The sequence below is a fragment of the Streptomyces sp. NPDC000410 genome (assembly GCF_040300305.1).
GTDB lineage: Bacteria > Actinomycetota > Actinomycetes > Streptomycetales > Streptomycetaceae > Streptomyces.
In genome coordinates this window covers 1-57,131 of record NZ_JBEPDM010000010.1, presented here as the reverse complement: position 1 = coordinate 57,131, position 57,131 = coordinate 1, and the positions used below count along the sequence as shown (strand labels likewise).

Annotated in this window: 52 protein-coding genes (1 of these 52 running past the window's edge); 36 read left to right on the top strand and 16 right to left on the bottom strand. The window is 71.7% G+C overall.

Annotated elements, in window-relative coordinates; translation table 11 throughout:
• Together ABT342_RS14395 and lepB are read left to right on the top strand one after the other, a co-directional pair.
• A protein-coding gene (locus ABT342_RS14395; RefSeq protein WP_351572181.1) for a GNAT family N-acetyltransferase crosses the window boundary here: on the top strand, window positions 1-436 show its 3' portion. Its footprint begins 122 nt before the window's first position; only the last 436 of its 558 coding nucleotides appear in the window; its start codon lies beyond the left edge, outside the window; the stop codon is at window positions 434-436.
• Window positions 437-527: 91 nt separating this feature from the next.
• Window positions 528-1,199, top strand: a complete 672-nt coding sequence (lepB, locus tag ABT342_RS14390; RefSeq protein ID WP_351572178.1) for a signal peptidase I — start codon at window positions 528-530, stop codon at window positions 1,197-1,199.
• Here the strand turns inward: lepB and ABT342_RS14385 are convergent.
• Window positions 1,163-1,573 carry a winged helix-turn-helix transcriptional regulator gene (locus ABT342_RS14385; RefSeq protein ID WP_351572175.1) on the bottom strand — a complete coding sequence of 137 codons (411 nt, stop codon included), beginning with the start codon at window positions 1,571-1,573 and terminating at the stop codon, window positions 1,163-1,165. The genes lepB and ABT342_RS14385 overlap by 37 nt on opposite strands.
• Window positions 1,574-1,682: 109 nt before the next feature.
• On the opposite strand from ABT342_RS14385, the gene ABT342_RS14380 reads away from it, so the two are divergent.
• Window positions 1,683-2,387, top strand: a complete 705-nt coding sequence (locus ABT342_RS14380; RefSeq protein ID WP_351572172.1) for an SDR family NAD(P)-dependent oxidoreductase — start codon at window positions 1,683-1,685, stop codon at window positions 2,385-2,387.
• A 28-nt stretch (window positions 2,388-2,415) separates the two neighbouring features.
• Here ABT342_RS14380 and ABT342_RS14375 read toward each other — a convergent pair whose 3' ends face one another.
• The 3 genes from ABT342_RS14375 to ABT342_RS14365 form a co-directional block, all read right to left on the bottom strand.
• Window positions 2,416-3,891 carry a hypothetical protein gene (locus ABT342_RS14375; protein WP_351572170.1) on the bottom strand — a complete coding sequence of 492 codons (1,476 nt, stop codon included), beginning with the start codon at window positions 3,889-3,891 and terminating at the stop codon, window positions 2,416-2,418.
• A 95-nt stretch (window positions 3,892-3,986) separates the two neighbouring features.
• Window positions 3,987-4,934 (bottom strand): trypsin-like serine peptidase, encoded by a 948-nt coding sequence (locus ABT342_RS14370; RefSeq protein ID WP_351572168.1) that lies wholly within the window; start codon window positions 4,932-4,934, stop codon window positions 3,987-3,989.
• A 207-nt stretch (window positions 4,935-5,141) separates the two neighbouring features.
• A complete protein-coding gene (locus tag ABT342_RS14365; RefSeq protein WP_351572166.1) occupies window positions 5,142-5,621 on the bottom strand; it encodes a GNAT family N-acetyltransferase in 480 nt (159 codons plus the stop codon).
• Between the two features lie 51 nt (window positions 5,622-5,672).
• On the opposite strand from ABT342_RS14365, the gene ABT342_RS14360 reads away from it, so the two are divergent.
• Together ABT342_RS14360 and ABT342_RS14355 are read left to right on the top strand one after the other, a co-directional pair.
• Window positions 5,673-6,470 (top strand): exodeoxyribonuclease III, encoded by a 798-nt coding sequence (locus ABT342_RS14360; RefSeq protein WP_351572163.1) that lies wholly within the window; start codon window positions 5,673-5,675, stop codon window positions 6,468-6,470.
• A gap of 84 nt (window positions 6,471-6,554) precedes the next feature.
• Entirely contained in the window at window positions 6,555-7,565 is a 1,011-nt protein-coding gene (locus tag ABT342_RS14355; protein WP_351572160.1) for a DUF6528 family protein, read from the top strand.
• Window positions 7,566-7,661: 96 nt separating this feature from the next.
• Here ABT342_RS14355 and ABT342_RS14350 read toward each other — a convergent pair whose 3' ends face one another.
• Entirely contained in the window at window positions 7,662-8,282 is a 621-nt protein-coding gene (locus tag ABT342_RS14350; RefSeq protein WP_351572444.1) for a MerR family transcriptional regulator, read from the bottom strand.
• 166 nt (window positions 8,283-8,448) lie between these two features.
• Between ABT342_RS14350 and ABT342_RS14345 the strand changes: the two genes are divergently transcribed.
• The 4 genes from ABT342_RS14345 (at window position 8,449) to ABT342_RS14330 (ending at window position 12,101) form a co-directional block, all read left to right on the top strand.
• Window positions 8,449-9,969, top strand: a complete 1,521-nt coding sequence (locus ABT342_RS14345) for a flavin-containing monooxygenase (RefSeq protein ID WP_351572157.1) — start codon at window positions 8,449-8,451, stop codon at window positions 9,967-9,969.
• Window positions 9,966-10,892: an alpha/beta fold hydrolase gene (locus ABT342_RS14340; protein ID WP_351572155.1), complete on the top strand. Its 927-nt coding sequence runs from the start codon at window positions 9,966-9,968 to the stop codon at window positions 10,890-10,892. The genes ABT342_RS14345 and ABT342_RS14340 overlap by 4 nt, the downstream gene beginning before the upstream one ends.
• On the top strand, window positions 10,889-11,791 hold the full coding sequence (locus ABT342_RS14335; RefSeq protein WP_351572153.1) for an SDR family oxidoreductase: 903 nt from the start codon (window positions 10,889-10,891) through the stop codon (window positions 11,789-11,791). The genes ABT342_RS14340 and ABT342_RS14335 overlap by 4 nt, the downstream gene beginning before the upstream one ends.
• A 97-nt stretch (window positions 11,792-11,888) precedes the next feature.
• Complete coding sequence (locus ABT342_RS14330; RefSeq protein WP_351572150.1) at window positions 11,889-12,101, top strand: hypothetical protein; 213 nt, start codon at window positions 11,889-11,891, stop codon at window positions 12,099-12,101.
• A 518-nt stretch (window positions 12,102-12,619) separates the two neighbouring features.
• On the opposite strand, the gene ABT342_RS14325 is transcribed toward ABT342_RS14330, so the two are convergent.
• A complete protein-coding gene (locus ABT342_RS14325) occupies window positions 12,620-15,910 on the bottom strand; it encodes a S41 family peptidase (RefSeq protein WP_351572147.1) in 3,291 nt (1,096 codons plus the stop codon).
• A gap of 151 nt (window positions 15,911-16,061) precedes the next feature.
• Between ABT342_RS14325 and ABT342_RS14320 the strand changes: the two genes are divergently transcribed.
• Window positions 16,062-16,634: a TetR/AcrR family transcriptional regulator gene (locus tag ABT342_RS14320; RefSeq protein WP_351572144.1), complete on the top strand. Its 573-nt coding sequence runs from the start codon at window positions 16,062-16,064 to the stop codon at window positions 16,632-16,634.
• Window positions 16,635-16,819: 185 nt separating this feature from the next.
• Window positions 16,820-18,991 carry an MMPL family transporter gene (locus ABT342_RS14315; RefSeq protein WP_351572141.1) on the top strand — a complete coding sequence of 724 codons (2,172 nt, stop codon included), beginning with the start codon at window positions 16,820-16,822 and terminating at the stop codon, window positions 18,989-18,991.
• 309 nt (window positions 18,992-19,300) lie between these two features.
• Here the strand turns inward: ABT342_RS14315 and ABT342_RS14310 are convergent, their stop codons facing one another.
• The gene (locus tag ABT342_RS14310; RefSeq protein ID WP_351572138.1) at window positions 19,301-19,678 is read right to left on the bottom strand and encodes an SsgA family sporulation/cell division regulator; all 378 of its coding nucleotides are present in this window, start codon (window positions 19,676-19,678) and stop codon (window positions 19,301-19,303) included.
• A gap of 172 nt (window positions 19,679-19,850) precedes the next feature.
• Here ABT342_RS14310 and ABT342_RS14305 point away from each other — a divergent pair, with 172 nt between their 5' ends.
• The 8 genes from ABT342_RS14305 to ABT342_RS14270 all read left to right on the top strand — a co-directional run bounded on the left by ABT342_RS14305 (window position 19,851) and on the right by ABT342_RS14270 (window position 27,007).
• A complete protein-coding gene (locus tag ABT342_RS14305; RefSeq protein WP_351572136.1) occupies window positions 19,851-20,882 on the top strand; it encodes an energy-coupling factor ABC transporter permease in 1,032 nt (343 codons plus the stop codon).
• A 1-nt stretch (window position 20,883) separates the two neighbouring features.
• Window positions 20,884-21,645 carry a cobalt ECF transporter T component CbiQ gene (gene cbiQ / locus ABT342_RS14300; RefSeq protein ID WP_351572134.1) on the top strand — a complete coding sequence of 254 codons (762 nt, stop codon included), beginning with the start codon at window positions 20,884-20,886 and terminating at the stop codon, window positions 21,643-21,645.
• The gene (locus ABT342_RS14295) at window positions 21,642-22,400 is read left to right on the top strand and encodes an energy-coupling factor ABC transporter ATP-binding protein (RefSeq protein ID WP_351572131.1); all 759 of its coding nucleotides are present in this window, start codon (window positions 21,642-21,644) and stop codon (window positions 22,398-22,400) included. The genes cbiQ and ABT342_RS14295 overlap by 4 nt, the downstream gene beginning before the upstream one ends.
• On the top strand, window positions 22,397-22,843 hold the full coding sequence (locus ABT342_RS14290) for a MarR family winged helix-turn-helix transcriptional regulator (protein ID WP_351572128.1): 447 nt from the start codon (window positions 22,397-22,399) through the stop codon (window positions 22,841-22,843). The genes ABT342_RS14295 and ABT342_RS14290 overlap by 4 nt, the downstream gene beginning before the upstream one ends.
• A gap of 115 nt (window positions 22,844-22,958) precedes the next feature.
• A complete protein-coding gene (locus ABT342_RS14285) occupies window positions 22,959-24,119 on the top strand; it encodes a serine hydrolase domain-containing protein (RefSeq protein ID WP_351572125.1) in 1,161 nt (386 codons plus the stop codon).
• A gap of 19 nt (window positions 24,120-24,138) precedes the next feature.
• Entirely contained in the window at window positions 24,139-24,915 is a 777-nt protein-coding gene (locus ABT342_RS14280; RefSeq protein ID WP_351572122.1) for an SDR family NAD(P)-dependent oxidoreductase, read from the top strand.
• 102 nt (window positions 24,916-25,017) lie between these two features.
• Window positions 25,018-25,785: a cyclodityrosine synthase gene (locus ABT342_RS14275; RefSeq protein WP_351572119.1), complete on the top strand. Its 768-nt coding sequence runs from the start codon at window positions 25,018-25,020 to the stop codon at window positions 25,783-25,785.
• Window positions 25,775-27,007 (top strand): cytochrome P450, encoded by a 1,233-nt coding sequence (locus ABT342_RS14270; RefSeq protein ID WP_351572117.1) that lies wholly within the window; start codon window positions 25,775-25,777, stop codon window positions 27,005-27,007. Before ABT342_RS14275 ends, ABT342_RS14270 begins: the two co-directional genes overlap by 11 nt.
• Window positions 27,008-27,197: 190 nt before the next feature.
• Here the strand turns inward: ABT342_RS14270 and ABT342_RS14265 are convergent, their stop codons facing one another.
• From ABT342_RS14265 to ABT342_RS14250, 4 genes are all read right to left on the bottom strand, one after another.
• Complete coding sequence (locus ABT342_RS14265) at window positions 27,198-28,043, bottom strand: EamA family transporter (RefSeq protein WP_351572115.1); 846 nt, start codon at window positions 28,041-28,043, stop codon at window positions 27,198-27,200.
• Window positions 28,040-28,528, bottom strand: coding sequence for a YbaK/EbsC family protein (locus tag ABT342_RS14260; protein ID WP_351572113.1), 489 nt, complete (start codon window positions 28,526-28,528; stop codon window positions 28,040-28,042). Before ABT342_RS14260 ends, ABT342_RS14265 begins: the two co-directional genes overlap by 4 nt.
• A gap of 52 nt (window positions 28,529-28,580) precedes the next feature.
• Window positions 28,581-30,215, bottom strand: coding sequence for a penicillin-binding transpeptidase domain-containing protein (locus ABT342_RS14255; RefSeq protein ID WP_351572110.1), 1,635 nt, complete (start codon window positions 30,213-30,215; stop codon window positions 28,581-28,583).
• A gap of 114 nt (window positions 30,216-30,329) precedes the next feature.
• Window positions 30,330-32,057, bottom strand: coding sequence for a dolichyl-phosphate-mannose--protein mannosyltransferase (locus tag ABT342_RS14250; RefSeq protein WP_351572107.1), 1,728 nt, complete (start codon window positions 32,055-32,057; stop codon window positions 30,330-30,332).
• Between the two features lie 60 nt (window positions 32,058-32,117).
• Between ABT342_RS14250 and rsmI the strand changes: the two genes are divergently transcribed.
• From rsmI to ABT342_RS14220, 6 genes are all read left to right on the top strand, one after another.
• On the top strand, window positions 32,118-32,978 hold the full coding sequence (rsmI, locus tag ABT342_RS14245; protein WP_351572104.1) for a 16S rRNA (cytidine(1402)-2'-O)-methyltransferase: 861 nt from the start codon (window positions 32,118-32,120) through the stop codon (window positions 32,976-32,978).
• Window positions 32,979-33,124: 146 nt separating this feature from the next.
• Window positions 33,125-33,592: a hypothetical protein gene (locus ABT342_RS14240; protein WP_351572101.1), complete on the top strand. Its 468-nt coding sequence runs from the start codon at window positions 33,125-33,127 to the stop codon at window positions 33,590-33,592.
• A 33-nt stretch (window positions 33,593-33,625) separates the two neighbouring features.
• Entirely contained in the window at window positions 33,626-34,519 is an 894-nt protein-coding gene (locus tag ABT342_RS14235; RefSeq protein ID WP_351572098.1) for a TatD family hydrolase, read from the top strand.
• An 83-nt stretch (window positions 34,520-34,602) separates the two neighbouring features.
• Window positions 34,603-36,000, top strand: coding sequence for a resuscitation-promoting factor (locus ABT342_RS14230; RefSeq protein WP_502965533.1), 1,398 nt, complete (start codon window positions 34,603-34,605; stop codon window positions 35,998-36,000).
• Complete coding sequence (gene rsmA, locus ABT342_RS14225) at window positions 35,997-36,869, top strand: 16S rRNA (adenine(1518)-N(6)/adenine(1519)-N(6))-dimethyltransferase RsmA (RefSeq protein ID WP_351572095.1); 873 nt, start codon at window positions 35,997-35,999, stop codon at window positions 36,867-36,869. Before ABT342_RS14230 ends, rsmA begins: the two co-directional genes overlap by 4 nt.
• On the top strand, window positions 36,866-37,759 hold the full coding sequence (locus ABT342_RS14220; RefSeq protein ID WP_351572092.1) for a 4-(cytidine 5'-diphospho)-2-C-methyl-D-erythritol kinase: 894 nt from the start codon (window positions 36,866-36,868) through the stop codon (window positions 37,757-37,759). The genes rsmA and ABT342_RS14220 overlap by 4 nt, the downstream gene beginning before the upstream one ends.
• Window positions 37,760-37,771: 12 nt before the next feature.
• On the opposite strand, the gene ABT342_RS14215 is transcribed toward ABT342_RS14220, so the two are convergent.
• The gene (locus ABT342_RS14215) at window positions 37,772-38,350 is read right to left on the bottom strand and encodes a PadR family transcriptional regulator (RefSeq protein ID WP_351572089.1); all 579 of its coding nucleotides are present in this window, start codon (window positions 38,348-38,350) and stop codon (window positions 37,772-37,774) included.
• Window positions 38,351-38,443: 93 nt separating this feature from the next.
• Between ABT342_RS14215 and ABT342_RS14210 the strand changes: the two genes are divergently transcribed.
• Window positions 38,444-38,869, top strand: coding sequence for a nuclear transport factor 2 family protein (locus tag ABT342_RS14210; protein WP_351572086.1), 426 nt, complete (start codon window positions 38,444-38,446; stop codon window positions 38,867-38,869).
• Window positions 38,870-38,928: 59 nt separating this feature from the next.
• On the opposite strand, the gene ABT342_RS14205 is transcribed toward ABT342_RS14210, so the two are convergent.
• On the bottom strand, window positions 38,929-39,525 hold the full coding sequence (locus ABT342_RS14205) for a dihydrofolate reductase family protein (protein WP_351572083.1): 597 nt from the start codon (window positions 39,523-39,525) through the stop codon (window positions 38,929-38,931).
• A gap of 260 nt (window positions 39,526-39,785) precedes the next feature.
• Here ABT342_RS14205 and ABT342_RS14200 point away from each other — a divergent pair, with 260 nt between their 5' ends.
• The 8 genes from ABT342_RS14200 (at window position 39,786) to ABT342_RS14165 (ending at window position 50,926) form a co-directional block, all read left to right on the top strand.
• Entirely contained in the window at window positions 39,786-41,603 is a 1,818-nt protein-coding gene (locus ABT342_RS14200; RefSeq protein ID WP_351572080.1) for an ABC-F family ATP-binding cassette domain-containing protein, read from the top strand.
• Between the two features lie 207 nt (window positions 41,604-41,810).
• Window positions 41,811-43,652, top strand: a complete 1,842-nt coding sequence (locus ABT342_RS14195; protein WP_351572077.1) for an outer membrane protein assembly factor BamB family protein — start codon at window positions 41,811-41,813, stop codon at window positions 43,650-43,652.
• A 48-nt stretch (window positions 43,653-43,700) separates the two neighbouring features.
• The gene (locus ABT342_RS14190) at window positions 43,701-45,542 is read left to right on the top strand and encodes an outer membrane protein assembly factor BamB family protein (RefSeq protein WP_351572075.1); all 1,842 of its coding nucleotides are present in this window, start codon (window positions 43,701-43,703) and stop codon (window positions 45,540-45,542) included.
• Window positions 45,543-45,738: 196 nt separating this feature from the next.
• Window positions 45,739-46,431: a helix-turn-helix transcriptional regulator gene (locus ABT342_RS14185; RefSeq protein WP_351572072.1), complete on the top strand. Its 693-nt coding sequence runs from the start codon at window positions 45,739-45,741 to the stop codon at window positions 46,429-46,431.
• Window positions 46,432-46,593: 162 nt separating this feature from the next.
• On the top strand, window positions 46,594-47,637 hold the full coding sequence (galT, locus tag ABT342_RS14180) for a galactose-1-phosphate uridylyltransferase (protein WP_351572069.1): 1,044 nt from the start codon (window positions 46,594-46,596) through the stop codon (window positions 47,635-47,637).
• Entirely contained in the window at window positions 47,634-48,608 is a 975-nt protein-coding gene (gene galE, locus ABT342_RS14175) for a UDP-glucose 4-epimerase GalE (RefSeq protein ID WP_502965532.1), read from the top strand. The genes galT and galE overlap by 4 nt, the downstream gene beginning before the upstream one ends.
• Complete coding sequence (gene galK / locus ABT342_RS14170) at window positions 48,595-49,791, top strand: galactokinase (protein ID WP_351572066.1); 1,197 nt, start codon at window positions 48,595-48,597, stop codon at window positions 49,789-49,791. Before galE ends, galK begins: the two co-directional genes overlap by 14 nt.
• A gap of 355 nt (window positions 49,792-50,146) precedes the next feature.
• Window positions 50,147-50,926, top strand: coding sequence for a LuxR C-terminal-related transcriptional regulator (locus ABT342_RS14165; protein WP_351572435.1), 780 nt, complete (start codon window positions 50,147-50,149; stop codon window positions 50,924-50,926).
• On the opposite strand, the gene tamR is transcribed toward ABT342_RS14165, so the two are convergent.
• Entirely contained in the window at window positions 50,885-51,382 is a 498-nt protein-coding gene (tamR, locus tag ABT342_RS14160) for a MarR family transcriptional regulator TamR (protein WP_351572063.1), read from the bottom strand. The genes ABT342_RS14165 and tamR overlap by 42 nt on opposite strands.
• Window positions 51,383-51,513: 131 nt before the next feature.
• On the opposite strand from tamR, the gene ABT342_RS14155 reads away from it, so the two are divergent.
• Window positions 51,514-52,338 (top strand): trans-aconitate 2-methyltransferase, encoded by an 825-nt coding sequence (locus ABT342_RS14155; protein WP_351572061.1) that lies wholly within the window; start codon window positions 51,514-51,516, stop codon window positions 52,336-52,338.
• Between the two features lie 131 nt (window positions 52,339-52,469).
• On the opposite strand, the gene ABT342_RS14150 is transcribed toward ABT342_RS14155, so the two are convergent.
• Together ABT342_RS14150 and ABT342_RS14145 are read right to left on the bottom strand one after the other, a co-directional pair.
• Window positions 52,470-53,150: a TetR family transcriptional regulator gene (locus ABT342_RS14150; protein WP_351572060.1), complete on the bottom strand. Its 681-nt coding sequence runs from the start codon at window positions 53,148-53,150 to the stop codon at window positions 52,470-52,472.
• The gene (locus ABT342_RS14145) at window positions 53,147-54,127 is read right to left on the bottom strand and encodes an acyl-CoA desaturase (protein WP_351572057.1); all 981 of its coding nucleotides are present in this window, start codon (window positions 54,125-54,127) and stop codon (window positions 53,147-53,149) included. The genes ABT342_RS14150 and ABT342_RS14145 overlap by 4 nt, the downstream gene beginning before the upstream one ends.
• A 216-nt stretch (window positions 54,128-54,343) precedes the next feature.
• On the opposite strand from ABT342_RS14145, the gene ppc reads away from it, so the two are divergent.
• On the top strand, window positions 54,344-57,073 hold the full coding sequence (gene ppc / locus ABT342_RS14140) for a phosphoenolpyruvate carboxylase (RefSeq protein WP_351572054.1): 2,730 nt from the start codon (window positions 54,344-54,346) through the stop codon (window positions 57,071-57,073).
• Window positions 57,074-57,131: the final 58 nt, after the last annotated feature.

Here is a 57,131-nt window from a genome sequence, read left to right as displayed (position 1 = left end):
TGACGACGTCGCGGCCGCCTTCCGGCGTTTTCGCTCCTGGACCCGCAAGCGCGCTTTCCGCGCCGCCCTGGCCCGTACCGGGGACGGCGAGCCGGTCGGCATGGCGTACGGCTGGCCGGTCCCGCCCGACACGGGGTGGTGGGACGAACTGACCGAGCCCGTGCCCGACGACATGCGGCGCGAGGACGGGCACCGCACCTTCGGCCTCATGGAACTCGCCGTACGCGGGCCCTGGCGCGGGCAGGGTGTCGCGCGGCGTCTGCACGAGACCCTGCTCAACTGCGTCGAGGCCGAACGGGTGCTGCTGAACGTCCACCCGGACAGCAAGGCGGCGTCGGCCGCCTACCGGGCGTGGGGCTACCTCAAGATCGGCGAGGCGCGCCCGTGGGAGGGCCCGGACCTCTATGACGTCATGCTGCTCGACCTGCGCACATGACGACCACCCGGGGTGAGGTGAGTTGCCGCCCCGGGACCGCTTAGCCTCTACCGGTCCGCCTGGCCTCGGGCGGTTCCAGGGAGGGATGTTCATGCGGCAGCGGAGAGCGGGCAGCGGGCTGAGGGTCGCGTCATGGGTACTGGTGCCACTCGGGCTGGCCCTGATGCTGGGAGGCATCGGGTACTTCTTCACGAACTACCAGGGGGCCACCGTCAAGAGCGAGGCGATGGAGCCCACGTACGCCCCGGGCGACCGGCTGGTCATCGAGCGCATCGACGCGGGCGAGATACGCAGGGGTGATGTCGTACTCGTCGAGGTGCCCGATCGCTATCAGGGCGGACCGGTCCTGCAGCGGGTGATCGGGATGGGCGGCGATCACGTGGTGTGCGACGGAAAGCGGATCACGGTGAACGGGAAGCCGGTCGACGAACCGTACGTGATGCGCGGCGAAGTGAACCCGGCGACCGGACCGTACGACGTGCGGGTGCCGGACGGGCGGCTCTTCCTGCTGGGCGACCACCGGTGGAACTCGAACGACTCGCGGTTCTTCCTCGACGACCAGTCGGGCAGCGTCGCGGCCTCCGGGGTGATCGGGCGGGTGAACAGGGGTTTCACCATGCCGGCGGTGCTGCTGTCGCTCGGGGCCCTCGGGCTCGTACTGACCCTGGTCGGGATCGGCCTGGGGATCGGGGGGTACGTGGCCGGGCGGGCCGGGAAGCGTGACGTTCACCGACCGGAGCCCGTGGGGTGGGCGTCGTCGTAGCGGCGCCGGTTGGCGTTGATCTCCTCCCGGTGGGTGGTGGCCCATGCGCCGAGGGCGGCGACGGCGTCCAGCAAGGTGGTGCCGAGGCCGGTCAGCGTGTACTCGACGCGTGGAGGAACGCTGGCGTGGACGGTGCGGGTCACCAGACCGTCGCGTTCGAGCTGCCGCAGTGTCAGCGTGAGCATGCGCTGGGAGATGCCGGTGACGGCGCGGTGGAGCTCGCCGAAGCGCAGGGTGCGGTCGCCGAGTTGTCCGATGACGAGGATGCTCCATTTGTCGCCGATCAGGGCGAGGATCCGCAGCACCTGTCGGCACACGTCCTCGTCCGTCTCTTCCGGCTCTTCCGTGAACGGCGCGTTGTTCCGGGGAGCCAATGGTTACCTCCGTGTGCGTTACGGACAGCAATGTGCCGTCTTGTCCCCTTGCTCATGGTGACGAACCATGGGGCTACGAACAAAGCGTAAGCAGGGGAGAGGAACTGTCGTGGGGAAGACGCTCGTTGTTGTCGGTGCGGGCCCGGGGCTGGGTATGGGGGTGGCTCGCGCGTTCGGCCGTAACGGCTTCCGGGTCGGGCTGATCGCGCGTGCCAAGGACAAGCTGGACGCGCTGGTGGACGAACTGGCCGGGCTGGGCGTCACGGCCGCCGCCTTCCCCGCCGACATCCGCGACCGCGCCGCCCTGACCGCCGCTCTCGACCAGGTGAGGAGCACGCTGGGGCCGGTCGACGTCCTTGAGTTCAGCCCCAGCCCGACCGGGCCGATCACGCACGCCGCGCAGACCACGGTCGCCTCCGTCACCGCCCAGTTCGAGCTGCACGTGCTGGGCGCCGTGACCGCCGTGGAGCGGGTGCTGCCGGACATGCGGGCCAGGGGCGAGGGAACGCTGCTGCTGACCACCGGCGTTTCCTCGACCGTCCCGGCACCCTTCCTGGCCAACGTCGGGATGGCCATGGCCGGTCTGCGCAACTGGGCGTACGGCCTGCACGCGGAACTCGGACCCGAGGGGGTCCATGTCGCCACGGTGACGATCGCCTCCGGCATCGTCCCGGACGGCGGCGAGACCGATCCCGACACCATCGGAGCCCGGTACTACCGCCTGTACCAGCGGCGCGACCGTGCCGAAGAAGTCATCGGCGACCTGGACGCCTTCCGTGCCCTCGTCGCCGGGGCGGGTGCGCACGGCGGATGACCGGCGAGCACGTCACCCCCTAGGGGCGTCAGCCCCAGCGGGCCAGCAGCGCGCCGCAGTACGTGTCGACGCCCATCAGGGGCGGCGGGGGCAGGGTCGGCTGTATCGCGCGGACCTGGCGGGCGACTTGGGGCGACCACTGGCGCAGGGGGAGCCAGCCGGCGACATGGGCCTGCTGGCGGTCGGTGCCGGGGCGGCCGGCGCCGCCGACGTCGTGGCGGACGCGGGAGCGCAGGCGGCGGCGCTGGACCACGTGCTCGGTGAAGGTGGCGGCGACGGCGCGCAGGTCCTCGGGGGTGAACACGGTGGGGAGCCCCGGGGTGCCCTGGTAGAGGCAGAGGAAGTCGATGTCGATCAGGGCGTGGGTCACGTCCTCGGGGACGGTGACGGGGGCGTACGCGGGGCGGTAGTACGAGCCGTCCGTCGTGGGCGACCCGGTCGCCGTCCAGCCCTCGTACACGCGGCCGAAGCTCGGCCAGTACGGCCAGGTCGCCACGCCGCCGGTGACGGTCAGGTCGCCGTGGAGGGCGCGGGCCATCGCGGCGGCGCGCTCGATGTGGTCCTCGTCGCCGGTGACGGCGGCCAGTTGGACGAGGGTGCGGCCCATCGCCAGGAACTCGTTGGTGGGCAGTTCGGCGCCCGCGAAGGAGACGGGCTCGTCGGGCAGCCAGCGGTAGAAGCCCCGGCCGTCGGCGGTCGTGCCCCACTGCTCGTCGTGGGCGCGCACCGCGCGGATCACCGCGTCGAGGTAGCCGTCCAGGCGGGGGCGTACGGACGCGGGCACCGCGTCCGGCTGCTCCCGGGCGAGGCGGACCAGCCCGGCGATCGGGTACGTGATCATGCCGGTCTGGGCGGCGAGGGCCACCATCGCAGGGCGCGGGGTGTAGCTGCCCGGGGCGGCGGTCGCGGTCGCGCCTCCGGTCGCGTCGGTGTTCAGCAGCCGGGCGGTGACGCCGCTGCGCTGCTCGTAGGCCTCGTAGACCGCGCGGTCCGCCCGGCGGGGATGGGCGGGGTCGAGGCTCAGGTCGGGGACGGTGAACGGCTTGTCGCGCCGGCCGCCGCCGACGGTGAGGGAGAACCGGCCCTCGGGCCCCGGCCCGACGGTCACCCGGATGTTCTGGGTGTGCGGCGGACAGACCGTCACTTCGAGCGCCGGGCGCCCCTCGGTGTCCGGTACGACGGCCGTCGTGGCCGTGAACTTGCCGGCCGTGCTCCACACCGGGCGGCTGCGGCCGCGGTGGTCCGCGATGCCTCGTACGTCGTCGCGGGCGGCCAGCACCTGGTCGATCAGCTCGGCGAGGCGCTCGGCGTAGCGGGGGTCGCCGGTGCGCTCGGCCATCATCACGTAGCCCTGCATGCGCCAGGACGTGCCCCAGCCGATGACCCCCGCCTCGTTGTCGGGGGGAACGCCCGGTCCTGAGACTCCCGTCAGCCGGTTCTCTATCTCGTGGAAGTACCGGGTGCCCGCGCGGTGCAGCCTCGATCTCCGTCTTGTTGTTGTCATCGGACGAGTATGCGACGGTCTGTCGCCGCGTCAGGAACGGGTGCGCCGGGGAGCGGCCGGCGGGACGTGCGCCCCGCCGGCCGGGTGTCGGTCCGTCAGGACGCCTGCGCCTTGTCGTACAGCGCCTTCGCGTCATTGCCGAAGTACGGGCCGAACATCCGGTTCGGCAGGAAGGTGTAGCCGAAGCTGTTCACCGATACCTGGAGCCCGGTGCCGGTCGCCTCGCTGAAGCCGGTGAACCAGGGGCCGCCGCTGGAGCCGCCCGTCATGTTGCAGCCGAGGCTGTGGTCCTGGGAGAAGAGGAAGTCCTTGGAGGAGTTCCCCGAGCAGTAGATCAGCTTGGTGCCGTCGTACGGCGACGCCGCCGGGAAGCCGAAGGCGTACATCTGCTTGTTGTAGCCGCCGTTGAACTGGATGCCCTGCGCGCCGGTGACCGAGGTGAGCTTCTGGCCGTTCAGCGGTGCGACGACCGCCGCGCCGATGTCGTAGTTGATGTCCTCGCTCGCCTCCCACTGCGGGGTGGTGAGCGTCTTCGAGGCGGCCCACTGGCCGTAGGGCGCGCTGCCGTTCGCGTAGGCGGGCACGAAGACCCAGTTGGTGTGCCAGCTGCCCTGGTACTTGACGCAGTGCCCGGCCGTGATCACCGTGCTCGCGTTCTGGCTGGTCACGGCGTTGCCGGAGCAGGACGCGGTACGTCCCTGGAACGTGAAGAACACCCGTCCCGAGGTCTTCACGACCGCCCCGCCGCCGGTCCACGGGCCGCCCGCCTGAGGGAAGGCGGTGGGGGCGATGGTCGTCGGGGCGCCGGACGGCTTCGGAGCCTTGAGGGTCTTCAGCGCGCCGGGAGTGAGCGACAGGTCGAGCGGAGTGGCGGCGCGCATGCGCCCGGCGGTCCAGAAGGTGGCCGCCTTCCGCTGTTCCGCGGCCGACGGGGCGTGCGTCGGAACCGGTGCGGGGGTGGCCGCCGTGGCCGTGGACAGGCCCGTCGTGAGCAGGGCGGTGACGGCTAACAGGATGCCTGCGGCTGTGCGATGGCGTCTCACGCATGTCTCCTTCTGCCGGGGCAGGGTGGGGGATGGAGCGGTGCGGATCGGCGTACGTACGTGAGGGCAGCGTGCCAGAAGGTGGCGGGCTTGTCAGGAGCGCGTCAGCAGCTGCGTCGGCGGCCGGCGCGAGCGCGTCGCGGTGCGCGAGCGCCGTGCGTGAGCGGCTTGTGCGGGCTGCCGGCGTGCGTGGCTCGTGCGAACTGCCTACGTGAGCGGCTTCGCGAAGCAGCGGCTGTTCTCGTACTCCCGGTAGTAGCCGAACTTCGCGCACGGCTCGTACCCGCTCGACGTGTACAGCCCGATCGCCTCCGGCTGCATGGTCCCCGTCTCCAGCACCATCCGGGTCCGGCCGGCCTCGCGCGCGTCCTCCTCCAGGGCCGCCAGGATGCGCCGGGCCAGGCCGAGGCCGCGCGCCTCCGGGATCACGTACATCCGCTTGAGCTCGGCGTCGCCGTCCGCGTACCCCTCGTCGTTCTCGTCCTGGGTGCGCCAGCCTCCGGTGGCGACCGGGCGGTCCAGCGCGTCGTACGCGAGCAGATAGAGCCCGTGCGGGCGGGCGAACATCGACGGGTCGAGCGGTGTGAGATCGCCCCCGTCGCCGTAACGCGCGGCGTATTCGAGCTGTACCTGGTCGTTGAGTTTCACCGCGTCGGGGTGGTCGTAGGCGATCGGCCGTATATGCATACCGACAATCGTACATCTATGCACATCCGGGGTCTCGGATATGGTGCCGGGATGCTCACTGTGACCAGCGTCAACGTTAACGGTCTGCGCGCCGCCGCGAAGAAGGGTTTTGTGGAGTGGCTGGCGGAGACCTCCGCCGATGTCGTATGCCTCCAGGAGGTACGGGCCGAGGCCCACCAGCTCCCCGACGAGGTGCGCGACCCCGACGGCTGGCACGTGGTCCATGTCCCCGCCGCCGCCAAGGGGCGCGCGGGTGTCTCCGTCTACACCCGCCGCGAGCCGGACGCGGTCCGCGTCGGATTCGGCAGCGCGGAGTTCGACGGCAGCGGGCGCTACGTCGAGGTCGACCTGCCCGGCGTCACGGTGGCCAGCCTCTATCTCCCGTCCGGTGAGGTCGGCACCGAGCGGCAGGACGAGAAGATCCGGTTCATGGACGAGTTCCTGCCGTATCTGAAGGGCCTGAAGGAGCGCGCGGCCGGCGAGGGCCGCGAGGTCGTGGTCTGCGGTGACTGGAACATCGCCCACCAGGAGGCCGACCTCAAGAACTGGAAGGGCAACAAGAAGAACTCCGGGTTCCTCCCGGAGGAGCGCGAGTGGCTGGGCCGGGTCTACGACGAGGCCGGCTACGTCGACGTCGTCCGCGCGATGCACCCCGAGCAGGAGGGGCCGTACTCCTGGTGGTCCTACCGGGGCCGTGCCTTCGACAACGACACCGGCTGGCGCATCGACCTGCTCGTCGCGACGCCCGGGCTCGCCGGTGCGTGCGTGAAGGCGTACGTGGAGCGGGCGGCGAGCCACGGCGAGCGGTGGAGCGACCACGCGCCGGTCACGGCGGTCTTCGAACGCTGAGCGGCTGAGGATCCGTCAGTGCCCGCGTGAATGGCGGACTTTGGTGCGTGACGCCCCGGACACGGTCCGGCAGGCTGAGGGGGCATGCGACCCCCTCGCGTGCGTATCGTCATGGCCGCCCTCCTCGGCGTCCTCGGCCTCCTGTGCCTGCCGGGCGCTCCGGGCGCCCCTGCGGTGGCGGCCCCCGCGCCGCCCGGCACCCCCGACGTCCTTCTCACCGACCAGGCATCCAAGCGGATCCTGCTCCTCGACGGCGCGCGGGTCGGCTGGGATCCGGCCACCGACCCGTCGGCCGTGAAGTGGGCCTTCTCGCCGCTCGGGGACGCCCGATACGCCGACCTGCGGCCGGCCGTCAGCTGGGTCCACCCGGACGAGGCGAAGGTGCGCACGCACCGGGGCCGGACCTACGTCCTGACCACGGCCTCGTACGGCTTCGCCGCCGTCGTCGAGTACCCCTCCGGAAGGCGCTACTGGGGCGGCACGCTCTCGCCCGGCACCATCCGGCACAACCCGCACAGCATCGAGCTGCTGCCCGACGGCAATGTCGCCGTCGCCGGGAGCACCGGCGACGTGGTCCGGCTCTACGCGGCCTCGCAGGGCCCGGGTGAGGTGCCGTTCGCCTCGTACACCCTGGACGACGCGCACGGGCTCCAGTGGGACCCGGAGCGCCGGGTGCTGTGGGCCCTCGGCGGGGACCGGCTGGTCGCGCTCAGGGCGGGCGGTACGGCCGCGAGGCCGACGCTCGGCGTGGCGTACGAGATCCCGCTGCCCACGCCGCACGGGCACGATCTGTTCCAGGTCGCTGGGCGGCCCGACCGGCTGTGGGTGACGACCGGGACGGAGGTCCTCCAGTACTCCAAGAGCCGGAAGGCGTTCGTCCGGGATTTCGCCGGCGCCGCGGACATCAGCCGGGCGAACGTCAAGGCGGTGGGGAACGACCCGGTGACGGGGCGGGTGGCGTCCACCGTGCCGGAGAGCGGTCTCGAAGAGACCTGGTGGACGCGGAATGTGACCGTCCATCGTCCGGGCGGGACGTACCGGCTGGTCAACGGCGGTATCTACAAGGCGCGGTGGTGGCTGCCCGTGCGGGTGTGAGGGCGGCGGCGCGGGTGCCGACGGCAGCGTGCGGGGATACGGGCGGCGTGCGCGGACGGCAGCGTGCGGGACGACGGCGGCGGGCGCGCCTCGCGCTCAGGACGGCTCCCGCAGCCGCCTGTCCAGTGCCATCGACAGCTCCGCCTCCACCACGCTCTTCGCCAGCGGCCGCAGCCGCTGGATGTCCTTCTCCTCGGCGTGGCTGCGCAGCAGCGCGGTGAACAGCTCCGCCAGCGCGTCCGCGTGCGCGCGCACCTCGCGCCCGGCCGCCAGCACCGCGGCGAGCGGGACGCCCTCCTTCACCAGGGCCGCCGAGACGTCCAGCAGGCGTCGGCTGATGTGGACGATCTCGTCGCCGTCGGGGGCGAGGTAGCCGAGGTCGAGGGCGGTGGCGAGGTTCTCCGGGGTGACCTCGCCCTCGAAGTAGTCGGCGAGCTCCTCCGGGGTGAGGCGTACGGGGGTCTCCTCGCTCGGTTCGCCGAGGCCCAGGACCTCGCCGACGTCCCGGCCGCTTTCGATGGTGGCGGCGAGATCGGCGATGCCGCTGAGGGTGTGGCCGCGCTCCAGCATGGCCGCGATGGTGCGCAGCCGGGCCAGGTGGTGGTCGTCGTACCAGGCGATACGGCCCTGGCGGCGGGGCGGCGGGATCAGACCCCGCTCGCGGTAGAAGCGCAGGGTGCGCACCGTGATGCCGGCTGCCTCGGCCAGCTCCTCCATGCGGTACTCGCGTCCTTCTGCCACAGCGGAAGCCTATGTTGTACCGCCGGTAACTTGTGGGGTCCTACCCCTACCGCTTGGTATGGAGAGGCTCTAGTCTCCCCATCGTGCCAGTGATTACTGGCGTGGTTGAGTGTGATTGAGGCGTTCGGGAGGCGGCGGCAGCATGGGCCAGCAGCACGAGCACGTACGCGTGGCGGTGATCGGATCCGGTTTCGGCGGCCTCGGCGCCGCCGTCCGGCTGCGCCGCGAGGGGATCACCGACTTCGTCGTCCTGGAACGGGCGGACTCGGTCGGCGGGACCTGGCGGGACAACAGCTATCCGGGGTGCGCCTGCGACGTACCGTCCCATCTCTACTCGTTCTCGTTCGCCCCCAACCCCGACTGGCCGCGCACCTTCTCCGGCCAGGAGCACATACGCGCGTATCTGGAGCACGTCACCGACGTCTTCGGGCTCCGCCCGCACATCCGCTTCCGCCACGAAGTGACGATGATGCGCTGGGACGGCGACGAGCTGCGCTGGGAGATCGAGACCTCGGGCGGCACACTCACCGCCGATGTCGTGGTCTCGGCCACCGGGCCGCTCTCCGACCCGAAGATCCCCGAGATCCCCGGTCTCGCCGAATTCCCCGGCAAGGTCTTCCACTCGGCCCGCTGGGACCACGACTACGACCTGCGCGGCAAGCGCGTCGCGATGATCGGCACCGGCGCCTCCGCCATCCAGATCGTGCCCGCGATCCAGCCCGAGGTGGGCCGGCTGACGCTGTTCCAGCGCACCCCGCCGTGGGTCCTGCCGCGCATGGACCGGCGCATCAGCGGGGTGGAGCGCTGGCTGCACCGGCAGCTGCCGTTCACCACCGCCGCGCGCCGTGGACTGCTCTGGGGCATAAGGGAGTTGCAGGTCAGCGCGTTCACCAAGCGGCCGAACGAGCTCAAGCTCATCGAGTCGCTCGCCAAGGCCAACATGCGCAAGGCGATCAAGGACCCGGCGCTGCGGGCCAAGCTGACGCCGTCGTACCGCATCGGCTGCAAGCGGTGCCTGCTGTCCAGCGAGTACTACCCGGCGCTCGCACAGTCCAACGTGGACGTGGTCGCCAGTGGCCTCACGGAGATCCGGGGCTCGACGCTCGTCGCCGCCGACAGCACCGAGACCGAGGTCGACGCGATCATCTTCGGTACCGGGTTCCACGTCACCGACATGCCGATCGCCGAGCGGGTCGTGGGCGCGGAGGGGCAGACGCTCGCCGAGGCGTGGAAGGGCGGAATGCAGGCGCTGCGCGGGGCGACCGCCGCCGGATTCCCCAACTGGATGACGATCATCGGCCCCAACACGGGCCTCGGGAACAGCTCGATGATCCTGATGATCGAGTCGCAGCTGAACTACATGGCCGACTACATGCGCCAGCTCGGCGTCCTCGGCGGGCGGGTGGCGCTCGGCGCCCGGCCGTCGGCCGTCGGCGCCTGGAACCGCCGCGTACAGGAACGCATGAAGCGCACGGTGTGGAACACGGGCGGCTGCACCAGCTGGTACCTGGACGCGAGCGGCCGTAACACCACCGTCTGGCCCGGTACGACCGGGGAGTTCAGACGGCACACCCGCGAAGTGGACCTCGCGGAGTACGAGGTCATCCGCGCGCCGCGCGACGCACGCAAGGCCGGGCGTGTCGCAGAGGAGGCCGTGAAGTGAGCCGCCTGCTCCAGCGCGGCGGCGGCGAGCCGGCGCCGCCCGTCGCCACCCGCGAACTGACCGCCGTCTCCGCCGACGGCGCCCGCGTCCATGTGGAGCTGTACGGCCCCGAGGGCGCGCCCGCCGTCGTGCTCTCGCACGGCTGGACGTGCTCGACGCAGTTCTGGACCGCGCAGATCCGGGACCTGGCCGCCGATCACCGCGTGATCGCGTACGACCAGCGCGGGCACGGCCGTTCGCCCGCCGCCTCCAAGGACGGACACAGCACCCGGGCGCTGGCCGACGATCTGGAGGCCGTGCTCACCACCGCGCTCGAACCCGGCACCAGGGCGGTGCTGGCCGGGCACTCCATGGGCGGTATGACGCTGATGGCGGCCGCCGGACGGCCGAAGTTCACCGAGCACGCGGCCGCCGCGCTGCTGTGCAGCACCGGCAGCTCACGACTGGTCGCCGAATCGCTGGTCCTGCCGATGCGCCCCGGGGCCGTACGCACCCGCCTCACGCGCGCGATCCTCGGCTCGCGCGCACCGCTCGGCCCGGTCACTCCGCTCTCCCGGCGGATCCTGCGGTACGGGACGATGGGGCCCGGCTCGGCACCGGAGCGGGTCGCCGAGTGCGCCCGTATCGTGCACGCCTGCCCGCGCCCCACCCGGGTGGCCTGGGCGCACGTGCTCGCCGAGCTCGATCTCGACGCGGGCGTAAGGGAGTTGAACGTGCCCACGGCCGTCATCGCGGGCACCGCCGACCGGCTCACCCCGCTCGTCCACGCCCGCGCGCTGGCCGCCGCGCTGCCCGAGTGCGTGGGGCTCACGGAGCTCACAGGCATGGGGCACATGACCCCGGTGGAGGCCCCGGAGGCGGTCAGCGCGAAGATCCGTGAACTCGTCGACGTACATCTGAAGCCGGAGGAGAAAGCAGCATGAGCAGGGTCAGCCTCGAAGGGCAGGTCGCCGTCGTCACAGGTGCGGCGCGCGGGGTCGGTGAGCTGCTGGCCCGCAAGCTGTCGGCGCGCGGCGCGAAGGTCGCGCTCGTCGGCCTGGAGCCGGACGAGCTCAAGAAGGTCGCGGGCCGGCTGCACGCCGACTGCGACCACTGGTACGCGGACGTCACCGACCACGAGGCGATGGCGCGGGTCGCCCAGGAGGTCAAGGAGCGCTTCGGCAAGGTCGACATCGTCGTCGCCAACGCGGGCGTGGCGTCGGGCGGGCCGTTCGCCGAGTCCGACCCGGCGGCGTGGCGGCGGGTCATCGAGGTCAACCTCATCGGTGGCGCGGTCACGGCCCGCGCGTTCCTGCCGGTGCTGATGGAGAGCAGGGGCTACTTCCTCCAGATCGCCTCGCTCGCCGCGATCACCCCGGCGCCGATGATGACGGCGTACTGCGCGTCCAAGTCGGGCGTCGAGGCCTTCGCGCACAGTCTGCGGGCCGAGGTCGGCTACAAGGGAGTGGGGGTCGGGGTCGGCTATCTCTCCTGGACGGACACGGACATGGTGCGCGGCGCCGACCAGGACGAGGTGATGCGCGAACTGCGGCAGCGGCTGCCGTGGCCGTCGAACCGTACGTATCCGCTCGGGCCGGCGGTGGACCGGATCGTCGCCGGGATCGAACGGCGCTCGGCGCATGTGTACGCGCAGTGGTGGCTGCGCGGGATGCAGTCGGTGCGCGGATATCTGCCGGGGCTGATCGCGACGGTCGGGCAGCGCGAGATGCGGCGCTTCGAGCCGCGGCTGGGCGGGGTCGGCAAGGGGTTGGTGGGTGCGGGCGGGGCGGCTGACGAGCACGAACGTGAGGGGCGCGCGGAGGTCCGTACGGAGCGTCATTGATCGAAATGCGCGGTATGTCCGTGCATGCCAGGCTGGTCGAGGCCGAGGGGGCCGACACGGCTCCCTCCCCTCTCACACCCCTCTAGGAGTGGACCAGATGGGCATTCAGGACCAGTTCAAGGACAAGGCGGAGCAGCTCAGGCAGCAGCAGGCGAAGCAGAAGCAGGGCAACGCGAAGCCGGAACCGTCGCGCTCCCAGCCGCGCTCCCCGCAGGAGCGCACGAAGCAGCGGCCGCAGCAGATGACCGACGAGCAGCGCCGCCTCCAGCAGGAGGAGCAGGACCGCTTCGACCAGGACTACGACGCCTGACGTCCGCGGCTGACGAAAGGGGCGCACCCCGTGCACGGGGTGCGCCCCTTTCGTATCCGCCATGGCCTCCGGCCGAGTTGATGCCCCACACGCGACGCGAAGCCGCCGGCGAGCGGGGGGCCGGGTCCTCGGGTCCGGCGACTCGGAGGTCTGCGGCGCCACACGTGGCGGAGGTCGGGGCCGTGCTCGGGCCTTTCCGCGGCGCACATGGCGGCGGGGGCGGGGCGCAGCGAAGCTGCCGCGAGCGGGGCCGGGGCGGCGGAAGTCAAGGCTGCGCTCCGGCCTTTCCGCGCCGCACATGCCGGCGGTGCCCACACGCGGCGCGAAGCTGCCGCGAGCGGGGGGCCGGGGGCGGCAGCCCCCTTGTCCCGTCAGGGTTTCGGGAAGGGGCGGGGAGGGGCAACTCCCCCTACCCGCCGGCCCGCTGCCCGCCCGGCCGGCGCGGCGCAACCGGGGTCCGGGAAGACGCGGCGCAACCGGGGTCCGGGACCGGGGTCCGGGGGCGAAGCCCCGGGCAATCAGCCGCGCGGTGGCAGCTTCGGGCGGCGCAGGTCCGGGACCGACTCGTAGCCGGGAGGGCGCGACACCGGGTACTGCTTCAGGCGGTCCAGGGCGACGCGGACCGCGGCTTCCAGGTCGGTGCGTTTGCCCTCGGCCCAGTCCAGCGGGGGGCGTTCGGCGTGGATGTCGGGTTCGACGCCGTGGTTCTCGACGGACCAGCCGTACTCGTCGAACCACGCCGCGTTCATCGGCACCGTGATCACCGTGCCGTCCCCCAGCCGGTGCCGGCCGGTCATGCCGACGACCCCGCCCCAGGTGCGCTGGCCCACCACCGGGCCGAGGCCCAGCAGCCGGAACGCCGCCGTGATCATGTCGCCGTCGGACGAGGTCGCCTCGTCGGCGAGCGCGACGACGGGGCCGCGCGGCGCGTTGGACGTGTACGAGACGGGCTGGGCGTCGCGCGTCAGGTCCCAGCCGAGGATCTTGCGGGTGAGCTTCTCTATGACCAGCTCGCTGATGTGGCCGCCCGCGTTGCCGCGTACGTCCACGATCAGCGCGGGACGGGACATCTCGCCGCGCAGATCGCGGTTGAACTGTGCCCAGCCGGAGCCGCCCATGTCCGGGATGTGCAGGTACCCGCACTCGCCGCCGCTGATCTCCCGTACGACCGCACGGCGTTTGGCCACCCAGTCCTGGTAGCGCAGCGGCCGCTCGTCGACGAGCGGGATGATCGCGACCCGCCGGGCCCGCCCCTCGCCCTCGGACGGCTCGAAGGTCAGCTCCACGGTCGTCCCGCCCGCGGCCGCGAGCAGCGGGTAGGGACCGGTCACCGGATCCACGGGCCGCCCGTCCACATGCGTGAGTACGGCACCTTCGCGGATGCCCGTACCGGCCAGCGGGGAGCGCGCCTTGGAGTCGGAGGACTCGCCGGGCAGGATGCGCCGGACGACCCAGCCTTCCTCCCGGTGGATCAGGTTGGCGCCCAGCAGGCCCATCGCCCGCTGGTAGTGCGGCGGGCCCTCGTTGCGCCGCGCGGGAGTGACGTACGCGTGCGAGGTGCCGAGCTCCCCGAGGACCTCGCGCAGCAGATCCGCGAACTCGTCTGGGGACGCGACCCGTTCGACCAGGGGCCGGTACTGGTCCAGCACCGCGTTCCAGTCGATGCCGCACATGTCCGGCTCCCAGAAGTACGCGCGGATGAGCCGCCCGGCCTCCTCGTACGCGCACCGCCACTCGGCCGCCGGGTCGACGTGGTGCATGATCCGGCGCAGATCGAGATAGACGGTCGAGTCGCTGTCGCCCGACTCGGTCGCGGGCACCGCACGCAGTTCGCCGTCGTCGACGAGCACGAGCCGCGTACCGTCGCCGCTGACCGAGAACCAGTCAAGGTGCTGGACGAGTTCGGTCTTGCGGGCCTTGGTGATGTCGAAGTGCTCCAGGGTCGGCCGGGTCGAGGGGTCGGCGGGGTTGGCGAAGGTCTCGCCGAGCGCGCCCGAGATCGGCCAGCGCAGCCAGACGAGCCCGCCGCCGCTGACCGGATGCAGGGCCGAGTACTTCGACGCGGAGACCGGGAAGGGGGTGACCCGGCTCTCCAGCCCCTCCACCTCCACCATCGCGGCGCCCTCGCCGGCCTCGGCCTCCGCCGGATCCAGCCCGCCCGCCGCCGGCCGCCCGTCCGGGAGCAGTGCGAAGGGCGACGGGGTCGCCGACGACAGCGGCACCAGATACGGGCGGCAGCCCAGCGGGAACGACAGGTCCCCGGTGTGCACGTCGTACACCGGGTCGAAGCCCCGCCACGACAGGAACGCCAGATAGCGGCCGTCGCGCGTGAAGACCGGATTCTCGTCCTCGAAGCGCCCGTTGGTGACGTCGACGACCGTCCGGGACTCCGGCGGCCCGGTGATCCGGGCGATCTTGATCTGCCGCAGCGAACGCCCGATGCCCGGGTGCGACCAGGCCAGCCAGTTCCCGAGCGGCGAGAAGGCGAGATCGCGCACCGGGCCGTTGTCGGACCGGATCAGCTCCGTCACCTCGCCTCCCCCAGAGCCTTCGGCCTGGGAGGTGCCCCCAGACTCCTCCGTGGCGTCGACGAGCAGCAGCCGGCCGTCGTGCGAGGCGATCGCGAGGCGCTCGCCGTCCGGGGACGCGTGCATCTCCAGCACCCGGCCCAGCTCCCCGGAGGCGAGCCTGCGCGGCTCGCGGTCGCCGCTCGCGCGCGGCAGATACGCGATCTCGATCGCGTCCTCGCCCTCCGCGTCGGTGACGTACGCGACCTGCCCGCCGGTGCCCAGCATCTCGGGCAGCCGCACCCGCACCCCCGGGGTGTCGGTGATGGTCCGCGCCGGTCCGTCGCGGTGGGTGAGCCAGTACAGGCTGCCGCGTACGGTGACGGCGCTGGCCCGCCCCGTCGTGTCGACCGAGAGGCCGTTGACGTGGCTGGAGGCCGGGACCTGGTACCTGCGCCGCCCGGCGCGCGGCCCGCCGAGCCGTACGTCCAGCTTGCGCGGCTCGCCGTCCGGCCCGAGGTCCTCGACGATCCACAGGTCGCCCGCGCACTGGTAGACGACGCGGTGCCCGTCGCTGGAGGCGTGCCGGGCGTAGAAGGCGTCGTGGTCGGTGTGGCGGCGCAGGTCCGTGCCGTCGGGAAGGCAGGAGTAGAGGTTCCCGACGCCCTCGTGGTCGGAGAGGAAGGCGATCCGGCCGTCCACGAACATCGGGCAGTCCAGATGGCCGCCGATGTCCGCCAGCAGCCGCTCCCCGTGCAGCCACAGCCGGCCCGTCGCCCCACCCCGGTAGCGCTTCCACGAGGCCGGCTCGTGCGGCGGCTTGCCGGTGAGCAGGAGGGTGAGGTGCTTGCCGTCGCGGTCGGCGACCGCGATGTCGGAGACCGGTCCCCAGGGCAGGCGCGCGCCGGGGTGGCCGTCCGTGGGCAGCTTGTAGGCCCAGGAGTAGTACGAGAACGGCTGGCCGTGCGAGGAGACCGCCAGGATGTTGCCGTCCGGGTCCCAGCCGCACACCCGGGTGTCGGTCGACCCCCAGTAGCTCAGCCGCCGTGCGGGCCCGCCGTCGACCGGAGCCAGATGGATCTCGGGATCGAGGCTGCGCCAGGTCGTGTACGCGATGTGGCGCCCGTCGGGGGAGAAGCGGGGGTGGCCGACCCGGGTCCGGTCGACGGTCAGCCGCCAGCCACGGCCGGGGCGCTGACCTGCGGGAACCAGGGGGGCGACCCACAGGTCGTCCTCAGCCGCGAAGCACAGCGTGTCCTGGTGCAGATGCGGAAAGCGGAGATACGAAACGTCGTCGCTCACTCCACCCATGCTTTCCGGGTCGGGAGGGTCGGGCAACTTGTGGCGCAGAACACGGCGGGACGTGGCCGGAACGAGTGCGTCCCGTCGGGGTCCGGGCGTACAGTCGTGGTGTACGAAACCGTTTCGTTTAGACGGAGGAGGTGGGTCCGCCATGGCACGCAGCAGGCTCACGCCCGAGCGCGAGGCCGAGCTGTACGGGGCCGTGCTCGACCTGCTCCGCGAGGTCGGCTACGACGCCGTGACCATGGACGCCATCGCCGCCCGCACCCGCTCGAGCAAGGCCACCCTCTACCGCCAGTGGGGGGGCAAGCCGGAGCTGGTCGCGAGGGCGCTGCGGCACGACAAGCCGGTGATGCTCGGTGAGATCGACACCGGCTCGCTGCGCGGTGACTTCCACGCGATGGTCGACGCGGCCGACGACTGCCGGATGGACCGGGACTCCGCGCTGATGCGGGGTCTGGCCCACGCCGTCCACAACAATCCCGAACTCCACGCCGCTCTACGGGAGTTGCTGATCGAGCCCGAGGTCATCGGACTCGACAGGCTGCTCCAGCGGGCCGTGGAGCGGGGCGAGGTCAGCGCTGACCGCCCCGCCCTCAAGTACGTCTCGCACATGCTGGTCGGCGCCTTCGTCGCCCGGCAGCTCATCGAGGACAAGAACGCCGACCGGGAGTTCCTGTCCGACTACCTGGATGCCGTGGTGCTCCCCGCCCTCGGCGTCTGACGTTCCCAGGGTGGGACCACCTCGCCGGTGGTCCCACCGCCCGCCCGGGTCCAGGGCCGCCGCGCGGCGGCCCCGGACCCGGGGGGTCCGGGGGCTTCGCCCCCCGGAGAACCGACGCGTACCGCTCACGCCGTCGGGCCGGCTCCCCATGCCCTTGTCCCACTCACTTCCGGGAGTACGCCCCCGTGGCCACGTTCCTCTACAAGCTCGGCAGATCCGCCTTCCGGCGGCGACGCCTCGTAGCCCTGATCTGGGTCGCCCTGCTGGCGCTCGCCGGCGTCGGCGCGGCCACCGCGTCCACCGCAGCGTCCAGCTCCTTCTCCATACCCGGCACGGAGGCCCAGAAGGCCTTCGACCTCCTCGAAGAGCGTTTCCCGGGCGCGAGCGCCGACGGCGCTACCGCGCGGGTCGTCTTCAAGGCGCCCGACGGGCAGAAGATGACCGACCCGGCCCACAAGGCCGAGGTCGTCAAGGTCGTCGGCGAGCTGAAGTCCGGCTCCGACCAGATCGCCTCCGTCGCCGACCCGTACCTCGTCAAGGCCGTGTCGCGGGACGCCACGACCGTGTACGTCTCGGTGTCGTACAAGGTCAGCGGTATGGAGCTGACCGACGCCACGCGCGAGGCGCTGACGGAGACCGGTGAGAAGGCCCGGGAGAGCGGGCTGACCGTGGAGATCGGCGGTGACGCGCTCCAGGCCGTGCCGGAGACCGGGACCGGCGAGATCATCGGTGTCGCCGTCGCGGCGGTCGTGCTGGTCATCACCTTCGGGTCGCTGGTCGCCGCCGGGCTGCCGCTGCTCACCGCGATCATCGGCGTCGGCATCGGGGTCTCGTCGATCACCGCGCTCGCGTCCGTCCTCGACCTCGGGTCGACCACGGCCACCCTCGCCACGATGATCGGCCTCGCGGTCGGCATCGACTACGCGCTCTTCATCGTCTCCCGCTACCGCGCCGAACTGGCCGAGGGCCGGGAGCGCGAGGAGGCGGCGGGCCGGGCGGTCGGCACGGCGGGCTCCGCGGTCGTCTTCGCCGGTCTGACCGTCGTCATCGCGCTGGTCGGCCTCGCCGTCGTCAACATCCCGATGCTCAGCAAGATGGGCTTCGCGGCGGCCGGTACGGTCGCGATCGCCGTCCTCATCGCGCTCACCCTCATCCCGGCGCTGCTGGGCTTCGCGGGCGACAAGGTGCTCGGCCGCAAGGCCCGTAAGAACGCCGTCGCGGCCAAGGACGACGTGGCCGAGGCCAAGCCGAACATGGGCACCCGCTGGGCCCGATTCGTGCTGCGCCGCCCGGTCACCGTGCTGCTCGCGGGCGTCGTGGGCCTCGGCGCGATCGCCGTACCGGCGGCCTCGCTGGAGATGGGCCTGCCCGACGACGGCGCGCAGCCGGTCAGCACCACCCAGCGCAAGGCGTACGACCTGCTGTCCGACGGCTTCGGGCCGGGCTTCAACGGCCCGCTGCTCGTGGTGGTCGACGGCGGCAAGGCCGCGGCGGACAGCACCGCGAAGGAGATCGGCGGCCTGGACGGGGTCGTGTTCGTCACCCCGGCCACGTACAACAAGGCCGGCGACACGGCGATGATCACCGTCATCCCGAAGGACCGTCCCAGCTCCACCGAGACCGAGGACCTCGTCCACTCGATCCGCGACACGAGCGGCGACAACGTCTACGTCACCGGCGCCACCGCGATGAACATCGACTTCTCGCAGAAGATGAACGACGCGCTGCTGCCCTACCTGGCCCTCGTCGTCGGCCTCGCGTTCCTGCTCCTGATGGTCGTCTTCCGCTCCGTCCTGGTCCCGCTCAAGGCGGCCCTCGGCTTCCTGCTCTCGGTGGTCGCCGCCCTGGGCGCGGTCGTCGCGGTCTTCCAGTGGGGCTGGCTCGGTTCGGTGTTCGGGGTCGAGCAGACCGGCCCGATCATGTCGATGATGCCGATCTTCATGGTGGGTGTCGTCTTCGGTCTCGCGATGGACTACGAGGTCTTCCTCGTCACGCGCATGCGCGAGGCCTACGTCCACGGAGAGCGGCCCGGCCAGGCGATCGTCACCGGATTCCAGCACGGGGCGCGGGTGGTCACCGCCGCCGCGGTGATCATGATCGCGGTCTTCGCGGGCTTCATCGGGTCGAGCGAGCAGATGGTGAAGATGATCGGCTTCGGTCTGGCCATCGCCGTCTTCTTCGACGCGTTCGTGGTCCGTATGGCGATCGTCCCGGCGGTCCTGGCGCTGCTGGGGCGGCGGGCCTGGTGGCTGCCGGGCTGGCTGGATCGGGTGCTGCCGAGCGTGGACGTGGAGGGCGAGCAGCTGCGGACCGAGGTGTCGGCCTCGGACGAGGAGCGCGAGCTCGTACGCGTCTGACGACGTACACGTCCGGCCGCGCCCGTCACCTCGCGGTGGCGGGCGCTGCCGCGTCTCGCCTCCTTGAGGCAGCCATGGAACTCGGCCAGGAACGCCGCGGTCGTGCCTCCGCCCGGGAGCGCGAGGCGCCGGTGGACAAGCCCGTCGCGCCGCCGCCCCCGGCCGAGCACGAACCCGTCGCGCCGCCGCCCCTGCGGATCCGGTCAAGCCCGCGGGGCCCGTTGCACCCGTTGGACCGGGCGCGCCCGGTTCAACCGGACGCGCCCGCAGAGCCGGACAATCCCGGGGAACCCGCACCCGGGTAGGCGGTCACCTCTCGGTGGCGGGTCCCGCCGTCTCCCTTTCCGCCGTCTCGTGCGTACGGCGCAGGAAGCGGACCAGGACGCGGGAGTCGAACTGGACCACCGCGACCCCCTCCGGCGAGTGGAGCTCGACCACCACCTGGGCGCGGCCGCACGGCCAGACGGTCACATCGCCGCGGCGGGCGGGGGCGCGCAGGCCGGTCTCCAGCAGTTCGCGGGAGATGGTCCACTCGATACCGGTGGGGAAGGCGAAGCGGACGGTGTCCGGGTCGTCCCCCGCCTCGTAGCGGAGGGCTACCGGAACCGACCGGTACTGAGGGGCGTCGTTGACGATCCGGGCTTTCGCGTGGTCTTCGACAGAGAGGCTCTCGACAGCAGGGGACATCAGTCGGCTCCTCACCTTTGCGCAGCTTGCCCTCTAATGTCGCATATTTTCCGGTGAAACCCCAGGCGTGTCGCTTGCTTTTGATGGTGAGACGCTCTTGCGAGCACTTCGCAACAGGGGGCATCATCGGACGGTTCGCCACCCCTGCCTGCCCGAAAGCGGAGTCCCGCCGATGCATGTCCCCGACGGATTCATCAACCTGCCCGTGTCCGCCACGGCCGGGGTCGTCGCCGCCGGTGCCGTCGCGGTCGGCCTGCGTGGCGCCCGACGAGAACTGAACGACCGGACGGCCCCGCTCGCGGGTCTCGTCGCCGCGTTCGTCTTCGCCGTGCAGATGCTGAACTTCCCCGTCGCCGCCGGTACCAGCGGCCACCTCCTCGGCGGCGCGCTGGCGGCGATCCTCGTGGGGCCGTACACAGGAGTGCTCTGCATCTCCGTCGTCCTGCTGCTCCAGGGCATCCTCTTCGCGGACGGCGGCCTCACCGCGCTCGGTGTGAACATCACCGTCATGGGCGTCGTCACGGTCGTCGTCGCGTACGCCCTCTTCCGCGGCCTGGTGAAGGTCCTGCCGAAGAAGCGCCGCTCGGTGACCGTCGCCTCCTTCGTCGCGGCCCTCGTCTCCGTACCGGCCTCGGCCGCCGCCTTCACGCTGCTCTACGCCATCGGCGGCACGACCGACGTCCCGATCGGCACCGTGCTGACCGCCATGGTCGGCGTGCACGTCCTCATCGGCCTCGGCGAGGCCGCGATCACCGCCGCGACGGTCGGCGCCGTCATCGCCGTACGCCCGGACCTCGTGTACGGCGCGCGCGGACTGTCCGCGCCGCTCAAGCTGCGCGTCGGCGGCGAGCTGGTGGACGCCGAGCCCGCCCCGGCCCCGGAGCCCACCAACTCCCCCCGCCCCGTCTGGATCGCGGGCCTCGTCACCTCCCTCGTGCTGGCCGGATTCGTCTCCTTCTACGCCTCCGCCAGCCCCGACGGCCTGGAGAAGGTCGCCGCCGACAAGGGCATCGACAAGAAGGTCGAGGACCACGCGGCCGCGAACTCCCCGCTCGCCGACTACGGCGTCAAGGACGTCGAGAACGCCCGGATCTCGGGCGGGCTCGCCGGCGTGATCGGCGTCGGCGCGACGGTCGTGGTCGGCACCGGCGTGTTCTGGGCGGTGCGCCGCCGGCGTACGGCCGATTCCGGCACGGCCGCCTGACATGGGTGCCGGCCACGCCCACAAGCTGTACCGGCAGGGACACTCACCGGTCCACGCCCTGCCCCCGCACTGCAAGATCGCGGCGGCGCTCGGCTTCGTGGTCGTGGTCGTCTCCACCCCGCGCGAGGCGGTCTGGGCCTTCGGCGTGTACGCCGTGCTGCTGGGAGTGGTCGCCGCCGCGGCCCGTATCCCGGCCGGCTTCGTGCTGCGCCGGCTGCTGATCGAGATCCCGTTCGTCGCGTTCGCGCTGCTCATGCCCTTCGTGGTGCCGGGCGAGCGGACCGAGCTGCTCGGGGTCTCGCTCTCCGTGCCCGGACTGTGGGGCGCCTGGAACATCCTCGCCAAGGGGACGCTGGGCGTCGCCACGTCCGTCCTGCTCGCCTCGACGACCGAACTGCGCGCCCTGCTGCTCGGACTGCAGCGCCTCAAGCTCCCGCCGCTGATGGTGCAGATCGCCTCGTTCATGATCCGCTACGGCGATGTGATCACCGACGAGATGCGGCGCATGTCCGTCGCCCGCCGCTCGCGCGGCTTCGATGCGCGCGGAGTGCGCCACTGGGGCGTGCTCGCCAAGTCCGCCGGCGCGCTCTTCATCCGCTCGTACGAGCGCGGTGAGCGGGTGCATCTGGCCATGATCAGCCGTGGTTACGCGGGCACGATGCCCGTGATCGACGAAGTGACCGCGCACCGCGCCGACTGGGCGCGGGCCGCCGCCCTCCCGCTCGCCGCTCTCGCGGTCTGTCTGCTTGGCTGGACGCTATGACGACGCCGACCATGTCCCTCGAAGTGCGCGGGCTCGCGTACGCCTACCCCGACGGCCACCAGGCCCTCTTCGGCGTCGACCTGAGCGTCGCGCGCGGCGAGCGCGTCGCGCTGCTCGGCCCCAACGGCGCCGGCAAGACGACCCTCGTGCTCCACCTGAACGGCATCCTCACCGGCGGCGCCGGCACGGTCGCCGTCGCCGGACTGCCCGTCGGCAAGCAGCACATGGCCGAGATCCGGCGCAAGGTCGGCATCGTCTTCCAGGACCCCGACGACCAGCTCTTCATGCCGACCGTCCGTGAGGACGTCGCCTTCGGTCCGGCGGCGGCCGGGATGCGCGGCGCCGAGCTGGAGGAGCGCGTCCACCGGGCGCTCGCCCGGGTCGGCATGGCGGAGTACGCGGACCGGCCGCCGCACCACCTCTCCTTCGGCCAGCGCCGCCGGGTCGCGGTCGCGACCGTCCTCGCGATGGAGCCGGAGATCCTGGTCCTCGACGAGCCCTCGTCCAACCTCGACCCGGCCTCGCGCCGCGAGCTGGCCGACATCCTGCGGTCGCTCGACGTGACCGTCCTGATGGTCACGCACGACCTGCCGTACGCGCTGGAGCTGTGCCCCCGTTCGGTGATCCTCAGCGAGGGCGTGATCGCGGCCGACGGCCGCACCCAGGAGCTCCTCGGCGACGGGGAACTGATGGCCGCGCACCGGCTGGAGCTGCCGTTCGGCTTCGATCCGCGAGCTGTGACAATGGGCGCGTGACGGAGGAACCCGGGGCGTCGCTGCTGCTGGACGACCAGCTGTGCTTCGCGCTGTACGCGGCCCAGCGGGCGGTGACGGCGGCGTACCGTCCGCTGCTGGACGAACTCGGCCTCACCTACCCGCAGTACCTCGCGATGCTGGTGCTCTGGGAGCGCGGCGAGGTCCCGGTGAAGGAGCTCGCCACGGCGCTCCGCCTCGACTACGGCACGGTCTCGCCGCTGCTGAAGCGGCTGGAGGCGGCGGGGCTGGTGCGCCGGGAGCGCTCGGCGGCCGACGAGCGCTCCGTGCGCGTCGTCCTGACCGACGAGGGCGCCGCACTGCGCGCGCACGCCGAGCGGGTGCCCGCCTCGCTGCTGCACAGCACCGGCATGGGCGCGGACGAGATCGCCCGGCTGCGGGCCGAGCTGCACGACCTGGCGGCACGGGCGTCGGCCCGGGGCTGACCTCGGGGCCGACTTCGACCGGGCTCGTGCTCGGCCGACCCGGAATCGGAGCCCCTGGGGCCACGTTGCACCATGGTGGGGCCGATGTCGGTCAGCAGAGCGAGGAGCGTGGGGCGTGGACGTCCAGGGCACGGTGGCGGAGGGCTTCGAGCCGGTCCGGGACGCGTTCGTACGGAACTTCGAGCAGCGCGGGGAGCGCGGCGCGGCCGTCGCCGTCTACCGGCACGGACGGAAGGTCGTCGACCTGTGGGCGGGGACCCGGAACGTCGACGGCAAGGAGCCCTGGGCCGTGGACACCGCGCAGGTCGTCCGCTCGGCGACGAAGGGCGTCGCCGCCGCCGTACCGCTGCTGCTGCACCAGCGCGGGCAGCTCGATCTCGACGCGCCCGTCGGCACGTACTGGCCCGAGTTCAAGGCGGCGGGCAAGGAGCGCGTGCTCGTACGGCACCTGCTGGCGCACCGCGCCGGGGTGCCCGTGCTCGACCGGCCGCTGACCCTCGAAGAGGCCGCCGACGGCTCCTCGGGTGAACGGGCCGTGGCCGAGCAGGCCCCCGCCTGGGAGCCCGGCACCGAGCACGGCTACCACGCGCAGACCTACAGCTGGCTGCTCGCCGGGCTCGTCCGGCGGGTCACCGGCCGCGGCATCGGACGCTGGATCGCCGAGGAGATCGCCCGCCCGCTCGGCCTGGACTTCTGGCTCGGCCTGCCGCCCGAGGAGGCGCACCGGGTGGGCCGCATCGGCGAGGCCCCGGAGCCCCCGGCGGCCGACGGCGGCGGTCTGAAGCTGCGACCCAAGCGTTCCGTCGCCGAGGCCTACAGCGACCCGCGGTCCCTGACCCGCCGGGCCTTCGGCGCGATAGAACCGGCCGCCGACGAGAACGATCCCCTCTTCCGCGCCGCCGAACTGCCCGGCTCGGGCGGGATATCCACGGCCCGCGCCCTGGCCCGTTTCTACGCGGCCACCATCGGCGAGGTCGACGGCCACCGCCTCTTCGCCCCCGCCACGCTCACCCTCGCCCGCACCGAGGAGTCGGCGGGCCCGGACCGTGTCCTCGTCGTCGGCACCCGCTTCGGCCTCGGCTTCATGCTGCACGGCCCCGCCTCCCCGCTGCTCGGCCCCGGCTCCTTCGGCCACCCGGGCCGCGGCGGCTCGCTGGGCTTCGCCGACCCCGAGTCGGGCATCGCGCTCGGGTACGTCACGAACGGCATGCGCAAGGGGGTCACGGCGGACCCGCGCGCCCAGGCTCTGGTGCGGGCGGTGCGTTCGGCGACATGATCCCGGGCATGATCCCGGAATGCAGCGTTTCGAGGGTTATGCCGTACTGATCACCGGAGCGGGCCAGGGCATCGGCGAGGCCACCGCCCGCAGACTCGCCTCCGAGGGCGCCCGCGTCCTGGTCACCGACCTCGACGGCGAGCGCGCGGCGCGGACCTCCGCCACCATCCCGCACTCCGCTCCCTTCGCCTGCGACGTGGCCGACCGGGCGGCGGTCGAAGCGACGGTGGCGTACGCCGTCGAACACTTCGGCGCCCTCGACGTCCTCGTCAACAACGCCTGCGCCTGCACCGCCGACACCCCGCTCTTCGAGGACCAGCCCGACGACACCTGGCAGCGCGACCTCGACATCACCCTCACCGGAGCCTTCCGGTGCGCCCGCGCCGCCCTCCCGCACCTCGCGAAGGCAGGCGGGCGCGGCGCCATCGTCAACATCGGCTCCATCAACGCCGAGGCGGACTTCGGCAACCACGCCTACAGCGCCGCCAAAGCGGGCCTCGCGTCCCTCACCCGCACCCTCGCCGCGGACGCGGCCCCGCGCGGCGTCCGCGTCAACCAGATCAATCCGGGCACGATCCGGACGCCCGCCTGGTCCGGACGGGCACGCCAACTCGACGCCCTCGCCGGCCTCTACCCGATGGGCCGGGTCGGGACCCCGGAGGACGTCGCGGCGGCGGTCGCCTTCCTGGCCTCGGCAGACGCGGCCTGGGTCACGGGCACGACCCTGCGGGTGGACGGCGGGCTGATGGCCGTGAACACGGGCTTCGCCCGAACCCGTTCGTTCAACGATGCGTAATCCATACGTTACAGACGGCCATTGACACTCTCCGTATTCGATAGCTAACTTTGCGGCGTTGTCGCCACACCAGGAGCACGAGGCTCCATCGGGACTAGCGACGTGAAGGACGCCATCCAGTTGACAACTGCGACCGTCTTCCGTGTTCCGCCGTTGACTCCGCCCGAGACCGAGGCGGATATCTTCAAAGTCCAGCCCTACACCGAGCATTGCCAAGTGATATGCGCCGCGGGCGACCATGCCGTGATCGGGGTTTCGCCGGGCAACAGTTATTTCTCGGCCCAACGCGTCACCGATCTGGCCCGCTGGGGCCTCGCGCACTTCGAGCAAGTCGATTTCGTCTATACCGACCTCCATGTTGCCGAGATGTACGCGGCCTCGGGTTACGACCCCGATGACGCCCGGCGCAAGGCCGTCAAGAACATCCGCGGCGTACGGGCCAAGGTGACCAACGCTGTTGAGGCCGTCGATCCCGGGGGCACGAGGCTCCGCGCCCACGCCATGTCGGATTTCACGGGCAATCCGGCCTACCGGGAGATCCACGCGCATCTCCAGGAACTCCTGGAGACCGACGAGGAATTCCGCGCGACCTGCGACAAACTCGTGGACGCCTTCCTTTCGTCCAAGGTCCTGGACGGGAAGCCCGCCACCGCGCTGCAGCGCGAGGTGTGCACGAAATACGTATGCGCGGAAGCCCCGTTGTTCCTGGACACCCCCGCGATCCTGGAGGTGCCGTCCTCCCTCAACTGCTACCACCAGCTCCTGCCGATGGCGGAACTGCTCTACTCACGCGGCGCCGGACTGCGCGCCTCCCGCAATCAGGGCCACGCCATCGTCACGCCCGCCGAAGGAGACTCCGATGACCGTTGAGACGCTGCTGGACAAGCCGGCCGAGAAGCCCGGCGAGAGGCCCGGCGAGAAGCTGCTCGACTTTCCGTTCTCCTGGCGTGGTGACCAGCTCCCGGACGAGATCGAGGTCCTGCGTGCCGAGCCGGTCAAGCGGGTGCGGACCATCGCCGGCGACGAGGCCTGGCTGGTCTCCTCGCACGCGCTGTGCCGACAGGTCCTGGAGGACCGGCGGTTCAGCCTGAAGGACACCTCGGCGCCGGGTGTGCCACGGCAGTACGCGCTGACGATCCCGCCGGAGGTCGTCAACAACATGGGCAACATCACGGGCGCCGGTCTGCGCAAGGCGGTGCTCAAGGCGCTGAACCCGAAGAGCGACGGCCTGGTCGATTGGATGCGCTCGTACGCGGCCGAGCTGGTCGACGGTTTCATGGCCGAGGGGGCACCGGCGGATCTGCGCGGGCAGTTCGCCGACCCGTACTCGTCGGGCATGCACTGCCAGATCCTCGGCATCCCGAAGGAGGACGCGCCCCGGCTGATGCGGAGCCTGGACATCGCGTTCATGAACTCGGCCTGCCCGATCAGCGGGGCGAAGCTGAACTGGGACCGCGACATCGCGTACATGACCGAGCGCCTCGACGACCCGCTGACCACCGGGCTGATGGCGGAGCTCTCGGACCTGCGCAAGGACCCGGACTACGACCATCTCACCGACGAGATGCTCGCCACCGTCGGGGTGACGATGTTCGGCGCGGGAGTGATCTCGACCTCGGGATTCCTGACGATGGCCATCGTCTCCCTGCTCCAGCACCCGGAGCTGAAGGCCGAACTCCTCGCCGACCGGACGAAGATCCCCGCGGCGGTCGACGAGCTGCTGCGCATCAACCTGTCGATCGGTGACGGCCTGCCGCGCCTCGCCCTCGAAGACGTCCGCCTCGGCGACGTGGACGTCAAGAAGGGCGAACTGCTCCTGGTCCTCGTCGAGGGCGCCAACTTCGACCCCGAGGTGTTCGCCGACCCGCACCGGGTGGACCTCGACCGCGAGAACAACACCGCGCACCTGTCCTTCGGCGGCGGCCAGCACTACTGCCCCGCCACCGCACTGGGCAAGAAGCACGCGGAGATCGCCCTGGAGACCCTGCTCGACCGGATGCCGGACCTCCAGCTCGCCGTCCCGGTGGAACAGCTCGTGTGGCGTACGGGCTTCATGAAGCGGATCCCCGAGCGGCTGCCCGTCATGTGGTAGCACCCCCCTGAACCCCGGGTGAGGCGCCCGTCCGCGCCCCGCCTGGTCATCGTGGTGAGGCGTCCGTCCGCGCCTCGCCCGGTCGATGTGGTGAGGCGTCCGTCCGCGCCTTGCCCGGTCATCGTGGTGGGGCGCCCGTCCGCGCCTTGCCCGGTCATCGTGGTGGGGCGCCCGTCCGCGCCTCGCCCGGTCACCCCGCTCGCAGCATCAGACCGATGCCGAGCACCATCAGCCCCGCCGCCGCGATGCGCGGGCCCCCGAAGCGTTCCTTGAAGAAGAGGGCGCCGATCACCGCGCCGACGATGATCGAGGATTCGCGCAGGGCCGCCACCGGGGCGAGGGGGGCGCGGGTCTGGGCCCACAGCACCAGGCCGTAGGCCGTCATCGCGAGGACCGCGCCGAGCAGGCCGTGGGCCGCGTGCGGGCGGAGCTCGGCCAGGAGGCGGCCGCGGTGGACGGCCCAGGCGTACGCCGGGAACAGGACGCCCTCCAGGATCATCAGCCAGGCCAGGTAGCCGACGGCCGAGCCTGCGGCGCGGACGCCGACGCCGTCGATGACCGTGTACGCGGCTATCGACAGGCCCGTCGCGAGCGCGGCCAGCAGGGCGGGCCCGTGCGGGCGTGCGCCGCGTATGCCCCACACGGCCAGGCCCACCAGCCCCGCCGAGGCGACGGCGACGCCCGTCAGCTGCCAGCCGCTCAGGGTCTCGCCGACGAAGAGCGTGGCCAGGACGGTCACCACCAGGGGCGCCGTGCCGCGGGCGATCGGGTACATCTGGCCGAAGTCGCCGAGGGTGAACGACCGCATCAGCAGGGCGTGGTAGCCGATGTGCACCAGTGCGGAGACGACGAGCCAGGGCCACGCGGCGGAGTGCGGCACCGGCGCGAAGCACGCCAGCACCCCGCCGATCAGTGCCGCGCCGCCCGTGATCAGCGTCAGCGCGATCAGCTTGTCGTCGATCCGGTGCGCGATCGCGTTCCAGCTCGCGTGCGTGACGGCGGCCAGGAGGACCGCCGCCGCGACGGCGACGGTCACGCCGTGCGGTCGCGCACGTCCACCACAGCCGCGCCCGCGTGGGCGATCACGGACTTCGGGTCGAGCGGGAACACCGTGTGCGGGGTCCCGGCCGCCGCCCACACCACGTCGTGGTCGAGCAGGCCCCGGTCGGCCAGCACACGGGTCTTCGTACGGTGACCGAAGGGCGGTACGCCGCCGATCGCGTACCCGGTCGTCTCGCGGACCAGGTCCGCGTTCGCCCGCTTGACCACGGACGCGCCGAGCTCGGCCCGTACGAGCTCCACGTCCACCCGCGAGGAGCCGTCCATCAGGACCAGCACGGGCGCGCCGTCCGCTTCGAAGATCAGCGACTTGACGATCTCGCTGACGTCGCAGCCGATGGCGGCGGCCTCGGCGGCCGTACGGGTGGTGTCGGGGAAGCGGCGCACCTCGACGTCGTCGAGGCCCAGCTCGCGCAGGGCCTGGGCGAAGCGGGGGTGGGCAGGCGATTCGGGTGAGCTCATGCGCTGCACCGTACCGGTAGGTGTACGGGGCATGCGACTGGTTTCGGCCGGGTCAGCGGGCCTTGAGCACCGCCGCCACCAGCGGCCCCGCCGCGTCGCCCCCGTGCCCGCCCGAGTCGACCACCGCGGCCGCCGCCAGATCGCCGGCGAACCCGGTGAACCAGCTGTTGGACGTGGCGTTCCCGTCGACCTCCGCCGAGCCGGTCTTGGCCCCCTTGTCGCCGCCGACCGAGGCCATCGCGCCCGCGCCGCTCCCGGTCGTCGCCGTGCGCCGCATCATGTCGCGCAGCTGCCGCGCCACCGGCTCGGGCAGCGAGCGCGCGGCGGTGGCCCGCTCCCGGCCGTCGAGCCCGACCGGCACGATGATGGGCTGCTTGAAGCTGCCGTGCTTGGCGGTGGCGGTGATGGACGCCATGTTGAGCGCGTTCATCTGGATGGTGCCCTGCCCGATGTACTGCGCGGCCGCCTCGCCGCCCGTCTCCTCGGGCACGCTGCCGTCCACGGACGGGATGCCCGTCTTCCAGTCCAGCCCGATGCCGAAGACGTCCCGCGCCTCCTTGGGGAGCGCGGCGTCGTCCTTCGTGTCGTCGATCAGCTTGATGAAGGCGGTGTTGCAGGAGCGCGCGAAGCTCTCGGAGAAGGGCTTGCCGTCGAGCACGAAGTTCTTCAGGTTGTGGAACTTCCGGCCCTGGTACGTGGCGTACTCGGGACACTCGGCCGTACGGTCGGCGGCCACCAGGCCCTTCTCCAGGAGCAGCGCCGCCGTCACGATCTTCATCGTGGAGCCGGGCGCCTGCTTGCCCAGGAAGGCCGCGTTCCAGTTCCCCTTGCGGTTGTTGGCGACCGCCCGCACCTCGCCCGTGCTCGGCTTGATCGCGACGACCGACGACTGCCCGTACTGCTTCACGGCCTTCTCGGCGGCCGCCTGCACGCCCGCGTCCAGGGTGGTCTTCAGCTTGCCGGGCTCGCCCTTCGTGAGGGTGAGCAGGGTCCGCGAGGGGGCGTCGGCGCTCGCGCCCTCGACGGACAGTTCGACCCCGGGCTTCCCGCCGGCCTTGTCCCCGTACTTCTCGCGCAGCTCGTCCAGGATCGGCCCGAGCGACGGGTACTTCTCCTTCGTCAGCTCCTTGCCGGCCCGGTCGACGGCCTTGATGGGCGGCACGGACGCGGGGCCGGTCGTCAGCCTCTCGCCCTTGCGCAGCCCGGGGTGCACGAGGGCCGGCTGCCAGTCGACGAGCGCCTTGCCGGTGGTCAGCCCCCGTACGACGGTGAGTTCGGAGCTGTACGTCAGCGGCTTCTTCCGCCCCTCGTACGAGACCACCGCGCTGACGGTGAACGGCACCTTCGCGCCCACCGGCCGGCCCGGTGTCAGCTTCACCTCGCCGATGTGCGCGTCCGTGCCGTAGCCGGTGAGCACCGGCTCGGCCTCGGCCGCGTTGTTGGTCAGCTGCGCGGCGCCCGCCCCGTCACCGGACGCCCACGCCGCGAGGAAGTCCTTCGCGGCCGTGGTGGTCTCCTCGGCGCTGGGCGGACCCGTCTTCTTCGGCGCGGCCTGGGACCGGGTGCCCGTACCGCCGTCGTCGCTCCCGCCTCCGCCCGACACCACGTTGTACGCGCCGTAGCCGACGCCACCGGCGAACACGGCGAACACGCCTCCGATGACGGCGACTTTCGCTCCACTGCGCATCGCTGCGGCCCCTCCCCAGGAGTCCCCTTGCACTTGAACGTGTTCAAGATTCTTTCGGCACTCTACGGGCCAGGAGTGAAGGAAGAGACAGTCGTTACCAGACTGCGATGCCCGCTAGACCCAGGTGTCCAGCCACATCCTGTTCCGCCAGGAATCCATGGGAATCGCCTCACCCGTGTAGATCGGCCAGAAATAGATGAAGTTCCAGATGATCAGCAGGACCAGGACCCCCGCGGCCACCGAGCCGATCGTCCGGCGCCACTCCTCCGAGCCCGGCGGCCCGATGAGCGCGCCGATCATCATCGCCACCGCCAGGCACAGGAAGGGCACGAACACGACCGCGTAGAAGAGGAAGATCGTGCGCTCCTGGTAGAGGAACCACGGAAGCCAGCCCGCCGCGACCCCGCACGCGATCGCGCCCGCCCGCCAGTCCCGGCGGAACGCCCAGCGCCACAGGACGTAGCCGAGCGCGAAGCACGCCGCCCACCACAGCAGCGGGGTGCCGATCGCCAGGACCTCGCGGGCGCACTTGCCCGCGGCCGTGGCCGGGCAGCCGTCGGTGCCGGGGGCCGGGTCCTCGTAGAAGTAGGAGACGGGGCGGCCCAGGACGATCCAGCTCCAGGGGTTGGACTCGTACGTGTGCCCCTGGGTCAGATTGACGTGGAAGGTGAAGACCTCGGACTCGTAGTGCCAGAGGCTGCGCCACCAGTCGGGGAACAGCCAGCTCCAGTTGCTGTCCCTGCCTTCCGCCGTCGTCGCCCAGTCCCGCAGATGGCCCTTGTCGGTGGCGATCCAGCCGGTCCACGAGGCGATGTACGTGACGATCACCACGGGCAGCGCCACGAGCGCCGGCAGCAAGTCCCGCTTCAGCACCGACAGATACGGCCAGGCCGCGCCCGCGACCCTGCGGGCGCCCACGTCCCACAGCACCGTCATCAGGCCGAACGCGGCCAGGATGTAGAGGCCGTTCCACTTCGTCCCGATGGCGAGGCCCAGCATCAGCGCGGCCGTGAGCCGCCACGGCCGCCACCCCTGCCGCAGGGTGTCCGCCACGTACGCGTCCGGCCGCAGCACACCCTCGTCGTCCACCGGCAGCGCGGCCGCGAGCCGCCGCCGGGCCCGGTCGCGGTCGATGAGCAGGCAGCCGAAGGCCGCCAGCACGAAGAACATCAGCACCTGGTCGAGCAGCGCGGTGCGGCTCATCACGAAGTGCAGGCCGTCGACCGCCATCAGCGCGCCCGCCAGACACCCCAGGAACGTCGAGCGGAACAACCGGCGCCCGATCCGGCACAGCATCAGCACGGACAGCGTGCCGAGCACGGCCACCATGAACCGCCAGCCGAACGGCGTGAATCCGAACAGCTGCTCACCGAGCCCGATCACCCACTTGCCGACGGGCGGATGCACCACATAGCCCGGATCCGGGGGCACGGTCACCGAGTCCGGGTTCAGCAGGATCGACTTGTCGACGTCCTTCGGCCAAGCCCCCTCGTAGCCCTGGTTGATGAGGGCCCAGGCGTCCTTCGCGTAGTACGTCTCGTCGAATATCACCGCCTTGGGGCTGCCCAGATGCCAGAACCGCAGCATCCCGGCCACCAGTGCCACCAGCACCGGACCGCCCCACGCCGCCAGCCGTTCCAGCACGGCCGCCACGCCCGGCGGGACGCCGAGCAGCGACCATGTCCGCGCGGACGGCCGGGTGTACGGCGGTACGAGCCGCTCGCGCAGCCCGATGACGGGCCGCGGCACGTGGCCGAATCTGCGCAGGCGCTGCGGCCAGGAGGGCGGCTGTTCTCCGGCGGCGTCCTCGCCGTGCAGGGCCCGTGGGGCGGTACTGGTCACCGCGCCATCGTAGGGAACGCGTCTGTGCGCGTGGTGTCGCGTTGCTGCGAGGATGGCCGGGTGACTGGAACGCTCGTACTCGCAGGGACCCCCATCGGTGATGTGGCGGACGCGCCGCCGCGGCTCGCCGCCGAGCTGGAGACCGCCGATGTGATCGCCGCGGAGGACACCCGGCGGCTGCGCCGGCTCACCCAGGCGCTCGGGGTGCACACCCGGGGCCGGGTCGTGTCGTACTTCGAGGGCAACGAGTCGGCCCGTACGCCCGAACTGGTCGAGGCGCTGGAGGGCGGCGCGCGCGTCCTGCTGGTCACCGACGCCGGAATGCCGTCCGTCTCCGACCCCGGCTACCGGCTGGTCGCCGCGGCCGTCGAGAAGGACATCAAGGTCACGGCGGTGCCGGGCCCGTCCGCCGTACTGACCGCGCTCGCCCTGTCCGGGCTGCCCGTGGACCGCTTCTGCTTCGAGGGCTTCCTGCCCCGCAAGGCGGGCGAGCGGCTCGGCCGGCTGCGCGAGGTCGAGGGCGAACGCCGCACCCTCGTCTACTTCGAGGCCCCGCACCGCGTCGACGACACGCTCGCCGCCATGGCGCAGGTGTTCGGGGAGTCGCGCAGGGCCGCCGTGTGCCGCGAGCTGACCAAGACGTACGAGGAGGTCAAGCGCGGGCCGCTCGGCGAGCTCGCGGTCTGGGCCGCCGAGGGCGTACGGGGCGAGATCACCATCGTCGTCGAGGGCGCCCCGGCCGCCGGGCCCGCCGAGCTGGACGCCGACGAGCTGGTGCGCCGGGTGCGGGTGCGCGAGGAGGCGGGGGAGCGGCGCAAGGAGGCCATCGCGGCCGTCGCCGCCGAGGCGGGGCTGCCCAAGCGGGAGGTGTTCGATGCCGTCGTGGCGGCAAAGAATGCGGATCGCCAGGCCCCCGCATAAGGTAAAGGGCTAACCTGAAAAGCAAAGCGCAGACCGTGTGACGGGCCTTTCGGCATGGGAAGGCCAAAGCTCCTTCCAACAATCGACAGGCGCTGATGCGCTCCCGCCGGAAAAGGCGTCCACTGGATCAGTGGAGAGGAGCTGGCATGAGTGAGATCACAGGCACCGGCACGGCCGTCGGCCATGAGGCGTACGCGTTCGCCTGTATGCGCTGCGGCCACGGCTGGGAGCAGTCGTACGACATAGAGCACCACATAGACGCCTCCGGCAAGGAGCTCGTCGTCTACAAGTCGGACGGGGTGCGGGTCCCCTCCCCGCTCTCGCACCCGGTGTGCACGAACTGCAGTCATCGTGTCGTGCGGATCATGCGGGCGGGACAGGTCTCCTCGGTCAGGGACGGGATGGCGCGCATGTACGGCGTCGCGCCCGAGACGCCGACCGAGGTGAGCGCGGCCGCCGCGCCGGCCGCGGGTCCCGTCGCCGCTGCCACCCGGAGTTCCGGGCCCGTGCCGGGCAAGGAAGCAGAGCAGTCCGAGCAGTCCGAGCTGTCCGAGTCGACGCAGCACCACTGGCACCTCTCCGATCTGCTGCACCCCTTCCAGCACCGCAAGTGATCCCCTGGCCATGGTCCTCGTACGATCGTGACCATGAGCCCGAGCCCCAGCCCCAGCCCCGATCCCAAGGACGCCCCTCCGCCACTGCCCGCACCCCTGCGGGTTCCCGTGGCCGATTCGCACACCCACCTGGACATGCAGGCCGGCACCGTCGAGGAGGCCCTCGCGAAGGCCGCCTCGGTCGGCGTCACGACCGTCGTCCAGGTGGGCTGTGACATCAAGGGCTCGCGCTGGGCGGCGGAGACGGCCGCCGCCTTCGAGAACGTATGGGCCGCCGTCGCCCTGCATCCGAACGAAGCCCCCCGCATCGTCCTCGGCGATCCCGACGGGTGGTCGCGGCAGGGCGCGCGGGAAGCGGGTGGGGACGCAGCCCTCGACGACGCGCTCGCCGAGATCGACCGGCTGGCCGCCCTCGACCACGTACGCGCGGTCGGGGAGACCGGTCTCGACCACTTCCGCACCGGGCCCGAAGGCGTCGCCGCCCAGGAACGTTCTTTCCGCGCCCATATCGAGATCGCCAAAAGGCACGACAAGGCCCTGGTCATTCACGACCGGGACGCGCACGCCGATGTCCTGCGCATTCTCGCCGAGGAAGGCGCCCCGGAGCGGACCGTATTCCACTGCTATTCCGGGGACGCCGACATGGCCCGGATCTGCGCGGACGCCGGGTACTTCATGTCGTTCGCCGGCAATATGACCTTCAAGAACGCCCAGCCGTTGCGCGACGCGCTGGCCGTGGCCCCGCTGGAACTCGTCCTGGTGGAAACCGACGCGCCCTTCCTGACGCCCGCGCCGTACCGCGGACGGCCCAACGCGCCGTATCTCATTCCGGTCACGGTCCGCGCGATGGCCAAGGTCAGAGGGATCGACGAGGACGCCTTGTGCGCGGCGATCTCGGACAATACGGCACGAGCCTTTGGTTACTGACCGATAACGGTCCAGCGTGCCGCGACCCTGCGTAGTCGAGTCGCTTTGGAGGGTGACGAAAGCTCCGCTAGGGTCCCGGCCTCGTGAGCAATTCGCAGGGCAGTCACCGTGCCGCGCGCGGCGGGCGTCGCGCCGCCAGGACCGTTCCGGCCCCGGCCCCGGCCCCGGCTCCGGCCGCCCCGATCCCGGCCCAGGCCCCGCCCGTGTCGCCGTACGCGCCCACGCTCCCGGCGTTCTCGTACGTGGACGTGGACGTGGACGCCGCGGACGTGGCCGTCGACGAGGACGCGGCGTGGACGCCCGCCGAGCCCGCCGGATCCACCGGCGGCCGCGCCGAGGCCCGCCGCGCCGCCCGGCGCCGCAAGGCGGGCGGCAGCGGCAGGATCGGTGCCGACGGCCTGCGGCGGCTCATCCCACAGGCCCTCGTCGTGGCGTTCCTCGCGGGCGGCACCTCCGCGTTCGTCGCCGCCGACAAGGCCGTCCGGCTCAGCGTCGACGGCGTACCGCGCACCCTGCACACCTTCGCCGACGACGTCGACGAACTCCTCTCCGACGAGGGCCTGGCCGTCGGCGCGCACGACATCGTCGCCCCCGCCCTCGGCGCCCCCCTCGCCGGAGGCGACGAGATCGTCGTCCGCTACGGCCGCCCGGTCACCCTCACCCTCGACGGCTACCGCCGCCAGGTGTGGACGACGGCGCGCACGGTCGACGGCGCGCTGCGCCAGCTCGGTGTGCGTGCCGAGGGAGCGTTCCTGTCCGCCTCCCGCTCCATGCCGATCTCCCGCCAGGGCCTCACGCTCGACGTGCGCACCGAGCGCACGGTGACCTTCATGGCCGACGGCCGTGCACAGACCATCCGTACGAACGCGGCCACCGTGCGGGAAGCGGCCGAGCAGGCCGGGATCGCGCTGACCGGCCAGGACACCACCTCCGTCCCGCTCGCCGGCTTCCCGCGCGACGGCCAGACCATCACCGTGACGCGGATCCGCGGCACCCAGCAGATCCGCGAGGAGCCCATCGCCTACGAGACCGTCCGCACCCGGGACGCCGCCCTGCACGCCGGCACCGAGGTCGTCGAACAGCAGGGGCGGCCCGGGGCGCGCCGCGTCACGTACAGCCTCCGCACGGTCAACGGCGTCCGGCAGAAGCCGAGGAAGGTCTTCGAGGAGGTCGTGCGCGACCCGGTCACCCAGCGGGTCAAGGTCGGCACGAAGCCGCTGCCGGACTCGGTCGACGGGGCTGACCACCTCAACTGGAAGGCGCTCGCGCAGTGCGAGTCCGGCGGCCGGGCGCACGCCACCGACCCTTCGGGGACGTACGGCGGGCTCTACCAGTTCGACACCGCCACCTGGCGCTCGCTCGGCGGCAAGGGCCGGCCGCAGGACGCCCCGGCCTCCGAGCAGACGTACCGGGCCAAGAAGCTCTACGTGCAGCGGGGGTCGAGTCCGTGGCCGCACTGCGGCCGTAGGCTGTACCGGTGAGCACCACCGATCCCACCGACGCCCTCCTCGGCCCCGCCGACATCCGTGAACTGGCCGCCGCGCTCGGCGTACGCCCCACCAAGCAGCGCGGTCAGAACTTCGTCATCGACGCCAACACGGTCCGCCGGATCGTCCGCACCGCAGAAGTGCGCCCCGACGACGTGGTGGTGGAGGTCGGCCCCGGGCTCGGCTCGCTCACCCTCGCGCTGCTGGAGGCCGCGGACCGGGTGATCGCCGTCGAGATCGACGACGTACTCGCCGCCGCGCTGCCGCACACGATCGCCGCCCGGATGCCCGAGCGGAAGGACCGCTTCGCGCTCGTCCACACCGACGCGATGCACGTGCAGGAGCTGCCGGGCCCGGCGCCCACGGCGCTCGTGGCCAATCTGCCCTACAACGTCGCCGTGCCCGTCCTGCTCCACATACTGGAGCGGTTCCCGAGCATCGAGCGGACGCTGGTCATGGTGCAGGCGGAGGTCGCCGACCGGCTGGCCGCCCAGCCGGGCAACAAGGTGTACGGCGTCCCGTCCGTCAAGGCCAACTGGTACGCGGAGGTCAAGCGCGCCGGAGCGATCGGCCGCAACGTGTTCTGGCCCGCGCCGAACGTCGACTCGGGCCTGGTGTCCCTGGTCCGCCGCGCGGAGCCGATCGCGACCACCGCGTCGCGCGAGGACGTCTTCGCCGTCATCGACGCGGCCTTCGCCCAGCGCCGCAAGACCCTGCGCGCCGCGCTCGCGGGCTGGGCGGGCTCCCCGGCGGCGGCGGAGGCCGCCCTCGTCGCGGCGGGTGTGTCGCCGCAGGCGCGTGGGGAGTCCCTGACGGTGGAAGAGTTCGCGCGCATCGCGGAGAACAAGGGGGCCGAGAAGTGAGCGTCACGGTACGAGTGCCGGCGAAGGTCAACGTCCAGCTGGCGGTGGGCGCCGCGCGGGAGGACGGCTTCCACGACCTGGCGAACGTCTTCCTGGCGGTGAGCCTGTACGACGAGGTCACGGTGACGCCGTCCCGTGAGCTGACCGTCACGTGCTCCGGCCCCGACGCGGACCAGGTCCCCCTGGACCGTACGAACCTCGCCGCGCGCGCGGCCGAACTGCTCGCCGCCCGCCACGGCATCGACCCCGCCGTCCACATCCACATCGCCAAGGACATCCCCGTCGCCGGCGGCATGGCCGGCGGCAGCGCCGACGGCGCGGGCGCGCTGCTCGCCTGCGACGCGCTCTGGGGCCTGGGCACCCCGAAGGCCGACCTCCTCGACATCTGCGCCGAGCTCGGCAGCGACGTGCCCTTCAGCCTGGTCGGCGGCGCGGCGCTGGGCACGGGGCGGGGCGAGCGGCTCACCGAGCTGCCCGTCGGCGGCACCTTCCACTGGGTCTTCGCGGTCGCCGACGGCGGGCTGTCCACCCCGGCCGTCTACCGTGAGTTCGACCGCCTGGCCGAGGGCACGGCCGTCCCGGTCCCGGCCGCCTCCCCGCTCCTCCTCGACGCCCTGTGCACGGGCGACGCGAGCGCGCTTGCCGGGGCCCTGGCCAACGACCTCCAGCCCGCGGCCCTCTCCCTGCGCCCGTCCCTCGCGGCCACCCTGACGGCGGGCGTCGAGGCGGGCGCCCTGGCCGCCCTGGTCTCCGGCTCCGGCCCGACGACCGCGTTCCTCGCGAAGGACACGGACGCGGCGCAGCAGATCGCCGACGCCCTGCTGGCTTCGGGCACCTGCCGCACGGCGCGGGTGGCATCGGCTCCGGCGCCGGGTGCGACGGTGCTGTGAGCGCGTGAGGGGTCAGTCTTCGAGGCGGTCGTCGGCGGACGGCCGCCTTTCGCGCAGGATCGCCGCGGTGCGCTCGCACCAGTCCCGGTTGCCCTGCTCGAAGGCGAGGCCCCGCAGGCAGGTCAGGTAGGGGCCGATCCGCTCGCCATGGCGCAGGAACTCCTCCTCGCTCCGGTCACCTCGGATCTTTCGCAGCAGTGAGCCGAACAGCTCGACCTTGGCCCCGGCGAAGGCGGCCCGCTCCTCCAGCTGCGCGATGACCTCGTCGGAGTCGATGAGGTCGGAGGCCTGCACCTTGACGAGCAGGTCATCACGCATGAAGGACGGCTTGGCGGAGGCCGCGGCGAACCGCTCCAGCTCGGCGAGACCGGCTTTGGTGACCCGGAACAGACGCTTGTTGGGACGGGTGTCCTGGACCACCTCCCGGCCCGTGACCAGCCCGTCCGCCTCCAGCTTGGCCAGCTCGGCGTACAGCTGCTGGGGCAGCGCGTGCCAGAAGTTGGCCACACCCATGTCGAACGACTTGGCCAGTTGGTAGCCGCTCAGCTCCTCGTCCAGCAGCGCCGCCAGCACGGCATGCCGCAAAGCCATCGAACCGCCTCCGCTCCACCTCTGTCCTCCGGACCCTCCGTCATGGTACTCAAGAAACTGACTACTCAGATTCATGACTATCGAGGAGAAGCCGTGGCAACAGCAGACCTCTTCCGCGCCGCCGTCGAAAGCCGTGACCTCGCCGCCCTCGACGACCTGTTCACCGAGGACGTCCGCCTCTACAGCCCCGTGAAGTTCCGCCCGTTCGAAGGCAAGCCCGCGGTGCTCGGGCTCTTCGGCGTACTCGTGCGGACTTTCGAGGACTTCCGCTACGTCGGACAGCTCGACGGGGCGGCGGAGACGAGCGCCGACGGCAGCGAAGCCCCGTCGGTGATCCTGCTCTTCCGCGCCACCGTGAACGGGAAGCAGATCCACGGCATGGACCTGCTCCAGTTCGACGCGGAGGACAGGATCAAGGAGTTCACGGTCATGGTCCGCCCGCAGTCCGCGGTGCACGCCCTCGGGGAGGCGGTCCTCGCCGGCCTGGTCGCCGACGGACTCGCCCCGGCGCCGAACTAGGGGGCGTACGGCCCAGGTGCCGAACCAGGGCCTGTCCGGCACGACCGGCCGGACAGGTCCTAGCCCTCGGAGGCCCGCCGGTAGGTGCACACGTTCACGCCCGTGGTGCTGGTGACGGTCGAGACCAGCTCGAACGTGTGCAGCCCGCCGTCGTCCGGGAAGATCGTCTTGCCGCCGCCCAGGAGCACCGGCATGACCATGAGCCGGAGCTCGTCGACCAGGCCCTCGCTCAGGAGGGTGCGCGCGAGGGTCGGGCTGCCCATGACCAGGAGGTCGCCGCCGGCGCGCTCGCGCAGCTCGTGGATGCGGGCGACGGCCTCGTCACCGGGGATGCGCGTGGTGTTGGCCCACGTCAGCTCGTCGTCGCCCAGGGTCTTGGACACGACGTACTTCGGGAGGGCGTTCATCCGGTCGGCGAACGGGTCGCCCGCCCGCTCGGGCCACGCCCCGGCCATGGTCTGCCACGTGCGGCGCCCGAACAGCAGCCCCTCGGCCTTGGCCGTCGAGTCGTCGAAGGCGCCGCCCACCACCTCCGGATCGAAGAAGGGGTGCGACCAGCCGCCGTGGGCGAAGCCGCCGTCGGTGTCCTCTTCGGGTCCGCCCGGCGCCTGCACGACGCCGTCGAGGCTGATGAACTCACTGATCACGATGCGCATGGGACTCGCTCCTTCTCCGCACTTACGGTGTACGGGAAATGAGACCCCGGTGCCGCCGCGAAATCATCGCGCCCGCCCCGTTCCACGGAGTGAAGTGGATCACATGTGGATCACATGCCGCTCGCCCCGGCGGCCCCGCCCTCCCCAGGGCCCGCCCCCCGCTCCTCGTGCCCGTACCGTCGCGCAGCGCACGCGCGGCCTCCGCGCCGTCGGCGCCGACTACGCTGGGAAGCCGATCGATCCCCTTATCTGGAGCGTTGATGGCCGTCAATCTGGTCAATGTCGAGGCAGTCAGCAAGGTCTACGGAACCCGTGCCCTGCTCGACGGAGTCTCCCTCGGCGTGTCCGAGGGGGACCGTATCGGTGTCGTCGGGCGCAACGGAGACGGGAAGACCACCCTCATCCGCATGCTCGCCAAGCTGGAGGAGGCCGACACCGGCCGCGTCACCCACAGCGGCGGGCTGCGCCTCGGGGTGCTCACGCAGCACGACTCGCTCGACCCCGCCGCCACCGTGCGGCACGAGGTCATCGGCGACCTCGCCGACCACGAGTGGGCGGGCAACGCCAAGATCCGGGACGTGCTCACCGGACTGTTCGGGGGGCTCGACCTGCCCGGGTTCCCGCAGGGTCTGGACACCGTCATCGCCCCGCTCTCCGGCGGCGAGCGGCGCCGGATCGCCCTCGCCAAGCTGCTCATCGGCGAGCCGGACCTGATCGTGCTCGACGAGCCGACCAACCACCTCGACGTGGAGGGCATCTCCTGGCTCGCCCGGCACCTGCGCGAGCGCCGCTCGGCGCTCGTGTGCGTCACGCACGACCGGTGGTTCCTCGACCAGGTGTGCACGCGCATGTGGGACGTGCAGCGCGGCACGGTGTACGAGTACGAGGGCGGCTACTCCGACTACGTCTTCGCCCGCGCCGAGCGTGAGCGCATCGCCGCGACCGAGGAGACCAAGCGGCAGAACCTGGTCCGCAAGGAGCTGGCCTGGCTGCGCCGCGGCGCCCCGGCCCGTACGTCGAAGCCGCGCTTCCGCGTCGAGGCCGCCAATGAGCTGATCAAGGACGTGCCGCCGCCGCGCGACACCTCCGAGCTGATGAAGTTCGCCTCGTCCCGGCTCGGCAAGACCGTCTTCGACCTGGAGGACGTGACGGTCCAGGCGGGACCCAAGGTGCTGATGAAGCACATCACCTGGCAGCTCGGTCCGGGCGACCGGATCGGTCTCGTCGGGGTGAACGGCGCGGGCAAGACGTCCCTCCTGCGCGCGATGGCCGTGGCGGCCCGCAGCGACGGCGAGGAGCAGCCCAGCGGCGGCCGGATCGTCACGGGCAAGACCGTCAAGCTGGCCTACCTCTCGCAGGAGGTCGCCGAACTCGCCCCGGACCTGCGCGTGCTGGAGGCCGTGCAGCAGGTGCGCGACCGGGTCGACCTCGGCAAGGGCCGGGAGATGACGGCCGGGCAGCTGTGCGAGCAGTTCGGCTTCTCGAAGGACAAGCAGTGGACGCCGGTCGGCGATCTGTCCGGTGGCGAGCGGCGCAGGCTCCAGCTGCTGCGGCTGCTGATGGACGAGCCGAACGTGCTGTTCCTCGACGAGCCCACCAACGACCTCGACATCGAGACGCTGACGCAGCTGGAGGACCTGCTCGACGGATGGCCCGGGTCGATGATCGTGATCTCCCACGACCGGTTCTTCATCGAGCGCACCACCGACCGGGTGTTCGCGCTGCTCGGCGACGCCACGCTGCGGATGCTGCCGCGCGGCATCGAGGAGTACCTGGAGCGCAGGGAGCGGATGACCGAGGCCGCGGGACCGGCGCCGGCCGCCGCGTCGTCCGCGCCGGAGAAGTCAGCGGCGCCGGAGAAGTCGGCCGCGGACATACGCGCCGCGAAGAAGGAGCTCCAGAAGATCGAGCGGCAGCTCGACAAGATCTCCGACCGGGAGAGCAAGCTGCACTCGCAAATCGCCGAAAACGCCACCGACTTCGAGAAGGTGGCGAAACTCGACGCGGAGCTGCGTGAACTCGGCGGTGAGCGCGAGGAGTTGGAAATGCGCTGGCTGGAGCTGGCCGAAGACGCGTAACGGGGGCATCACGGGCCGGTCCTCCCTTGGGTACAGGGGGGACCGGCCCGCTCTTTCCCGCCACTTCGGGTGATAAAAAGGAGCCCCGCTCGACTGACGTAACGCTGCGCAATCCATGTCCGATTCGCTCCTTTCCGTAAGGCAATTGCCAACGGAATCGCGGGGGAGGCCGGTCGGGCAGCGGACCGCACGAAGGGGGATGCGCTGATGACCCAGCCGCCCAGCCAGCAACCGCCGCAGGGAGGCTTCGGGGCGCCGCAGGACCCTCCCCCAGGCTCTCCGAGCTGGGGGGACCCCCAAGTCCCCCAACAGCCCGCGCAGCCGCCGCAGATGCCGCCGGTCCCGCCACAAGCCCCGCCGCAGGCTCCCCAGGCTCCGCCGCAGACGCCTCCCGCCGCGGCGCCGCAGCCGGGTTACGGCTACCCGCAGGCGACGCAGCCCGGTTACGGCCAGCCGCAGCAGGCGCCCGGCCAGCCCGGCCCGTACAACCAGCCGGGCCCGTACAACCAGCAGCCCGGCCCGTACGGCCAGCCCCAGGGCGGCTACGGGTACCCCACCCAGCCGCAGTACCCCGGCGCGCCCGTCCCCGCTCCCGGGGGCGGCGGCACGGGCCCGTTCAAGGGCAAGACGGGCGTCATTATCGGCGCGGCCCTGGCGGGCCTCCTCGTCATCGCCGGCGGCACCTGGCTCGCAATCAGCGGCGGCGACGACGACCCGAAGAAGCCCGTGGCCAAGGGGAGCACCGGCCCGCAGCCGACCGGCTCGGCCTCCGTCGACCAGGGCGACGGCAGCGGTGACGGCCGCAACGCCGAGGACGACCTCAACGCCGGGCGCCAGCCGGGCGAGGCGAAGGTCCTGTGGCTGGCGAAGAACGACGTCGACCTGCCGAAGAACGGCTCGGACGTGCTGGGTCCGTGGATCGTCGGCGACACGCTCGTCAAGGGCATGTACAAGGAGCTCGCGGGCTACTCGGTCGCCGACGGCAAGAAGAAGTGGACCATCCCGTACACCGCCGAGCTGTGCGCGGCCTCCCATCAGACCACCACGGACGGCAAGCTGGTCGTCGCGTACAAGGACGGCCCGACCGACAAGGCCGACTGCACCCAGCTGCAGATGGTCGACCTCAACACCGGCAAGGCCGGCTGGACGAAGACCCTCAAGCAGCGCGGCACCTGGGACTTCCTCTCCGACATCACCCTGGCCATCAGCGGCAACACGGTGACCGCCTCCCGTACCGGCAACTCCGACGCCTTCCAGGTCAGTGACGGCAAGGAGCTGTTCGGCAAGCTGCCGGGCAACTGCCAGCCGCAGGCCTTCGCAGGCGGTGCCAAGCTGATCGCCGCCGAGACCTGCCCCTTGGTCGGCGACAAGAGCCAGGAACAGGTCCAGGAGCTCGACCCGGCCACCGGCAAGGCCAAGTGGACGTACAAGCTCCAGCCCGGCTGGGAGGTCGACAAGGTCTACTCGGTCGCCCCCCTCGTCCTCTCGCTGCGGGAGCGCGACACGAAGAAGTGGGGGGTCGTCGCGCTCAACGCGAACGGCACCGTGCGCTCGCAGCTCGTCAGCAAGGACAAGTTCGCGCCGGACTGCGGGGGCAGCTTCATCGTCATGGGCACCAACCTGGAGGGCTGTGTCGGTGTCGCCGCCGACGCCAACACCTTCTACATCGCGACCGCGCCCGACTCTTCCGGTACCGCCCGTACCAATGAGGTCATCGCGTTCGACCTCAACACCGGCAAGGAGAAGTGGCGCTCGGCCGCTCCCGCCGAACGGACGATGATCCCGCTCCGTATGGAAGGGGCGAACGTCCTCCTCTACATCGAGCCCTCGTTCGACGCGGGCGGCGCTGTGGCCACTCTGGCGCCGACCGGTGGCAAGCCGAACGTGATCCTTCAGCACCCGGCGTCCACCTCCGAGATCGAGAACTCCTTCTTCTCGACCACGCTCCGCTACGCGGACGGCCGGTTCTTCATCACCAGCAGCCGCGTCTCCGCGAGCAATGACTCGGCGGAGAAGGAGACCAAGACGATGATGGCCTTCGGGAAGTAGCGTCCCGGCCCTCCCCCCGACTCCCTTCCTTCAGAGGTACACGTACGCATGACGCAGCCACCGCAACCGCCCCAGCCACCGAACCAGCCGCCGCAGCAGCCCGGCCAGCCACCGCAGCAGCCGCCGGCCCAGCCCCCGCAGCCGCCGACCCAGCCCGTGCAGGCGCCCCAGGGCGGCTTCGGGGCCCCGCAGGACGCCCCGCCGGGAGGCTTCGGCGCGGCCACCCCGCCGCCGCAGGCGCCGGGTTACGGCTACCCGCAGACGCCCCCGCCGCCCGGTCAGCCCGCACAGCCGGGCCAGCCCACGCAGCCCACTCAGCCCGGACAGCCCGTCAATTACGGCTACTCGCAGGCCCCGACGCAGTACGGCCAGGCGCCCTACGGCCAGCAGCCGTACGGCTACCCGACCCAGCCCATGCAGCCGCACCCGCAGGCGTCGCCGAAGAAGAAGCTGACCACGCAGATGCAGATCATCATCGCGGCGGTCGTCGCGGTGGTGCTGATCGTCGCCGGCGGTGTCTGGTTCGCCTCCACCAAGGGCGACGACAAGGACCCCAAGAACCAGGCGGCGTCCGCGGGCAGCACCGGCGGCAACGACAAGGGCATCGGCGGCGGGGGCAAGGAGAAGGCCCCCGAGAACACCGCGGCCAAGGTGGCCTTCCAGCTGCCGCAGCCCAAGGTCACCGACGTCACCGATGTGAGCGGCTCCTGGGTCACCGACACGACGTACGTCAAGACCGGCATCAACTCGGTCGTCGGCTACGACGCCGCCAAGGGCACGGTGCTCTGGACGATCCCGCTCCCCGGCCAGGTGTGCGCCGCATCAAGGCACGTGTCCGGCAACAAGACCGCCATCGCGTTCGAGGCCGCCAAGCGGGTTCCGCCGAAGAACTACCAGTCGTGCACCCAGATCGGCGTCATCGACCTGGCCGCGGGCAAGCTGCTGTGGAGCAAGGCGGCCAAGGGCACCAGCGACGAGCCGCCCCGGTTCAACGAGATCACCCTGAGCGGCAACACCGTCGCGGCGGGCGGCACCGAGGGCGGCGCCGCCTTCGACCTGACCACCGGCGCGCCGCGCTGGAAGCCCGAGGTCAACGCCGAAGGCTGCTACGACATGGGTTACGGCGGCGGCCCGGCCCTCGTCGCGGCCCGCAAGTGCGGTGACTGGGACAACAAGTACGTCGTCATCCAGCCGCTCAACCCGGCCACGGGCGCGCCCCTGTCCCAGTACAAGATGCCGGCGGGTGTCGAGTACGCGAGCATCGTGTCGTCCAAGCCGCTGGTCGTCGCCGCCGACGTCGGCGACACCGCCGGTGACGGCAGCGGCATCTCGGACTTCTTCGTCATCGACGAGAAGACCGGAAAGCTGAAGGTCAAGATCGCGGCCGACGCCGACCGCTACGCCGCCGAGTGCCGGTCCACCGAGGTCGAGTCCTGCACGAAGGCGGTCGTCGGGAACAACCGGCTCTACCTGCCGACCGAGGAGCACGAGGGCGCCAGCAGCGAGTACGGCGACACCAACGAGATCGTCTCGTTCGACCTGACCACCGGGAAGCCGACCACCGACAAGGCCGACGCGGGTGACCGGTACACGATCTTCCCGCTGCGCATGGACGGCGGCAACATCATCGCCTACAAGTGGCCCCCGTACGACAAGGGCGGACAGATCGTCAGCATCGACGGCGGCACCTTCAAGTCGACGCTGCTGCTGGAGAACCCGGGCGACGAGTCGATCCGGGACGCGGAGACCAGCTTCTCCAGCGACTACGCCGAGATCCACTACACCGCCGGCCGGATGTACGTCTCGGAGGTCATGCTGAGCAAGCCGTACGGCAGCAGCGCGGACGCCGAGAAGGAGTACCTGGCGGTTTCCTTCTCCGCCGCCGGCTGACCGAACCGGCCCCTACGACGGCCCGGTGCCCGATCGATCACTCGATCGGGTGCCGGGCCGTTTTGGCGAAGAATTCGGCATTCTGGGGGGCTTCCTGCGGTAAGGGGCGCGCAACGTCGAACAAGCGTGTAGCTTGCCGGGTCAACAGGGCTGGGGGGCCGGGGGGCCGACTCCAGGGGTTTGGGGGGATTGCTCGATGGGTGTGCGGCTCATGGTGGTCGACGACCACCGACTGCTCGCCGAGGCGCTCGCCTCGGCTTTGAAGCTGCGCGGGCACCGGGTGCTCGCGGCGGCGGCGCCCACGGCGGGGGCGGCCGACCTCGTGGTCAGCAGGGCGCCCGAGGTGTGCCTGATGGGGACGGCGACACCGGCGGAGCCGGGCGTGTTCGACCCGATCGTGCGGATCAAACGCGAGCGCCCGCAGGTGGCCGTCGTCGTGCTAGGGCCGGTGCCGTCGCCGCGCGGGATTGCCGCGGCGTTCGCGGCGGGCGCGTCCGGTTACGTACGCCACGACGAGCGCATCGAGGGGGTCGAGCGCGCCCTCGTCAAGGCGCGGGCCGGTGAGACCGCGGTGGCGCCGCAACTGCTCCAGGGCGCCTTCACCGAGCTGCTCAACCCGGCGGTGCAGCCCGACGACGAAGGGCAGCGGCTGCTGCGGATGCTCACCGCGCGGGAGGTGGAAGTGCTCGTACGGGTGGCGGAGGGCGAGGACACCCGGCTGATCGCGGCGGGGATGGGGATCGCCCCCAGCACGGCCCGTACGCACGTCCAGCGGGTGCTGATGAAGCTGGGCGTGGGCTCCCGGCTGGAGGCGGCGGCCCTCGCGGCGCGCACGGGGCTGCTGGAGCGGGCCGAGATCCCCCGGCCGTCGTCCTCGCCGGACACCTGACGTTCCTTCTGATGTGCCCCCGAGCAGGTCCGTCCGCGGCCGCTCGGGGGCTTCGTGCTGTCCCGTACCCCGCGTGGCCGACGTTCCGTGTGGTTCCGTTGACTCCTCTGTTCGGTCATGGTTTCTTGTGTGCGGTTGTGTTCGGTGAGGGATGGGGGGCCGGTGAAGAAGACGGTGACCAGGCTCGCCGACGGGCGGGAGCTGCTCTACTACGACTCCCGGGACGACGCCGTCCGCGACGCCGTCGACCGGCGGCCGCTCGCCACCACGCTCACCACCTCCGAGATCCGCCGCGACCCGCTGCTCGGCGACGCCGTCGCCATCGCCTCCCACCGCCAGGACCGCACCTACCACCCGCCCGCCGGAGAGTGCCCGCTGTGCCCCTCCCGGGACGGCCGGCTCAGTGAGATCCCGGACAGCGACTACGACGTCGTCGTCTTCGAGAACCGCTTCCCCTCGCTCGCCGGCGCCTCGGGCCGCTGCGAGGTCGTCTGCTTCACCTCCGACCACGACGCCTCCTTCGCCACCCTCACCGAGGAGCGGGCCGCCCTCGTCCTGGAGGCCTGGACCGACCGGACCGCCGAGCTGGCCGAACTTCCGCAGGTCAAGCAGGTGTTCTGCTTCGAGAACCGGGGCGCGGAGATCGGGGTGACCCTCGGGCATCCGCACGGGCAGATCTACGCGTACCCGTTCGTCACCCCGCGCACCGCCCTCATGCAGCGCTCCGCCGCCGAGCACCGCGCCGCCACCGGCCGCAATCTGTTCGACGACAACGTCGCGCGGGAGCTCGCCGACCCCGTACGGGTGGTCCTGGAGGGTGAGCACTGGGTGGCCTTCGTGCCGTACGCCGCCCACTGGCCGTACGAGGTCCACCTCTACCCGCGCCACCGCGTCCCGGACCTGCGGGAACTCGACGGCGCGGCGCGCACAGAGTTCCCACAGGTCTATCTGGAACTCTTGAGACGCTTCGACCGGATCTTCGGCACGGACGAACCGCCGACGCCGTACATCGCGGCCTGGCACCAGGCGCCGTTCGGCGACGGCGGGCGTCGGGAGTTCGCGCTGCACCTCGAGCTCTTCACCATCCGCCGCACTTCCGGAAAGCTCAAATTTCTCGCGGGTTCCGAATCCGGCATGAGCGTGTTCATCAACGATGTGCCGCCGGAGGCCGCGGCCCAGCGACTGCGAGAGGTAGCGACGACGTGAGCACCGTGAACAAGGCGGGCAAGTACCTGGTGACCGGCGGCGCCGGATACGTCGGCAGTGTCGTGGCCGCGCATCTGCTGGAGGCGGGGCACGAGGTGACCGTGCTCGACGATCTGTCCACGGGCTTTCGCGAGGGCGTCCCGGCGGGCGCCTCGTTCATCGAGGGCCGTGTCCAGGACGCGGCGCGCTGGCTCGACCCCTCGTACGACGGCGTGCTGCACTTCGCCGCCTTCTCGCAGGTCGGCGAGTCGGTCGCGAACCCCGAGAAGTACTGGGTGAACAACGTCGGCGGGACGATGGCGCTGCTCGCCGCGATGCGCTCGGCCGGGGTGCGCCGCCTCGTGTTCTCCTCCACGGCGGCGACGTACGGCGAGCCCGTCTCCGCCCGCGTCACCGAGACCGACCCGACGGCCCCGACCAGCCCGTACGGCGCGTCGAAGCTGGCGGTCGACCACATGATCGGCGGGGAGTGCGCGGCGCACGGCCTGGCCGCGGTCTCGCTGCGGTACTTCAACGTGGCGGGCGCGTACGGCAGCTGCGGCGAGCGCCACGACCCGGAGTCGCACCTCATCCCGCTCGTCCTCCAGGTCGCCCTCGGCGGCCGTGAGGCGATCTCCGTGTTCGGCGAGGACTACCCGACCCCGGACGGCACCTGCGTACGGGACTACATCCACGTCGCCGACCTCGCGGAGGCCCATCTGCTGGCCCTCGGCGAGGCCACGGCCGGCGAGCACCTGATCTGCAACCTCGGCAACGGCAACGGCTTCTCGGTCCGCGAGGTCATCGAGACGGTCCGCAAGGTCACCGGGCATCCGGTCCCCGAGGTCGCCGCCGCCCGGCGGCCCGGCGACCCGGCCGTCCTGGTCGCCTCCGCGGCCGTCGCCCAGGAGCGCCTGGGCTGGACCCCGTCGCGGGCGGACCTGGCGGGCATCGTCGCCGACGCGTGGGAGTTCGCGCGTGGCCGCCGCTGACGCTGTCGCCGATGAGTTCCAGCGGCTTTACGGATACGCCCCCGAGGGCGTCTGGGCGGCCCCGGGCCGGGTCAATCTGATCGGCGAGTACACCGACGTCAACGACGGCTTCGTGCTGCCGCTCGCCCTGCCGCACACGGCGGTCGCGGCCGTCGCGCGCCGCACGGACGGCGTGCTGCGGGTGCACTCCGGGGACGTCGGCCAGGGCGTCGTCGAGCTGCGTGTCGACGCCCTGGCGCCGGGCTCCGGCGCGGGCTGGGCGGCGTACCCGGCGGGGGTGGTCTGGGCGCTGCGGGAGGCCGGTCACCCGTTCACCGGCGCGGACCTGCATCTGACCTCCACCGTGCCCACGGGCGCGGGGCTCTCCTCGTCAGCCGCCCTGGAGGTGGTCACCGCGCTGGCACTCGCCGAGCTGTACGGGCTCGGCCTGACCCACCCGGAGCTGGCCGTGCTCGCCCAGCGCGCCGAGAACGCGTACGTCGGCGTCCCGTGCGGTGTCATGGACCAGATGGCGTCGGCCTGTTGCGCCGAGGGCCACGCCCTGCACCTCGACACCCGCGATCTGACCCGGCGCCAGGTGCCCTTCGACCTCGCCGCCCACGGGCTCCAGCTGCTGGTCGTCGACACCCGTGTGCGGCACGCGCTCGGGGACGGCGCGTACGCGGAGCGGCGCGCCGGGTGCGAGGCCGGTGCGCGGGCGCTGGGCGTGCGCACGCTGCGCGAAGTCCCGTACGCGCACCTGCTCGATGCTCTCGCCCGTTTGTCCGGCACTGTGCTTTCCCGGGGGACGACCCCCGGACCCCCGCCGGAAGAGATTCGCCGGTACGTCCGCCACGTCGTCGGCGACAACCACCGTGTCGAGCGGACGATCGCCCTGCTCGACGCGGGCGATCCGCGCGGGGTCGGCCCGGTGCTGACCGAGGGGCACCGCTCGCTCCGGGACGATCTGAGGGTCTCCTGCCCGGAACTCGACCTCGTAGTCCAGGCATCCGACGCGGCGGGCGCGCTGGGTGCCCGGATGACCGGCGGTGGCTTCGGCGGCTCGGCGGTCGTCCTGGTCGAGTCGGGCGGCGGCGCGGACGCGGTCACCGAGGCGGTGACGGGGGCCTTCGCGGCAGCGGGCCACGCACCGCCGCGGGTGTTCCCCGCGGTCGCCTCGGCGGGTGCGCGCCGACTGGCGTGACGCGCGGCGCGTCGCTCGCCGCACTCCACGCGCCATGGGGCATGCGTCATGCGCGACCGGAAGTGATCACTCCGCGTCGACATCTGTCTTTTTTCGAAACTTCAACCACTCGCCAAACACACTGGCCAGTCAGTTCTGCAAATATCCTTCCCCTCCCCGCCCCCGTCCGTACTCTGATGCACAGCACCGGTGGGGGCCGGTGCTGATTCAGGGGGCGAGACAGTCGGGTACGACGCCCGGGGCGGGGTAGCAGTCAAGAACACGGCGGCGGCTGTGGGATTGCGCACCGCCCCATTCCCGGGCGCCGTACCCGTGCTTATTGGCCTCCGCCGGAAAACACAGCCTGGGGGTGTCTGTGGTCCGTATCCGGGTTCTGGTGGTGGACGACCACCGAATCTTCGCCGAGTCCCTGGCCGCGGCGCTCGCCGCCGAGCCGGACGTCGACGTCGCCGCGGCCGGCAGTGGCCCGGCCGCCATGCGCTGCCTCGAACGCGCGGCCGTCGACGGCCGCAAGTTCGACGTCCTGCTCGTCGACGCCGACCTCGGCGTGGCCGCGGCGCCCGCCGCCCCGGTCGTCGCCCGCGCGGTCCCCGACAACGGGGAGGGCGGCTTCGTCGACGGCCTCTCGCTGGTGGCCGCGGTCCGTTCGACCCGTCCCGCGGTCCGTACGGTCGTCCTCGCAGAGAAGGACGACCCGCGCCGGGCCGCCCTCGCGCTCCAGGCGGGCGCGTCGGGCTGGGTCGCCAAGGACTGCTCGCTGCAGCGGCTGCTCACCGTGATCCGCGGGGTGCTCCGGGAGGAGACCCATCTGGCGCCCGCGCTGCTCACGGGCGTCCTGCGGGAGCTCACCGCGGCGCGCAAGCACCGCACCGAGAGCGAGCGGCTGGTGGAGTCCCTCACCCCGCGCGAGCGCGAGGTGCTGTGCTGCATGGTCGCGGGCCTGGGCCGCAAGGCGGTCGCCGAGCGCCTCTTCCTCTCCCCGCACACCGTCCGCACGCACATGCAGAACGTGCTGGGGAAGCTGGGGGTGCACTCCACGCTCGCGGCCGTCGCGCTGGCGCGCAGGGCCGGTGTCGGTCCGGCAGAGCTGTCCTCAGCCGGGGATGTTGTCGAACGGGGCGGTCAGCTGGCGTAGCAGCCCGGCCAGATCGCCCCGCTGGGCCCGGGACAGCTGGGCCAGGATCGCGCGCTCCTGGGCGAGCAGCCCGGCGAGCGCCTGATCGGCGCGGTCGCGGCCCTCCGGGGTGAGCCGCACCAGCACACCGCGCCGGTCGCTAGGGTCGGGCAGCCGCTCGACCAGGCCCTTCTTCGCCAGCCGGTCGATGCGGTTGGTCATGGTGCCCGAGGTCACCAGGGTCTGGGTCAGCAGTTGGCCGGGGGAGAGCTGATAGGGCGCGCCCGCGCGCCGCAGCGACGTCAGTACGTCGAACTCCCAGGGCTCCAGATTGTGCTCGGAGAACGCGAGCCTGCGGGCCCGGTCGAGATGCCGGGCCAGCCGGGAGACACGGCTGAGCACCTCGAGCGGTTCCACGTCGAGGTCCGGGCGCTCACGGCGCCATGCAGCGACCAGCCGGTCGACCTCGTCCTCCATGACGATCAGTGTAGAGGGTCTGTCGATGTGAAGTCTCTTGACGTCAAGATATAGGTCGCTGGACTATTGGGCATGGTCGGGCCGGAACCTCGTTCCGCTTGGCTGCACCGTTCCAGCAAAGGGGCTCGAACATGCATTCCGTTCCCATCTGGGATCCACAGCAGTACCTGCGCCACTCCACCCATCGGACCCGCCCGTTCCTCGATCTGCTCGCCCGGATACCCGAACTGCCCACCCACACGGGCCACCCGCCGCGGATCGCCGACATCGGCTGCGGACCCGGCAATGTCACCGTGCTCCTCGCCGACCGCTGGCCCGGCGCCCGCGTCACCGGCTTCGACCTCTCCCCGGACATGCTCGCTCGCGCCGAGAGCGAATACGCCGGCACCACCCCCGGCGGCGGCTGGCTCGAATTCCGCCCGGCCGACGCCGCGCACTGGACGCCCGAGGAGCCGTACGACCTGATCGTCTCCAACGCCGCCCTGCAATGGGTGCCCAACCACCCCGAATCGTTCCCGAAGTGGGTCGACGGCCTGGCGCCCGGAGGCACCTTCGCCTTCCAGGTCCCGGGGAACTTCACCTCCCCCAGCCACGCCCTGCTCGGCGAACTCTGCGACACCCCCCAATGGCGCGACCGCGTCGGCGACCAGGGCCGCCGCTTCATCCACGTCCTCGAACCTGCCGACTACCTCATGCGGCTCGCCGACCTCGGCTGCGCGACGGACGTCTGGGAGACCACGTACTCCCAGCTCCTCAGCGGCGAGGACCCCATCCTCGACTGGGTGAAGGGCACGGCCCTGCGCCCGGTCCTCACGACCCTGGAGGACGACCCCGACGCGACCGACGAATTCCTCGCCCAGTACCGCGACCTGCTCCGCAAGGCCTACCCACCGGGCCCGCACGGCACGATCTTCCCGTTCCGCCGGATCTTCGCCGTGGCCAGGAAGGAGGCCTGATGCCCACCGCATTCCTGGCACCGACGCGCGGGCCGGCCACATGAGCGGCTTAGTGGGCTTAGACATCCCGGTCGGCGCCCGGCGACCGTGACCGGACGCCGACCGGGCCGCAGCCGCACGTCCCCCGGCTCTCAGTTCTTGCGGTGGCCTATCAGGCGCGGCTTCGGCTCCAGGCCGTCCAGACCGTGCCACGCCAGGTTCACCAGGTGCGCCGCCACCTCGGCCTTCTTCGGCTTGCGGGCGTCCAGCCACCACTGGCCCGTCAGCGCCACCATCCCCACCAGCGCCTGCGCGTACAGCGGCGCCAGCTTCGGATCGAAGCCGCGGGCCTTGAACTCCAGGCCCAGGATGTCCTCGACCTGGGTGGCGATATCGCTGATCAGCGAGGCGAACGTGCCCGTCGACTGGGCCACCGGCGAGTCCCGCACCAGGATGCGGAAGCCGTCCGTGTACGTCTCGATGTAGTCGAGCAGCGCGAACGCCGCCTGTTCGAGCAGCTCACGCGGATGACCGGCCGTGAGCGCTCCGGTCACCATGTCCAGCAGCTGGCGCATCTCGCGGTCCACGACGACCGCGTACAGGCCTTCCTTGCCGCCGAAGTGTTCGTACACGACAGGCTTGGAGACCCCGGCCTTCGCTGCGATCTCCTCCACCGACGTCCCCTCGAAGCCCTTCTGCGCGAAGAGCGTGCGGCCGATGTCGAGCAGTTGCTGGCGGCGCTCCGCCCCGGTCATCCGGACTCTGCGCCCCCGCCGGGGTTTCTCGCTGCTGCTGGGATTGCCACTGCCGTCGATCGCCACGTCCTCAATCATGCCGCCTCCGCGGCCTCCGTCCTGCGCCGGGCGTCGATCCGGTCCGCGGTCGGCCAGCGCACGTCGTACGCCCAACCCGCCAGCTCGAACCAGCGGATCAGCCGCGCGCTGGAGTCGACCTGCCCGCGCATCACACCGTGCCGCGCGCTCGTCGGGTCCGCGTGGTGCAGGTTGTGCCAGGACTCGCCGCACGACAGCACCGCCAGCCACCACACGTTGCCCGAACGGTCACGCGACTTGAACGGGCGCTTGCCGACCGCGTGGCAGATCGAGTTGATCGACCACGTCACGTGGTGCAGCAGCGCGACCCGGACCAGCGAGCCCCAGAAGAACGCGGTGAACGCGCCCCACCACGACATCGTCACCAGCCCGCCGACCAGCGGCGGGATCGCCAGCGACACGACCGTCCACCCCACGAACTGGCGGGAGATCCGCCGGATCGCCGGGTCCTTGATCAGATCCGGCGCGTACTTGTGCTGCGGAGTCTGCTCCTCGTCGAACAGCCAGCCGATGTGCGCCCACCACAGGCCCTTCATCAGCGCGGGGACCGTCTCACCGAACCGCCACGGCGAATGGGGGTCGCCCTCGGCGTCCGAGAACTTGTGGTGCTTGCGGTGGTCGGCCACCCAGCGCACCAGCGGACCCTCCACGGCCAGCGACCCCATGATCGCGAGCGCGATCCTCAGCGGACGCTTCGCCTTGAAGGAGCCGTGCGTGAAATAGCGGTGGAAGCCGATCGTGATGCCGTGACAGCCGATGTAGTACATCGCCACCATCAGGCCGAGATCGAGCCAGCTCACGCCCCAGCCCCAGGCCAGCGGCACCGCCGCGAGCAGGGCGACAAAGGGCACCGTGATGAACAGCAGCAGGGCGATCTGCTCGATCGAACGCTTGTTCTCGCCGCCGAGCGTGGCGGCGGGGAGGTCGGGTTCGGGCGGCATCCGGGCGTCGTCGATCACATCGGGGCTTGTGGTCATGGGGTGTCCCCTGGGGGGTGAGAGATCTGTCTGATCCGTGGCTACGGGTCCGTAACCTACGGCGTCGTAAGTATGGCAGCGCGACGCCTCGCGGCAAGAGGGCTGCGGACAACACGACGTGAACGGCCACCTATCCTGGTGCTCGTCGGACAGCGCGGTCCGCAAGCCTTCCGGAAAACCTCCAGACGTGCTCTAACTGTGCAAGGAGCCGCACCTGTGAGCAGTGCAGACCAGACTTCCACCGCCAGCGCGGAGCTGCGCTCCGACATCCGCCGACTGGGCGATCTGCTGGGCCAGACCCTCGTACGGCAGGAAGGCCCCGAGCTCCTCGAGCTCGTCGAACGCGTCCGGGCCCTCACCCGGACGGACGGCGAGGCCGCCGCGGAGCTGCTCGGGGACACCGATCTGGAGACCGCCACGAAGCTTGTGCGTGCGTTCTCCACGTACTTCCATCTTGCCAACGTCACCGAACAGGTGCACCGCGGTCGTGAGCTGCGGGAACGGCGCGCCGCCGAGGGCGGACTGCTCTCGCGCACCGCCGACATGCTCAAGGACGCCGACCCCGAGCATCTGCGCGAGACCGTACGGAACCTCAACGTACGGCCCGTGTTCACCGCCCACCCGACCGAGGCGGCGCGCCGGTCCGTCCTGAACAAGCTCCGGCGCATCGCCGAGCTCCTGGAGACCCCGGTCATCGCCGCCGACCGGCGCCGCCACGATCTGCGGCTCGCGGAGAACATCGACCTCATCTGGCAGACCGACGAGCTCCGCGTGGTCCGCCCCGAGCCCGCCGACGAGGCCCGCAACGCCATCTACTACCTCGACGAGCTGCACGCCGGAGCCGTCGGGGACGTGCTGGAGGACCTCGCCGCCGAGCTGGAGCGCGTCGGCGTCGAGCTGCCCGCCGGCACCCGCCCGCTCACCTTCGGCACCTGGATCGGCGGCGACCGCGACGGCAACCCGAACGTCACGCCGGACGTCACGAGCGCCGTGCTGATCCTCCAGCACGAGCACGGCATCACCGACGCCCTGGCGGCCATCGACGACCTGCGCGGGCTGCTGTCGAACTCCATCCGTTACGCGGGCGCGACCGAGGAGCTGCTCTCCTCGCTCCAGACCGACCTGGAGCGGCTCCCCGAGATCAGCCCCCGCTACAAGCGCCTCAACGCGGAAGAGCCGTACCGCCTCAAGGCCACCTGCATCCGTCAGAAGCTCCTCAACACCCGCGCGCGCCTCGCCAAGGGCACCCCGCACGAGGACGGCCGCGACTACCTCGGCACCGCCGAGCTGCTGCACGACCTGGAGCTCGTCCAGACCTCCCTGCGCGAGCACCGCGGCGGACTGCTCGCCGACGGCCGCCTCGACCGTACGATCCGCACGCTCGCGGCCTTCGGGCTCCAGCTCGCCACGATGGACGTACGCGAACACGCGGACGCCCACCACCACGCGCTCGGCCAGCTCTTCGACCGCCTCGGCGAGGAGTCGTGGCGCTACGCCGACATGCCGCGCGACTACCGCCAGAAGCTGCTCGCCAAGGAGCTGCGCTCGCGGCGCCCGCTCGCGCCGACGCCCGCGCCGCTGGACGCCGCGGGAGCGAAGACCCTGGGCGTCTTCCACGCCGTCAAGGAAGCCTTCGAACGCTTCGGGCCCGAGGTCATCGAGTCGTACATCATCTCGATGTGCCAGGGCGCCGACGACGTCTTCGCGGCCGCCGTGCTCGCCCGCGAGGCCGGCCTGATCGATCTGCACGCGGGCTGGGCGAAGATCGGCATCGTGCCGCTGCTGGAGACGACGGACGAGCTGCGCGCCGCCGACGTCATCCTCGACGGCATGCTCGCCGACCCGTCGTACCGCCGCCTCGTCTCGCTGCGGGGCGATGTGCAGGAGGTCATGCTCGGGTACTCCGACTCGTCGAAGTTCGGCGGCATCACCACCTCGCAGTGGGAGATCCACCGGGCGCAGCGACGGCTGCGTGACGTCGCGCACCGGTACGGGGTACGGCTGCGGCTCTTCCACGGCCGCGGCGGCACCGTCGGCCGCGGCGGCGGCCCCACGCACGAGGCGATCCTCGCGCAACCCTGGGGCACGCTGGAGGGCGAGATCAAGGTGACCGAGCAGGGCGAGGTCATCTCCGACAAGTACCTGATCCCGTCGCTGGCCAGGGAGAACCTGGAGCTGACGGTCGCCGCCACGCTGCAGGCCTCCGCCCTGCACACCGCGCCGCGCCAGTCCGACGACGCCCTGGCCCGCTGGGACGGGGCCATGGACACCGTCTCGGACGCGGCCCACTCGGCGTACCGGCGGCTCGTCGAGGACCCGGACCTGCCCGCGTACTTCTTCGCCTCCACACCGGTGGACCAGCTCGCGGAGCTGCACCTGGGCTCCCGGCCTTCGCGCCGTCCCGACAGCGGGGCGGGCCTGGACGGGCTGCGGGCCATCCCGTGGGTGTTCGGCTGGACCCAGTCGCGGCAGATCGTGCCGGGCTGGTTCGGGGTGGGCTCGGGCCTGAAGGCGCTGCGGGAGGCCGGCCACGGGGCGGTCCTGGAGGAGATGTACGGCCGCTGGCACTTCTTCCGGAACTTCATCTCCAACGTGGAGATGACCCTCGCCAAGACGGATCTGCGGATCGCCCGGCACTACGTGGACACGCTGGTGCCGGAGCCGCTGAAGCACGTCTTCGCCGACATCGTGGCGGAGCACGAGCTGACGGTGCAGGAGGTGCTGCGGGTGACGGGCGGTGAGGAGCTGCTCGACTCCAACCCGGTGCTCCAGCAGACCTTCGCGATCCGCGACGCCTATCTGGACCCGATCTCGTACCTCCAGGTGGCGCTGCTGTCGCGCCAGCGCGGGGCCGCCGAGCGCGACGAGCCCTCGGACCCGCTGCTCGCGCGTGCGCTGCTGCTGACGGTGAACGGAGTGGCGGCGGGCCTGCGCAACACGGGCTGACGCCCGGGCCCACCCGGAAGACCGCCGCCCGGCGCCACAAGATGGGACTCGCCGACCC

Coding starts and splice junctions, on each gene's coding strand:
- lepB (WP_351572178.1), top strand. CDS start 528: ATGCGGCAGCGGAGAGCGGGCAGCGGGCTGAGGGTCGCGTCATGGGTA.
- ABT342_RS14375 (WP_351572170.1), bottom strand. CDS start 3,891: ATGACAACAACAAGACGGAGATCGAGGCTGCACCGCGCGGGCACCCGG.
- ABT342_RS14365 (WP_351572166.1), bottom strand. CDS start 5,621: ATGCATATACGGCCGATCGCCTACGACCACCCCGACGCGGTGAAACTC.
- ABT342_RS14360 (WP_351572163.1), top strand. CDS start 5,673: ATGCTCACTGTGACCAGCGTCAACGTTAACGGTCTGCGCGCCGCCGCG.
- ABT342_RS14355 (WP_351572160.1), top strand. CDS start 6,555: ATGCGACCCCCTCGCGTGCGTATCGTCATGGCCGCCCTCCTCGGCGTC.
- ABT342_RS14350 (WP_351572444.1), bottom strand. CDS start 8,282: ATGGAGGAGCTGGCCGAGGCAGCCGGCATCACGGTGCGCACCCTGCGC.
- ABT342_RS14345 (WP_351572157.1), top strand. CDS start 8,449: ATGGGCCAGCAGCACGAGCACGTACGCGTGGCGGTGATCGGATCCGGT.
- ABT342_RS14335 (WP_351572153.1), top strand. CDS start 10,889: ATGAGCAGGGTCAGCCTCGAAGGGCAGGTCGCCGTCGTCACAGGTGCG.
- ABT342_RS14330 (WP_351572150.1), top strand. CDS start 11,889: ATGGGCATTCAGGACCAGTTCAAGGACAAGGCGGAGCAGCTCAGGCAG.
- ABT342_RS14320 (WP_351572144.1), top strand. CDS start 16,062: ATGGCACGCAGCAGGCTCACGCCCGAGCGCGAGGCCGAGCTGTACGGG.
- ABT342_RS14310 (WP_351572138.1), bottom strand. CDS start 19,678: ATGTCCCCTGCTGTCGAGAGCCTCTCTGTCGAAGACCACGCGAAAGCC.
- ABT342_RS14305 (WP_351572136.1), top strand. CDS start 19,851: ATGCATGTCCCCGACGGATTCATCAACCTGCCCGTGTCCGCCACGGCC.
- cbiQ (WP_351572134.1), top strand. CDS start 20,884: ATGGGTGCCGGCCACGCCCACAAGCTGTACCGGCAGGGACACTCACCG.
- ABT342_RS14295 (WP_351572131.1), top strand. CDS start 21,642: ATGACGACGCCGACCATGTCCCTCGAAGTGCGCGGGCTCGCGTACGCC.
- ABT342_RS14280 (WP_351572122.1), top strand. CDS start 24,139: ATGCAGCGTTTCGAGGGTTATGCCGTACTGATCACCGGAGCGGGCCAG.
- ABT342_RS14270 (WP_351572117.1), top strand. CDS start 25,775: ATGACCGTTGAGACGCTGCTGGACAAGCCGGCCGAGAAGCCCGGCGAG.
- ABT342_RS14260 (WP_351572113.1), bottom strand. CDS start 28,528: ATGAGCTCACCCGAATCGCCTGCCCACCCCCGCTTCGCCCAGGCCCTG.
- ABT342_RS14255 (WP_351572110.1), bottom strand. CDS start 30,215: ATGCGCAGTGGAGCGAAAGTCGCCGTCATCGGAGGCGTGTTCGCCGTG.
- ABT342_RS14240 (WP_351572101.1), top strand. CDS start 33,125: ATGAGTGAGATCACAGGCACCGGCACGGCCGTCGGCCATGAGGCGTAC.
- ABT342_RS14235 (WP_351572098.1), top strand. CDS start 33,626: ATGAGCCCGAGCCCCAGCCCCAGCCCCGATCCCAAGGACGCCCCTCCG.
- ABT342_RS14215 (WP_351572089.1), bottom strand. CDS start 38,350: ATGGCTTTGCGGCATGCCGTGCTGGCGGCGCTGCTGGACGAGGAGCTG.
- ABT342_RS14205 (WP_351572083.1), bottom strand. CDS start 39,525: ATGCGCATCGTGATCAGTGAGTTCATCAGCCTCGACGGCGTCGTGCAG.
- ABT342_RS14200 (WP_351572080.1), top strand. CDS start 39,786: ATGGCCGTCAATCTGGTCAATGTCGAGGCAGTCAGCAAGGTCTACGGA.
- ABT342_RS14195 (WP_351572077.1), top strand. CDS start 41,811: ATGACCCAGCCGCCCAGCCAGCAACCGCCGCAGGGAGGCTTCGGGGCG.
- ABT342_RS14190 (WP_351572075.1), top strand. CDS start 43,701: ATGACGCAGCCACCGCAACCGCCCCAGCCACCGAACCAGCCGCCGCAG.
- ABT342_RS14185 (WP_351572072.1), top strand. CDS start 45,739: ATGGGTGTGCGGCTCATGGTGGTCGACGACCACCGACTGCTCGCCGAG.
- tamR (WP_351572063.1), bottom strand. CDS start 51,382: ATGGAGGACGAGGTCGACCGGCTGGTCGCTGCATGGCGCCGTGAGCGC.
- ABT342_RS14155 (WP_351572061.1), top strand. CDS start 51,514: ATGCATTCCGTTCCCATCTGGGATCCACAGCAGTACCTGCGCCACTCC.
- ABT342_RS14150 (WP_351572060.1), bottom strand. CDS start 53,150: ATGATTGAGGACGTGGCGATCGACGGCAGTGGCAATCCCAGCAGCAGC.
- ABT342_RS14145 (WP_351572057.1), bottom strand. CDS start 54,127: ATGACCACAAGCCCCGATGTGATCGACGACGCCCGGATGCCGCCCGAA.